The sequence below is a fragment of the Vibrio pomeroyi genome (assembly GCA_041879425.1).
GTDB classification, from domain to species: domain Bacteria; phylum Pseudomonadota; class Gammaproteobacteria; order Enterobacterales; family Vibrionaceae; genus Vibrio; species Vibrio pomeroyi_A.
In genome coordinates this window covers 1,499,458-1,557,128 of record CP090854.1, presented here as the reverse complement: position 1 = coordinate 1,557,128, position 57,671 = coordinate 1,499,458, and the positions used below count along the sequence as shown (strand labels likewise).

The 57,671-nt window shown below is 44.0% G+C and carries 45 protein-coding genes and 2 pseudogenes (1 of these 47 running past the window's edge); 17 read left to right on the top strand and 30 right to left on the bottom strand.

Translation table 11 applies throughout. The features are described from left to right. Together L0992_06995 and L0992_06990 are read left to right on the top strand one after the other, a co-directional pair. A protein-coding gene (locus tag L0992_06995; GenBank protein XGB68423.1) for an FUSC family protein crosses the window boundary here: on the top strand, positions 1-1,019 show its 3' end. Its footprint begins 1,024 nt before the window's first position; 1,019 of the gene's 2,043 nt are visible here — the last part of the coding sequence; the start codon falls outside the window, past its left edge; the stop codon is at positions 1,017-1,019. A gap of 339 nt (positions 1,020-1,358) precedes the next feature. After that, positions 1,359-1,601 (top strand): hypothetical protein, encoded by a 243-nt coding sequence (locus tag L0992_06990; GenBank protein XGB68422.1) that lies wholly within the window; start codon positions 1,359-1,361, stop codon positions 1,599-1,601. Between the two features lie 125 nt (positions 1,602-1,726). Here L0992_06990 and L0992_06985 read toward each other — a convergent pair. Beyond that, a pseudogene (locus tag L0992_06985) lies at positions 1,727-3,537 on the bottom strand (PLP-dependent transferase). Positions 3,538-3,679: 142 nt separating this feature from the next. On the opposite strand from L0992_06985, the gene L0992_06980 reads away from it, so the two are divergent. The 5 genes from L0992_06980 to L0992_06960 all read left to right on the top strand — a co-directional run bounded on the left by L0992_06980 (position 3,680) and on the right by L0992_06960 (position 8,614). Then, entirely contained in the window at positions 3,680-4,135 is a 456-nt protein-coding gene (locus tag L0992_06980; GenBank protein ID XGB68421.1) for an Lrp/AsnC family transcriptional regulator, read from the top strand. A gap of 214 nt (positions 4,136-4,349) precedes the next feature. Further along, a complete protein-coding gene (locus L0992_06975) occupies positions 4,350-5,492 on the top strand; it encodes a GGDEF domain-containing protein (protein ID XGB68420.1) in 1,143 nt (380 codons plus the stop codon). A 322-nt stretch (positions 5,493-5,814) separates the two neighbouring features. Continuing rightward, positions 5,815-6,723 (top strand): dienelactone hydrolase family protein, encoded by a 909-nt coding sequence (locus tag L0992_06970; GenBank protein ID XGB68419.1) that lies wholly within the window; start codon positions 5,815-5,817, stop codon positions 6,721-6,723. A gap of 208 nt (positions 6,724-6,931) precedes the next feature. Next, on the top strand, positions 6,932-7,735 hold the full coding sequence (locus L0992_06965) for a MetQ/NlpA family ABC transporter substrate-binding protein (protein ID XGB68418.1): 804 nt from the start codon (positions 6,932-6,934) through the stop codon (positions 7,733-7,735). Positions 7,736-7,933: 198 nt separating this feature from the next. Next, positions 7,934-8,614: a haloacid dehalogenase type II gene (locus L0992_06960; protein XGB68417.1), complete on the top strand. Its 681-nt coding sequence runs from the start codon at positions 7,934-7,936 to the stop codon at positions 8,612-8,614. Between the two features lie 148 nt (positions 8,615-8,762). On the opposite strand, the gene L0992_06955 is transcribed toward L0992_06960, so the two are convergent. Continuing rightward, positions 8,763-9,101, bottom strand: coding sequence for a cytosolic protein (locus tag L0992_06955; GenBank protein XGB68416.1), 339 nt, complete (start codon positions 9,099-9,101; stop codon positions 8,763-8,765). Between the two features lie 287 nt (positions 9,102-9,388). Here L0992_06955 and folK point away from each other — a divergent pair, with 287 nt between their 5' ends. The 4 genes from folK to folM all read left to right on the top strand — a co-directional run bounded on the left by folK (position 9,389) and on the right by folM (position 11,722). Next, the gene (gene folK, locus L0992_06950) at positions 9,389-9,886 is read left to right on the top strand and encodes a 2-amino-4-hydroxy-6-hydroxymethyldihydropteridine diphosphokinase (GenBank protein ID XGB68415.1); all 498 of its coding nucleotides are present in this window, start codon (positions 9,389-9,391) and stop codon (positions 9,884-9,886) included. 96 nt (positions 9,887-9,982) lie between these two features. Further along, entirely contained in the window at positions 9,983-10,360 is a 378-nt protein-coding gene (folX, locus tag L0992_06945) for a dihydroneopterin triphosphate 2'-epimerase (protein ID XGB68414.1), read from the top strand. Between the two features lie 10 nt (positions 10,361-10,370). Next, complete coding sequence (gene folE, locus L0992_06940) at positions 10,371-11,009, top strand: GTP cyclohydrolase I FolE (GenBank protein XGB68413.1); 639 nt, start codon at positions 10,371-10,373, stop codon at positions 11,007-11,009. Beyond that, positions 11,006-11,722, top strand: coding sequence for a dihydromonapterin reductase (gene folM / locus L0992_06935; GenBank protein ID XGB68412.1), 717 nt, complete (start codon positions 11,006-11,008; stop codon positions 11,720-11,722). Before folE ends, folM begins: the two co-directional genes overlap by 4 nt. Positions 11,723-11,783: 61 nt before the next feature. Here the strand turns inward: folM and L0992_06930 are convergent, their stop codons facing one another. The 3 genes from L0992_06930 to L0992_06920 all read right to left on the bottom strand — a co-directional run bounded on the left by L0992_06930 (position 11,784) and on the right by L0992_06920 (position 14,003). After that, positions 11,784-12,125, bottom strand: a complete 342-nt coding sequence (locus L0992_06930) for a hypothetical protein (GenBank protein XGB68411.1) — start codon at positions 12,123-12,125, stop codon at positions 11,784-11,786. A gap of 27 nt (positions 12,126-12,152) precedes the next feature. After that, a complete protein-coding gene (locus L0992_06925; protein ID XGB68410.1) occupies positions 12,153-13,025 on the bottom strand; it encodes a patatin-like phospholipase family protein in 873 nt (290 codons plus the stop codon). 423 nt (positions 13,026-13,448) lie between these two features. Then, positions 13,449-14,003, bottom strand: a complete 555-nt coding sequence (locus tag L0992_06920) for a hypothetical protein (protein ID XGB68409.1) — start codon at positions 14,001-14,003, stop codon at positions 13,449-13,451. 545 nt (positions 14,004-14,548) lie between these two features. Here L0992_06920 and L0992_06915 point away from each other — a divergent pair. From L0992_06915 to L0992_06905, 3 genes are all read left to right on the top strand, one after another. Beyond that, positions 14,549-16,057: a DUF3360 domain-containing protein gene (locus L0992_06915; GenBank protein ID XGB68408.1), complete on the top strand. Its 1,509-nt coding sequence runs from the start codon at positions 14,549-14,551 to the stop codon at positions 16,055-16,057. 446 nt (positions 16,058-16,503) lie between these two features. After that, complete coding sequence (locus tag L0992_06910; GenBank protein ID XGB68407.1) at positions 16,504-17,706, top strand: MFS transporter; 1,203 nt, start codon at positions 16,504-16,506, stop codon at positions 17,704-17,706. 14 nt (positions 17,707-17,720) lie between these two features. After that, positions 17,721-18,353 carry a glutathione S-transferase N-terminal domain-containing protein gene (locus tag L0992_06905; GenBank protein ID XGB68406.1) on the top strand — a complete coding sequence of 211 codons (633 nt, stop codon included), beginning with the start codon at positions 17,721-17,723 and terminating at the stop codon, positions 18,351-18,353. A gap of 114 nt (positions 18,354-18,467) precedes the next feature. Here the strand turns inward: L0992_06905 and L0992_06900 are convergent, their stop codons facing one another. Both L0992_06900 and L0992_06895 read right to left on the bottom strand, forming a co-directional pair. After that, complete coding sequence (locus L0992_06900) at positions 18,468-19,394, bottom strand: hypothetical protein (GenBank protein XGB68405.1); 927 nt, start codon at positions 19,392-19,394, stop codon at positions 18,468-18,470. Positions 19,395-19,692: 298 nt separating this feature from the next. Beyond that, positions 19,693-19,809: pseudogene (locus L0992_06895) on the bottom strand (alpha/beta hydrolase). A 99-nt stretch (positions 19,810-19,908) separates the two neighbouring features. Here L0992_06895 and L0992_06890 point away from each other — a divergent pair. Beyond that, positions 19,909-20,808: an HNH endonuclease gene (locus L0992_06890; GenBank protein XGB68404.1), complete on the top strand. Its 900-nt coding sequence runs from the start codon at positions 19,909-19,911 to the stop codon at positions 20,806-20,808. A 137-nt stretch (positions 20,809-20,945) separates the two neighbouring features. On the opposite strand, the gene L0992_06885 is transcribed toward L0992_06890, so the two are convergent. The 11 genes from L0992_06885 to L0992_06835 form a co-directional block, all read right to left on the bottom strand. Continuing rightward, positions 20,946-21,818 carry an alpha/beta hydrolase gene (locus tag L0992_06885; protein XGB68403.1) on the bottom strand — a complete coding sequence of 291 codons (873 nt, stop codon included), beginning with the start codon at positions 21,816-21,818 and terminating at the stop codon, positions 20,946-20,948. A 310-nt stretch (positions 21,819-22,128) separates the two neighbouring features. Further along, positions 22,129-24,108, bottom strand: a complete 1,980-nt coding sequence (locus L0992_06880) for an RNA-directed DNA polymerase (protein ID XGB68402.1) — start codon at positions 24,106-24,108, stop codon at positions 22,129-22,131. Further along, entirely contained in the window at positions 24,105-25,346 is a 1,242-nt protein-coding gene (locus L0992_06875; protein XGB68401.1) for an RNA-directed DNA polymerase, read from the bottom strand. The genes L0992_06880 and L0992_06875 overlap by 4 nt, the downstream gene beginning before the upstream one ends. Beyond that, positions 25,340-26,002 (bottom strand): SLATT domain-containing protein, encoded by a 663-nt coding sequence (locus L0992_06870; GenBank protein XGB68400.1) that lies wholly within the window; start codon positions 26,000-26,002, stop codon positions 25,340-25,342. Before L0992_06870 ends, L0992_06875 begins: the two co-directional genes overlap by 7 nt. 324 nt (positions 26,003-26,326) lie before the next feature. Then, positions 26,327-28,714 carry a phenylalanine--tRNA ligase subunit beta gene (pheT, locus tag L0992_06865; GenBank protein ID XGB68399.1) on the bottom strand — a complete coding sequence of 796 codons (2,388 nt, stop codon included), beginning with the start codon at positions 28,712-28,714 and terminating at the stop codon, positions 26,327-26,329. Between the two features lie 18 nt (positions 28,715-28,732). After that, positions 28,733-29,716 carry a phenylalanine--tRNA ligase subunit alpha gene (pheS, locus tag L0992_06860; protein XGB68701.1) on the bottom strand — a complete coding sequence of 328 codons (984 nt, stop codon included), beginning with the start codon at positions 29,714-29,716 and terminating at the stop codon, positions 28,733-28,735. A 218-nt stretch (positions 29,717-29,934) separates the two neighbouring features. Then, entirely contained in the window at positions 29,935-31,044 is a 1,110-nt protein-coding gene (locus L0992_06855) for a GGDEF domain-containing protein (GenBank protein XGB68398.1), read from the bottom strand. 255 nt (positions 31,045-31,299) lie between these two features. Beyond that, positions 31,300-32,508, bottom strand: coding sequence for a hypothetical protein (locus L0992_06850; GenBank protein XGB68397.1), 1,209 nt, complete (start codon positions 32,506-32,508; stop codon positions 31,300-31,302). 9 nt (positions 32,509-32,517) lie between these two features. Next, a complete protein-coding gene (locus L0992_06845) occupies positions 32,518-33,309 on the bottom strand; it encodes an outer membrane lipoprotein-sorting protein (protein XGB68396.1) in 792 nt (263 codons plus the stop codon). Positions 33,310-33,353: 44 nt separating this feature from the next. Then, positions 33,354-35,801 (bottom strand): MMPL family transporter, encoded by a 2,448-nt coding sequence (locus L0992_06840; protein ID XGB68395.1) that lies wholly within the window; start codon positions 35,799-35,801, stop codon positions 33,354-33,356. 170 nt (positions 35,802-35,971) lie between these two features. Then, entirely contained in the window at positions 35,972-36,757 is a 786-nt protein-coding gene (locus tag L0992_06835; protein XGB68394.1) for a TetR/AcrR family transcriptional regulator, read from the bottom strand. Between the two features lie 554 nt (positions 36,758-37,311). Between L0992_06835 and L0992_06830 the strand changes: the two genes are divergently transcribed. Both L0992_06830 and L0992_06825 read left to right on the top strand, forming a co-directional pair. Further along, positions 37,312-38,103: a hypothetical protein gene (locus L0992_06830; GenBank protein ID XGB68393.1), complete on the top strand. Its 792-nt coding sequence runs from the start codon at positions 37,312-37,314 to the stop codon at positions 38,101-38,103. Further along, positions 38,024-38,806 (top strand): hypothetical protein, encoded by a 783-nt coding sequence (locus tag L0992_06825; GenBank protein XGB68700.1) that lies wholly within the window; start codon positions 38,024-38,026, stop codon positions 38,804-38,806. The genes L0992_06830 and L0992_06825 overlap by 80 nt, the downstream gene beginning before the upstream one ends. Before the next feature lie 151 nt (positions 38,807-38,957). On the opposite strand, the gene L0992_06820 is transcribed toward L0992_06825, so the two are convergent. From L0992_06820 to L0992_06765, 12 genes are all read right to left on the bottom strand, one after another. Next, complete coding sequence (locus tag L0992_06820) at positions 38,958-39,452, bottom strand: porin family protein (GenBank protein ID XGB68392.1); 495 nt, start codon at positions 39,450-39,452, stop codon at positions 38,958-38,960. A gap of 142 nt (positions 39,453-39,594) precedes the next feature. Beyond that, positions 39,595-43,668 (bottom strand): ATP-dependent RNA helicase HrpA, encoded by a 4,074-nt coding sequence (gene hrpA, locus L0992_06815; protein XGB68391.1) that lies wholly within the window; start codon positions 43,666-43,668, stop codon positions 39,595-39,597. A 261-nt stretch (positions 43,669-43,929) separates the two neighbouring features. Beyond that, entirely contained in the window at positions 43,930-46,086 is a 2,157-nt protein-coding gene (locus L0992_06810) for a glycoside hydrolase family 3 C-terminal domain-containing protein (GenBank protein ID XGB68390.1), read from the bottom strand. A 3-nt stretch (positions 46,087-46,089) separates the two neighbouring features. Beyond that, a complete protein-coding gene (locus L0992_06805) occupies positions 46,090-46,575 on the bottom strand; it encodes a hypothetical protein (GenBank protein ID XGB68389.1) in 486 nt (161 codons plus the stop codon). Continuing rightward, positions 46,575-47,396, bottom strand: a complete 822-nt coding sequence (locus L0992_06800; protein ID XGB68388.1) for a carbohydrate ABC transporter permease — start codon at positions 47,394-47,396, stop codon at positions 46,575-46,577. Before L0992_06800 ends, L0992_06805 begins: the two co-directional genes overlap by 1 nt. 2 nt (positions 47,397-47,398) lie before the next feature. Then, on the bottom strand, positions 47,399-48,274 hold the full coding sequence (locus tag L0992_06795; GenBank protein ID XGB68387.1) for a sugar ABC transporter permease: 876 nt from the start codon (positions 48,272-48,274) through the stop codon (positions 47,399-47,401). A 22-nt stretch (positions 48,275-48,296) separates the two neighbouring features. Continuing rightward, on the bottom strand, positions 48,297-49,544 hold the full coding sequence (locus L0992_06790) for an extracellular solute-binding protein (protein ID XGB68386.1): 1,248 nt from the start codon (positions 49,542-49,544) through the stop codon (positions 48,297-48,299). Positions 49,545-49,551: 7 nt separating this feature from the next. Then, complete coding sequence (locus tag L0992_06785) at positions 49,552-50,541, bottom strand: LacI family transcriptional regulator (GenBank protein XGB68385.1); 990 nt, start codon at positions 50,539-50,541, stop codon at positions 49,552-49,554. Between the two features lie 95 nt (positions 50,542-50,636). Further along, positions 50,637-54,008: a cellobiose phosphorylase gene (locus tag L0992_06780; protein XGB68384.1), complete on the bottom strand. Its 3,372-nt coding sequence runs from the start codon at positions 54,006-54,008 to the stop codon at positions 50,637-50,639. Between the two features lie 17 nt (positions 54,009-54,025). Continuing rightward, positions 54,026-55,150: a sn-glycerol-3-phosphate ABC transporter ATP-binding protein UgpC gene (ugpC, locus tag L0992_06775; protein XGB68383.1), complete on the bottom strand. Its 1,125-nt coding sequence runs from the start codon at positions 55,148-55,150 to the stop codon at positions 54,026-54,028. A 156-nt stretch (positions 55,151-55,306) separates the two neighbouring features. Continuing rightward, positions 55,307-56,287 (bottom strand): hypothetical protein, encoded by a 981-nt coding sequence (locus L0992_06770; GenBank protein XGB68382.1) that lies wholly within the window; start codon positions 56,285-56,287, stop codon positions 55,307-55,309. Between the two features lie 15 nt (positions 56,288-56,302). After that, positions 56,303-57,595 (bottom strand): hypothetical protein, encoded by a 1,293-nt coding sequence (locus L0992_06765; protein XGB68381.1) that lies wholly within the window; start codon positions 57,593-57,595, stop codon positions 56,303-56,305. Between the last annotated feature and the right edge of the window lie 76 nt (positions 57,596-57,671).

Sequence of the window (57,671 nt, the reverse complement as noted above, 5' to 3'; positions counted from 1 at the left end):
TTGAAGTGCAACCGTTCGAGTTGTCATTCCGTCTACCAGGCCGAGGCAACCCTATTTGGCGTCATGTTACCCGTGTCGGTTTAATGTTCGCGCTTGGCGCTGGAATTGCGGAATACTTTGAGTTGATTCGCCCTGACTGGGTGTTGATTTCGATGTTAATGGTCATTCAACCAAGCTTCTTGGCGACACGCAGTAAAACGTGGCAACGCTGTTTGGGTACGGCGCTTGGCGTACTCTTTGCGACTTCATTGATTCATATTGGCGTACCAACGACCGCGATGTATACGTTAATTGTCGTCCTCTTGCCCGTTGCGATGCTTAACATCATGCGAAATTACTCGCTCGCCATTGGTTGTATTACCGCGCTATTGATTTTGATTTATCAAACCATGGCGCACCAAGGGCTCGATTTCGCCGCGCCACGTTTGATCGACAACATCGTTGGTGGTGCCATTGTGCTGCTCGGTTATGGTTTATTGTGGCCGCAATGGCGAGGAAAAGAGATCCACAATCAAGCGCTAACGGCTCTGAACAGTTCAAAATGCTTGTTTGTGTATTGCTATGAACAACTCCAAGTCACCCCCGAACAGCGCAACCACATGGACTTAACCAAGCAACGTGCTGCGATGCTCACAGCAGAGAGCGACCTTGAGCTGATTTATAATGAGATGCAGCAAGAACCAAGACACACTCGCGCCGATCCTCATTATTACGAGGATATGCTGAGTCACTATCGATTATTGAGCCACTACCTCTGCTTGCTGATTCCACTCATCAGAACAGGCACGCAATACCAAGGCACTCAGCAAGTCGAACGCTTAATTCATGATGCAATGGACGCGTTGATCAATACCATTCGTGATAATCGCGTCGATGAACTACCTGCGCTAACCAATAAAACCGATGCCGACCAAGCCACTTCCACAACAGGTCAACGCTCGGTAGAAGAAATCATCTGGTTAGCTTTGATGACAGTAAAACAGATGCACGACTTAGTTAGGCGCAATCTGGAAAGCTAGGTAACAGCATTATAATTATATCCTCGCAAGCAGCTAGCGCCTACAACACGTGCAGTGGCGATTAATACATTCCAACCATAGCTTGATACAACTGGCGGATGAGATCGGCGTAAAGACACCAGTTACCTGTGTAAAATTTTCCGATAAAGATTCGGAATGACTCCGACCCAACGCCGTCGCAATTCGGTTAAGTAATTGTATTGAGATTGGCTTCTTAGTTCTGCTTCCTACATTTACACTAGCCTCTTAGGGTTAAAATGCCGTATGGTACAAACAATCAATTATAAAGACTTGCGGCCTTTGCCACAGAGACTCTCCATTTAAACGAAAAGACTGACTATGAATTTTGATATCAATGCACTGAAACACCACCAACTAGTCGAAGATGGTCAACTTGAGGGGTGTTACATTCATCAGCCTGTGCAAGGCAGTCTACCAGACGATAAAGCGGTTTTAGCAGAGCGCCAAGCACTGGAAAAGCTAGGTTATAAAGTCGTTCAAGTTAAAGCAAAAGGCGGAACAACAACCTTTGCTGAGGCTATGCAAGAGCTTGCGAAGAAGACAGGCCACCAGCCAAAATAGTAAGTGACTTGGTAAACCAATATGGTCACTTGGTTCTATATCGAGAAAGCACCCTACCGACTATTGAGTCAGCAGGGTGCTTTTTTATTTTCTGCCTTTTAACTGACTGAGCTTGCCAACTTTTCTTACTGACTCAGTTGACTAAACTTCGGCAAACTCTTCACAAACCTCTGGTGTACATCCATATAGGTTTGCATATAGATCTCATCGATACGCTCGCTACTCGGGAAGCTAGATGAGAAGTCTGCGTGTTTGTGGTCAATCGATAACTTGGCTGCTTCGATAATATGAGCAATGAACATGCGAGGATCTTCCAAACCAATAGAGATACGCATAGTCGTCGGCTTAATGCCCGCTTCATTGAGCGCATCGTCACTGAGTTCTGAATGCGTGGTCAATGCTGGGCACAGCGCGACCGTATTGGTTTGTCCTAAGCTCACTTGCATCCCAATTGCTGGCTCAAGCATATCGAAGAACTGTTTGAACCCATCTCGATTGATTGGCACACGATTACCGTTTCCTTCCATATCGATGGTAAACAACGCGGCTGGTAGCCCCAAGTACATGTTGTTTTGGCAGTGTTCATAGTTATCGCTGTCTGGCAAAGCAGGACACGACACATTGATGTCTGGGTGGGCATCAAAGATCTTCGCCAGAGTCAGTGTATTAATCGTTTTCTGCACCACACGCATCTCATACGTTTTCATACCATTGAGCACTTCGAACGCTTTGTCTGCATCTAAGAATGCGCCTTTGATGTAATACACATTCCAAAACAAGGTTTCGTTCCATGGAATGGTGACCTCATCGCCGTTGGACTTGGTGAAAGTGACCTCCTCTCCTTTTGGAATAAACATGGTCTCGTTACGGCCAATCACGACCCCAGCAGTTGTGGTGCCAGAACCCGCCAGTTCTTTGGTGTAGGAGTGAATGACATAATCGGGTCTTTCAGCCACATCGTCGCGTTTTAGTACTGGATGCAGCAATGGAGTCCCCACTGTTGAGTCAACAATCACATCCCAGCCACGAGAGTGACCAGCTTGACTGATGCTAGCAACATCTAACACGTATCCATGCGGGTTACACGGCGACTCTAGGTAGACGTAGATTTTCTTACCCGCAGCGATGCGATCTGCGTATTTATCGGCAACCTCATCAAGTCGCGTCGCAAACTCATCCCCGGAGTAACCATCCACCCACTCTACCGCGACATTCAGGTTCGAAGGCTTGCCAAACCAATCTTCCAACAGTTGGTAAGAACCGCCGTAGATATTGCGTGAAGCTAAGACAATGTCTTCATACCCAAGTAGATGGCTCAACAACCCATCAATAGCGGCCATCCCCGAGTTAAAGTTCCATGCGAGGTACTCATTGGCTCTAGAGCCTGCCTCAATATCAACCATGTGGTTAGCCAGTGAAATCGATGTTGGGTTAAGCAGTCGAGAGTAAATATCGTGCAGCGGCTCCTTACCATTAAACGCATCTTCAATCCATTCTGTACACGCAAACAAATAGGTCGCGGTACGTGTAATCACAGGGCTTGCAGAGAAAATAGCAGCGACATTATCGAAGATAGGATACGCACCTTTGGATGCAAAATTACCATTATTGGTGGCAATAGACTGGTAAGTGGCGCGCATTGGGTTTTGCAGATTGTCGAGGATCTTAGCGATCTGGAATGACAAAAACGTTTGGCGTTAAACCAAGCGATTCGGTCGCTCTTATCGAGCTCTGAAAGGCCATCAACCGTCAATGCCCAAAGATCGTGTGTCTTGGTATTGGCTTTGTACAGTGTCGTCGCCAGTTCGATAAGCGTGACGCCGTAATCACTGTTTGGGTCGATACCAAAATGCTTGGCTTGCTCAATGGCAAGGGCTTCTGCTTGTTCGTGTTTGGTAGTTTTACGCAGCGGGCTAAGTTGAGTTGAAGTATTCATAGTTCCTAAGTCATTCCATGCTGGTTGTTCCTCCTTTAATTTTAGTTTTGTGCAGATGCTAAAAATTGCTATTTACGAAGTAAGACATACACTTTGAGCAATAATATTGCCAAACTAAATTCAATATTGATGGAATATGCCAATGGATGAGATCGATAAGAAAATACTGGCTGAACTGCAAAGCAACGCTCGGCTGACTAATCAAGAGTTGGCCGACCGAGTAGCACTGTCGCCCTCTCCTTGCTTACGCCGAGTTCGAGCATTAGAGAAACAAGGGATTATTCGCGGCTATCACGCCAGTGTTGACCAAGAAGCGTGTGGCCTGCCAGTCAATGTGTTTGTATTGGTAAAGCTTGAAAAGCCGACTGAAGAGAACATGCGAGACTTTGAGCAACACATTGAAGTGATTGATGAAGTGTTAGAGTGTTTTCTAATGACGGGGAATCACGACTACCTACTGCATGTGGTGAGTGAATCTTTAAAAAGCTACGAGCAGTTTATCCGCAAGCAATTAACCCGCCTGCCCAATATTGCTTCTATTGAATCCAGCTTCGCCTTCGGTCAGGTAAAAACAAAGACTAAGTTGCCGGTGAGGTAGATGTATGTCGCTATTGGGTCCAGAATCTTGATGGCTTGAATTTTGACGTGACACTTTCTAGTTCAGAAATGCCCTAGTACTAGTTCGCGCACCTGAGCATAAATTGATCTGCATCAGCATATGGTTTAATAATGATTAACTACTAAACATTCATAATACAAATTGCGTAATACTGAATTGAGAGAGTTCATTTTTTTACGTTGTTGGTGATTTCATGGATGTACACACCTTAGCTATATATACCTCTTTGCTAGCAGCCACGGTTGCGAGTGCTATGCTGTTAACTCATAAATATATACTCGCAGGAACCACACTAGGGGTGAATTATATTGCTTATGCTGCTTTGATGTTAGGAGCCAGTGTTACCCCACTTTCGTTCGGCGTTACTCAATCTTCAGATTCCATCGTTTTTCTTTCCAATGGTGCATACGCAACGGCTTTTGGTTTGTTACTCGTCGGTATAACCGTGTTACGAGGAGCAAGTCGCTCTTTTCTCGTAATATCAATCATCATTAGCTCCCTTGGGATTAGCTTCTTTCTTTATAGCGCCTTAATTGCGCCTTCTGTTACTTCTAGGATCGAAGCTCGAAGTATTCTCGCTGTGACGATATGTATCTTAGCCCTCTGTGCAAACTATTCAGGGGAAATACACGATAACAAAGAAGCAAAATGTCTGTTGAACCTGACCCTGTTCATCAACATTCTCTATATGGCACTTAGAGGCGTACTTGCTCATACTAAAGGAACGAATTCAAACTATTACCTGATATCAGATATTCATAAATTGTCTTTCGTTATCATGACAATCACAATTATTAGCCTCGCATTTTCAGTGTTTTGGATCTTAACTGATCGTTTATTGAAGCAGACCTATCGCTCATCTATCACTGATGAACAAACAGGCCTTTATAACCGTAGAGGCCTAGCAGAGCTGATACCCAAGCTTGTTCAACCAGGCCGAGAGAGTGACATTTCTGTACTGATGGCCGACCTAGATCATTTCAAAAAAATTAATGATACCTATGGTCATGACAAGGGAGATGATGTGATTAAGCACTTTGGTCAAATTCTTGAAGATACATGCCGAACAAGCGATTTCTGCTTTCGCTATGGTGGAGAAGAGTTTGTTGTCATGTTACCTAGAGCGAATAAAGTTCAAGCAATGCGGATAGCTGAAAGAATAAGAAACCACGCAAAACACAACTCCAATCAAGAGCTCTCATCTGGCAGGTATACTGTCAGCATTGGAGTGACTCAAGCCCTCATAAACGATGACTGGAATTCATTAATTAAAAGAGCAGATAACGCCCTCTATGACGCGAAATCCCAAGGGCGCGATTGCATTGTTGAGCGTTAACAAAATGTGGTAGTTAGATATTCATATTAAGAAAAAACAAACAAACTTCGCCCAATTTAAAGCTAGAACTTCCTCAAAAACCAATAATCAAAACCGCACTATTTCACTGACTTAATCACTTATATCAACCTTGTGTTGATTGATTCACTAAAACAAGCCAAAGACATGGGAATTGATTCTGAAGTGATCGTTTTATCTGACTGTCATCTAATTTTTGTACTTTGATATAACAAATAGCCAAAAAGATATTGAGCGATCGTTCAAATATATTAAAATTTCCACTATAGTTGATTGGTCAAACAACTCACAACAAGGAAAAGTTATGAATAAAAGTACCGAATCTCAATCAGATCCAACTCGATCTATCCCCCAAGAAGCATTTGATTGGTACGACGAATATGCACACGGTCTGATTGATCGCCGAGAGTTTATGGCTCGCCTATCCGGATTGGCTGTACTTGGATTAACCATGACAACATTAACGTCTGCATTGATTCCCAATTATGCGAAGGCAGAACAAGTCTCTTTCAATGATCCTTCAATAAAAGCAACCTACGAGAAGTTTCCTTCGCCTAAAGGACACGGAGAAGGCTATGGCTACTTGGTGGTACCTAAAGAGCTAGAGGGTAATGCGCCTGTTGTCTTGGTCATACATGAAAATAGAGGCTTGAACCCATACGTAAAGGATGTGGCAAGACGACTTGCGGCCGCTGGGTTTATTGCGTTTGCACCTGATGCACTCTATTCGCTTGGTGGGTACCCAGGTAATGATGATGAAGGTCGAGCAATGCAAAAATCATTATCCAAAGAGAAAATCGAAGAAGACTTTATCGCCGCAGCAAACTTCTTGAAATCCCATGAAAAAAGTAACGGCAAGCTAGGCGCAGTCGGTTTCTGCTTCGGTGGCTACATCGTGAATATGTTAGCAGCTGTCATGCCAGAACAATTAGATGCGGGCGTTCCATTTTACGGCACTCCTGCAGCTCCTGATTTAAGAAAGAACGTTAAAGGGCCATTGCTCATCCAATTCGCTGGAATCGATAAACGTGTGAATGCAACTTGGCCAGACTATGAAGCCGAACTCAAAGAGATTGGAGCAGACTACACCGCTTACATCTATGACGGTGTAAATCATGGCTTCCATAATGATTCAACAGGTCGATATGCTGAAGAAGAAGCAGAGTTAGCATGGGCACGTACGCTTGAGTTCTTTAACCAAAAGCTTTCTTAATAGGCGAGATTACCGAACTCGTTTTCTTTAAGTTCCAAGTGACTGCTCTATACCTTACTCAACAAAAACCAAAAGGCCTCGTACATGCGAGGCCTTTGTTTTCTCTATCTAACTTTGCTTCTAACAAACCTATTGACCCGACTTTATAAATAGATAATATAGACATCCAGACACCTAAGCGTCTGTTGGTTAATTAAATGGAGTTATCATGAACCACTACAAAAAAATCACAGCATCCCTGTTGGCATTAGCATTCGTATTCGGCGTGACAGGATGTGGAAAAAAAGACGAGGCTGTTATCAAGATTGGGGCGACAGTTGGCCCACATGCACAAGTGGTACAAACTGTTGCCAAAGAAGCAGCAAAGCAAGGGATTAACATTGAACTCGTCGAATTCTCAGACTACATCACCCCTAACGCAGCACTAGACGATGGAAGTATCCAACTGAACAGTTACCAGCATCAGCCATTTCTCGATAACTTTAATGCCAATCACGATAGCAAGTTAGTTTCTATCGGACGCTCAATTTTGATGCGCATGGGCGTTTACTCTAACAAGTACACTTCGCTTGACTCTATCCCCGATAACGCACGAATCGCGATTCCAAACGACCCAACGAATGGCGGGCGCGGACTATTGCTGCTTGAAGATGCTGGGCTGATTTCTTTAAAAGACAACGTTGGTTTCAACGCTTCATTAAACGATATTGTTAACAACCCGAAGAACATTAAATTTGTTGAAGTGGATGCCGCTCAACTACCCCGCTCTCTTGACGATGTAGATGCAGCAGCAATCACCATGAACTACGTAATGTCGGCTGGACTCGATCTTAAGAAACAAGGCATTTACTTAGAGAAAAAAGACGCTCCTTTAGCTGTGATGGTTGTGGCAGCGCGAGAAGAAGACAAAAACAATGAAACATATAAAAAGATCATCTCAATTTACCACTCACAAGAGATCAATGACTTTTTAGACAGCACTTTCAAAGGCACCATCGAAGCTGCAAATTAAGCTAAATAAATCATTTCAGAATTGGCGTTGCTACCCGTTAAGCAACGCCAAATTTGAGTGACGAGTTCATCGATGACTCATTCCAACCCTCTTTTCTAGTTAGAGAGCAAAGCTTAAGTTACTTAAATCGAGGTTGAAAACCGTATCATCAGAGCGGATTATGTGAGTATGAAATTCAATTAAATCTGGGTTCTTCGCATGAAAAAAGAAGTGATACTGTTTGATATAAACGAAACGGTTTTAAATTTGGAGTCATTGCAGCCTAAATTTAAAGCTGCATTCGGCAGTGAGGATGCACTATCGCTTTGGTTCTCAAAGCTTTTGCACTCTTCAACGGTTTGTATCGCAACAAACGTAAAATCTACTTTTTCTGAACTAGCGAACGCAGCGCTCGACGCTATTGCACAACGGTACAAGCGTGATTTAACGGCGGAAAGCAAAGATGCCTTGTTAACTTCCTTTGCCAATCTACCACCGCATACTGATATCAAGGAGTCTTTGCTTAAATTGCGTGAGAACGGCTTTAAAACCGTCGCTTTTTCCAACTCATCCCTCGAACTCATCACTTCTCAAATCAAGAACTCGGGCTTAGAAGATTATTTCGACACCGTCATTTCCGTTGAAGAAACAGGCAGTTTCAAACCCAATTCAGATGTGTATAGATTTGCAGCAGAAACGTTAAAAGAGCCTGTCGAAAACCTTCGTCTTGTGGCAACTCACGATTGGGATACTCATGGTGCGTTATCTGCTGGCTTACAAGCCGCCTATATAGACCGCACGGGAGTTGAGTATCATTCCCTGTATTTGAAGCCTGAGATTAGCTCCAGAACGATGAATGGTGTGGTGGAACAAATCATTAAGCACAATTTAGAAAAGTAACACCTCAAGAGACTTTTCTCCTGACTCGATACAAACACTAAGGCCTCGCACACGCGAGGCCTTAGTGTTATCTACAGAGCGGTTTATCTAACCTATTAGCCAATTAACTAAGCTATCAATTCACCGCTCTAAAAATACTGAATTATGTTCAGTCCATTCGAGTAATGAAGGTTTGCTCGTCATCCACGAAAGCCACGTAGTCGCCGTGATAAATAAACACTCGGCCGCGCCCTTCAACGATGCACGCAAGCTGTGGGTTCAAATCTTCTTCAAGATCTTTACTTTGATACGTGCCAGTATCGGTGATCACACCGCGGAGAGTCGGCAAAAATCCATAGCTGCGCTTGGCTTGATCAATCAGGCTCAATTCACTGGTAGTCGAGAAGTAAGATGGGATTGGACCTGCATCTTCGATAAACATCGGTTTCAGTTCTTCAAAAGCTGTAATCACCAGCCAGTCGATGCCGTTAACGTGATGGATAAACATTGTTTATAAATACCTAGATTCTCGATAATTCTGATGCGGGGATTCTATCACCATCAAAGACCGAACGTTGTAGAAATTGAGTTTCTAAAGACGGTAATCCAGAACCTTCACAGGCTGAATTTTTACTCGTGGTACTTTCTAGCTGGCAAGCATAGTTTTACGGGTGCAAAGATAGACAAGATTTTCGGCAGAACCGTATTTTCTTTTATCTTCCAGTTTTTAAGAGGACGCATAGCTGATCTTCATAGCAAGTCTGACGTATAGCTCCTTAAAAGGAAGGAAATACTATGGCCAACGTCTATGTCAGCATCGGAAGCAACATTAACCGCGAACACCACGTCACAGAATCTCTCAAAGCATTAAATGACTGCTTTGCACCGCTGCACATTTCTAATTTCTACGACTGCGAACCTGTTGGGTTTGAAGGGGATAACTTCCTTAACCTAGTCGTTGGGTTTGAATGTGACCTAACTGTTGCAGAGCTGGTTAAGGTTCTACATCAAATCGAATCAGAGAACGATCGCAAGCGCCAAACCAAAGCTTACGCTTCACGCACGATGGATATCGACATCCTTCTTTATGGTAATCAAGTAGGCATTATCGATGGCGTAGAGCTACCTAGAGGCGAAATCACCGAATACGCTTTTGTACTCAGGCCATTAGTTGATATTGCCGCACAAGAACGTCACCCAACTCTAGACATCTCATATCAGCACCTATGGGAAAGCTTCGACCAGTTGAGCCAGAAAACCGAACCCATCCCGTTCGAGCTTAATTTTATTTAGCCTTCACATTAATGCGGGACGAACGCCTGAACTTTACTGATCTTTTCTTAAAACAAGCACGTAACTGACTTCACTTTCTAAGGAATGGACACTGTTATGAATCACAACGCCATCATCACCATCACAAACCTGAGACTCAGAACCTTCATAGGCTTCAACGAAGAAGAAAAGTCTAAGCAGCAAGACATCGTTATCAATGCAGAGATCCACTACCCCGCTAACAACCTCTGCCTCTCTGATGATGTGGACAACGCGCTCAACTACAAAAACATCTGCAAGAAGATCATTCAACACGTCGAATCTGGAAGGTTTCTGCTTTTAGAAAAATTGACCAGCGATGTACTCGGCATCTGTATCGATCATCCGTGGGTGCGATACGCTCAAGTGAGAATCGACAAGCCTCATGCGCTACGTTTTGCCGACTCTGTCTCGCTCACCCTGAGCTATGAAGCAGACAGCGACAATAATTCTTAAGGAGAGAGTCATGCTGAATACAGAAGCCGAAAAAGTAAGAGAAGCTTTGCTCGCAAAAGGACTTGAAACCCCAATGACAGCGAGCGAAATGAACCCCGACCAAAAGTACAACCGCATCAAAGGACTCTTAACCGAGGTGGTCAGTACGCTTGGATTGGATTTAACTGATGACAGTCTTGCTGAAACACCTCATCGCATTGCGAAGATGTACGTACACGAAATCTTTTCAGGGCTCGATTACAACAACTTTCCAAAGATCAGCGTTATAGACAACAAAATGTCAGTAGATGAAATGGTCAAGGTATCGGATATCAACTTAACATCGACGTGCGAACATCACTTCATCACCATCGATGGTTTAGCGGAAGTCGCCTACATCCCTGAAAACAAGATTCTTGGGCTGTCTAAGATAAACCGTATTGTTCGATTCTTTGCTCAGCGTCCTCAGGTACAAGAACGCCTTACTCAGCAAATCTTGGTCGCGATACAAACTCTTGTTGAAACCGAAAACGTAGCCGTGACGATCAAAGCAACTCACTATTGCGTTAAATCCAGAGGCGTCATGGATGCAAACTCTGAAACCTCAACAACCGCGCTTGGTGGTATTTTTAAAACTAACCCTCAAACCAGAGCTGAGTTTTTACGATGAGTGAAACGATACTGATAACCGGCGTAGGAAAGCGACTTGGCTTCGCACTGGCGCAGCAACTTTTATCGGATGGATACAAAGTGGTTGGCACCTACCGCAGCGACTATCCTCAACTGCAATTGTTGCGTGACAGTGGAGCCGACTTGCAACAGGTCGACTTTTATCAACAAAGCAGCCTAGAAGAATTTCTTCATTATGTGGGCCAAGAATATAAGACACTCAGAGCCGTCATACACAACGCTTCCGACTGGAAACCTGAGAACAAGAATAATCCAAGCGAAAATGCCTCACACATCATGCACCAGATGATGACGATTCACGCTACCGTACCATATCTGGTTAATTTAACGCTAAAAGACCAACTGATGTCTGGCGATAAAACCTCAGACATCATTCACATCAGTGATTACGTTGCAGAAAAAGGCAGTAAAAAACACATCGCTTACGCCGCCAGTAAGGCTGCGCTCAACAACCTGACATTGTCGTTCTCAGCAATGTTGGCTCCCAAGGTGAAAGTAAATACCCTCTCTCCAGCTATGATTAAGTTTAATGATCATGACGACGAGGCATACAAAACCAAAGCGCTACAAAAAGCTTTGATCCCCGCAGAAGCGGGCTTTGAGGAAATAATAGATGGCATCAAGTTTGTATTAGCCAGTCACTACATGACAGGAAGAACCTTGCACCTTGATGGCGGCAGACATTTGAAGTGAAGCCCATGTATCGTGGGCTTACTCAACATAGAAACCGCTATGAGCTAGAAACTCTTATGACCTAGAAACTACTATAAGAATGAGGAAGGCGTTTTTCTTCATCCCATCCTAGCAACTCAATATTGATCAATGATTTGCGCTTCTCATTACACAGTGAAGCGATATTGATGATAGGTAGCTGGCTGCGAAACTGCGCAGTAAGTATGACCTTTTTACTTTCACTTAGGCTACTTCGGCATTGCGCCAAAATAGCTTCTGTATCTAACTTGTGTGCGTTCTCGATAATCTGGATATCGGCGTTCTCTTGATAACCATTTATCAGCCAAGACACGGTAGCCACTTCTGAGCTGGTGAGTACGATGACATCTTTACTTGTTACCAGATCTTTTAGTTCAGTTTCCATAAATACTCTCATTCAGCAGCAATTACATTAAAGGCGGTTGCCCAGTTTAGCCTGTGCCAAATGGTAGCCTCTGTCTATCATCTCTTGAGAACGATCAAACTCTAAGGTGCCACAGGCATTGCGGGGAAGCTCAAGCGTAATATCGGCAGGATATGCGGCCAGTTTTTGACGAGCAATGGTCGATTGCATTGCATCAAACGCTTGGTTGGCAATGTCGTAGGCAGCAAAATTGAAGCTCATTTTGCTTTTTACACTGCTACCGAGATTATCGATAAAATGAACCACCTTCTCATGCAGGTTACTCTCTTTCGTTGGTAGAGAAACCGGTATCACTTCCTGTTGAAGTATTTCAGGTTCACCCCCTAAGTTCACAGCCAGAGTAAAGTCTGTCTTGTCACCAAAGGTAGGCGCAATCGGCACAGGGTTGAGTACCCCGCCATCAATCAGCGCTTCCCCATTAATCACATGAGGCGTAAAGAACAATGGCAAAGAGATAGAGGCGCGAATGGCATCAAACAGAGAGCCTGATTGCAGCCAAACCTCCTTTTCATCGGCGACGTTAGCAGCAACCGCGGTATATGGGATAGGCAGATCTTCAATTGAAATCTCGCCGATCAACCCACGCAGTGTGTCGATGATTTTATCGCCTTTGAAGATGCCACTCGATTGCCATGAAAAGTCCAACATCATCGCCATATCCGATTGGTCGATACTGGTAACCCACTCTTCAAATTCATCCAACTTACCCGCAGCGTAGACACCGCCAATAAGTGCACCAATTGAACAACCAGAGATGGATTTTATCTCATAGCCATGCTCAATCAGCCAACGGATGATTCCAACATGAACCAAGCCTCTTGCGCCACCACTACCCAGTACCAATGAGATCGTTTTTGCCATCGTACTCATCCTTTAAATCGTTAGTTCTTTAGTTCTTCAGCAAAATCATATCACTTCGTGTCACCGTAAGCAGTGTAATGCTTTGAAAACTGTCCCATATGTACATCTGAGTGTTTCAGCGAATGAAATTGAGACGGTCTAAGATCATGGGTGAAAGATATAAATACTCTAGGCTAGCTCCCCCAATACCAAAAAACCGAAGCTCTAAAGCTCTAATGCTCTAATGCTCTAATGCTCTAATGCTCTAATGCTCTAATGCTCTAAGCCCAAAAAACCAAAAGTGCGTCATTCCAGCAAGCCTAAGCGCGACTAGGAATCTGGTTTCCACGAACGTTTGATACAAAAAGGTCGCCCACTTAAAAGCGAGCGACCTTCTGTTATTCATTCTATTTCTGTGCTCATTCTGTTCCTGAGAACAGGGAATTACAGCACACGTAAGCACTCTTCTGGCGACAAGCTCAAGAGTGTGTTGGCGAAGTTGATCTTCTCATCTCGCCATTTCAATGCCGCTTCTCTGCTGTCTTGCGAATGTCGGTCGGCTTCAAAGTAGCTTTGTCTTGGTAGTCCGTTTGCTGGCGTCATCACCATCGATTGTTCGTTCAAGCGAATCGTAAATAGGAACTGACCACGCTGCCCAGTTTGCGCGGCTGGATGGTGTAATGTGCTATCACAGCAATAGCGTTTATCACGCAATGCACGGCATGTGTATTCAAAGACATCTTGAGCGCCACGCCCAGGGAAAGCGGTATAAATACTAATGCCATCACGTTGCAAAGACTGATCACCCGCCGCTAATTTAACGGCGTACTGGATAATTCTAAAGCCGAGAACCACGCCGCCAATGCTGTTCAACCCACTGTATTGAATTGCTCCCTCTAAGCTGAGTCGAAGTTTGTCTTCGCCTTCATAGAGAAAGAGATCAGGCGATGCCCAATCACTCTTTGGAATAAGCAGTTGAGTAATATCCGAGTGTTCCATGTTGGTCTCCGAAACAATGAGTGTGTTTGAGACCACAACATAACGTAATGAGAATTATTATCAATAAGTTTAAATCGGAAACGTTACTTCCAGAAGAATTTAAGGTTCAGCTTGAAAAGGTCTAAAGCAGCTGGTGAACATCTTCATTTTGGGGTAATACCTTGAGCTCAGACGCCTGAACAACGTTGAAGGTAGTTTCAACCATCAAAACACCTTTCAAACGCCAGAAAGCACTCGTCGATTGACGTTATCCGGCGCTTTAGCACCAAGCATTTCTTGTTAGATATTCATTTATTACCAATAAAGCTCATCGCCTACAAATAAACAGACACTTACTATCTACCGAGTCTAATACTCGTCGGCTTGCTCTACGACTAATGTCTAACCGACTGAGTCTATTTGTTTTTTTTGGTTTGGTATAAGGTACTAACAACTAAATGTTAATGAATTTTTAATGATAAGTTGACGCATTGTTTGCGCATCTGCGTGAGTCAACAACGTTTGTTGGAATAACACACCTCAGAGTGTGAACGAAAGGAATCAACATGAGCAGTACTTTAGAGTCCGTACATATACAAGCAGATAAGCCTCAAGCCAATGAGGATGAACTCACTTATGAACAACAACACAAACCAAGATCGGAATTTGATTCCCGCGACCAATATTTAGAGCATGAATTACAAATCATGGCGCCTAAACGCTGGCGTCCAAATTTGCCGTTTAAAGATTATCGATTCGAGATAGAAGACACCATCCCAGCGATGGCAGCGACCATTGGTAAAGTTGTTATGGTGGGCGCGATTGCTGCTACCTTTGCGGGGGCTCTCGGATTAAATGAAGACTTCATTCTAGAAAACGTTCGTTATGAACTCCTCATCGCCTCTGTTTTCATTATTATTTTCTCTGGCTTCCTATTGCCGACCGCGAACCTCGCAGGTACACACGGCCCACTCATCCCTTTAATTCCGATTGTGGTTGCAGCAGGCGGACACCCTATGGCGTTTGGCTTATTGATTGGCGCTTTTGGCCTCATCTTAGCCATCAGTAAAGGTGGCAGTATGTTGGCCAACCTCACCAGTAAAGGCGTATGTGGCGGATTATTGCTCTACCTTGGCTTTGTTGGCACCGCTTCTCAAGTGAAAAAACTGTTCGCTTGGGCTGAAGGAATCGGCATGAGCCACATCGCTTTTGTCGTGATCTTTTGCACCATTATCTTGTACGCGTTATTGGAACATTTCCGTAAACGCTGGTTAGCGGTACCTCTTAGTTGCTTACTGGGTGGTACGATTGCATTTGCCATGGGCGCGCCATTTGCTTTCCACACAGAGCCAGGCTTGCCTAACATGAACCCTATATATTGGTGGGGCGAAGATACAGGCTGGATGCTAGGCCTACCTACGATTGAACATTTCATGGTGGTATTGCCGTTTGCGATTCTAGCTGTGGCTATGTGGTCACCAGATTTCTTAGGACATCAAGTATTCCAAAAGATCAGCTACCCAGAACGTACCGAAAAAGTACACATGAACATTGACGACACCATGACCACGGCATCAATTCGTCAAACGTTCGGCTCTCTTCTCGGCGGTACTAACTTTACGTCTTCATGGGGTACTTATATCGTACCGGCGGCGATTGCTAAACGCCCTATTCCTGCTGGCGCTTTGCTCACAGCTCTGTTCTGTATCATCGCCGCTGTTTGGGGTTACCCGATGGATTTAGCCATCTGGCAACCGGTACTTTGTGTCGCGCTGATTGTTGGGGTATTTGTGCCATTGCTAGAAGCTGGAATGGAAATGACGCGTGAAGGGAAAACCACCCAATCGGCAGCGATTGTTGTATTTTCATCGGCGCTAGTGAACCCAGCATTTGGTTGGTCTCTCACCATGCTGTTAGACAACTTAGGCCTAGTCGGTTGTAAAGAACGCAGCGGTGAATTGAGTAAAATGAGCCGTTGGGTGTTGCCTGGCATCATGTTTATTGTACTAAGTGGCGTAATGGCATTGGTTGGCCTTCTACCGGGGATTCCGGCGATTATTCCGAGTTTTCGCTAAGCTCGATTAATATTGAGTTTTAGTCGAAATACAAAAAGGCCTCGCACACGCGAGGCCTTAGTTTTATCTATCGAACGGTTACAGCTAATCTTTATCAACGGCAACCCCCTACTGCACTGACTTCAAAGCTTTCATCAACATTGCGTTGAACGGATCTAGCATCAAAGTCTCTCAAGATCTCTTTAGATCAACGTTCGAGGGGGAGAGCATTCTTTGCCATTGAACATATAGCTATAGTTGTAACGATCGATATTCAGTCACTCCCCCCTTCTCCCATTAGCTTTTACCTATACCAGCTAGAAATTAGAGATGTAAATGACCAATCTGACACTTACAAAAAATGTAAGTTGTCATCAAACCTTAAACATTAGAGCAAAAACTCAGCTTAGATAGTTCAAGTTTAAATGTTAGCGTAATGTTACAGATACATATTAAGGGTACGTGACATGCAGCACGTAAAACTATTGAACCGCAACACCTTCGCAGGGCTCGCAGCAACATTAGTTGGGAACGGCATTGGGCGATTTGCTTATATAGCTTTAATGCCAGTGCTCATTCAAAGTGGGTGGTTCTCAAGCGAAGATGCTTCCATACTTGGCGCTGCGACGCTGATTGGCTATATCTTCGGGGCTCCTGCTTCGAGCTTTTTACAGAGGTATTATTCAACAGGCACACTCATACGCGCCTCTCTGTTGTTAAGTAGCTTTAGTTATCTTGGTTGTGCTTTAAAGTCTGCCCCCTTTGAATGGTTTTTAACGCTTAGAACCATTGCGGGCGTAGCGGGAGCCGTACTTATGGTACTCGCACCACCCGTGATCACCAGCCTTCACCCTCAAGAGATGAAAGCAAGGATCAGTGGCGTCGTGTTTTCAGGCATTGGCCTCGGCGCCATGATTTCAGGAACCATCATACCTTTGCTAATCTACCAAAGTGTTGAAAGTGCATGGTTAGGTATGGGAGCGATCGCTTTCCTCGCAACCGTCCTGACGTGGAACACATGGTCTCTTGAGGTTAAGCCAAACCATTGCGATAAAAGCCCATCGACGTTTAATGCCTTATCTAAGAATGAGCGCATCAGTATTAGTTGCGTACTTTTAGCCTATAGCTTTAGCGCCATCGGTTATTTACCCCACACTCTCTTTTGGGTCGATTATATTGTTAGAGAGCTAGAAATGAGTTTTGCGAGTGGTGGTTTTTATTGGGCTGTGTTTGGCATAGGGGCAGCGATTGGGCCAATAGTAACCGGTATACTAGGTGATAAATTTGGACTTAAAAAAGCACTATTAGCTGCGTTTATTTGTAAAGCTGTGGGGGTTGCTCTTCCGCTATTAAGCACCAGTGAAATAGCACTTTTTGCCTCATCTCTGTTGGTCGGTATGTTTACGCCTGGCACCGTAACACTGGTCTCAACTTATACCTTAGAGATCGTTGGGACACAGCTCCATACGAAATCTTGGGGAGCAATGACAATGGCTTTTGCGATATCGCAAGGAATAGTCGGCTTCGTTATGGCTCATTACGCCCCGCAACTCACCAGTTATAACCTCTTATTTATGATCAGCACGAGTGCACTCATTTTGTCGGTACTCTGCATTGCGTTTACAACAACCAAACAACAGACATTAAACACTGCTCAAATAAATTCTTAGCAAAGGAATCGCTCATGAAACTGTATTTAAACGACACCTCTCCATTCTCCAGAGCAGTGTTAGCCACGGCATATCTGTGTGATGCTCCAATAGTTCTTGAATGGATCGACCCATGGCAAACGCCCAACACATTGGTCACAATCAATCCATTCAGTACCATTCCGGTTCTAGAAACCAGTGATGAGGTTGCACTCACCGAGAGCTTAACGATCTGCGAATTTCTCATGCAAGCTTACCCAACTGAAAAACTAGCAGCGACCAAGGCTAGCGACACTCAACGCATGTCGTTATTGGGACTGAGTAAAACGCTGATGGAAGTGGCATTTCGGTGCGCAGCACTGAGCCGTTTCGAAGCTGAACAAAACGTGCTAACGATTAGGGGAAAGGAAGGTATTAAAAGAAGCGTTAAAGCGCTTATCGGGCAGTTGAATAACAATCATGATTTGCTTCAACCTGACTTCTCAACATTGTACCTGCACATAGCATTAGATTACGTTCTATTCAGGCACGCGAGTTTGCTTTCAGCAGAAGAGCGAGACATCCTCACTACTGCCTTACATAATTCTCCTTTTAAAAACACATTGGCAAAACTTAGCCTAGAGTCGCTTTCAAAAAAGCTTAGCTATTGCGAATACAAAAATGCTTAACCACATTCATCAACGTTGTATTGAACGGTTCTAGCAAGGCCTCGCACACGCGAGGCCTTGTTTTATCTAAGTTTACACGAACGAGCAGTGAGCAATTTACGATGGTAAACCAAATCAACTCGAGAGCCATTCATCCAATACTTTGATGAATTTAGGGTTAATGAGATAACCGATGGAAGCGTGCGGATTGCTTTTTCCGTTGCGAATATTGAGGTTATAAATCGGGTGGATATCTTTCATTCCACCGGGTATCAGATCCAGTTTGAGCATATTCTTAAAGTCATTTCTAATTTTGCTGTCATGAGAGATAAAATCATCTTCTGCCGATATGTTTATCCATTGCTGAATGTTTAAAGGGTACTTCTTCTCATCTTTCAAGCGGCTCCCCTTTAGCCTATCTTTTACGTTTTCATCTCCTAACGGTGACCCGAGCGTCAGCAATAAGTTGACCTTCTTGTCTGCGCCAAAGTCGTGTCTATACTCTCCGTAATGAGACAACTTCCACAACACGTCATAACTGATCATCGACCCGAGACTGTGCGATACAATCATCACGTCATCCTGATTATCGAGCGCTTCCTTCAGTTCAACCATTAACCTATGCCTGACATCGCTGCCAAAATAAGTATCTTCATTCCAATAGTGCGCCATATCCGGTGCGACCTTCGTGATGAGTGTCTCAGCCACACCTAGCGTTCCAAAGAGCGATGAAAAAGTATCTGCTAGCGCCTCTTTTAGAAAACCAATTTTAGATACCTTGTTATACGTTGTTTTATTGAACTGGTTTGTCTTGTACTTTTTGAGTTCAGACAGCGCTTGCTGTCGACTTACAGGGTCTTCCGTTGGTTTGTCTAACAATGTGTTTGATAGTTCACCGTAATAGACAAACCGTTTATCGACATCTTTAAAAGCTTGTAACGAACTTGAGTCTCCACAATCTCGCTGCAAGCCATGTTCTATAGCCTCGTACCAGAGTGCTTGAAGGGGAGCTTTATCGGGCTTTTGAGCGCGACCATGAATGAATATTATTTTCTTAGCCATAGCAGAACGTCCTAAACACATAGTTAAAGTGATTGTCAGTAGAAAGCACCACTAGATTCGGTCAGCCCTTACCAATAATAGTGGTGCTGATTACATATCTAGGGGTGGTTGATAGAGCATTTATATAACTATGAGGCTGTCGTTTAAGGACCATAAACGAGTGAACGATGCGATCATTAGTCGCAAATTGAAATGAATGTATCTAGCTAAATCTCCAACTAACAAAAAGCCCCGCAATCGCGAGGCCTTGGTTTTATCTATCGAATGATTACATCCATATTTTAGCCACTACAACGCCCTACTTCACTGACTGCACCGCTTTCATCAACGCTGTGTTGAACTGTTTTGGTTGCTCTAGCTTTGGGAAGTGGCCTGAACCCTCAATGTAGTAAATGCTGTAATCCTTGATGTATTTTTATATCGAACAATCTCATCCTGATTTGACGGCTGTTCAGGATTATAAACAACTCCTAAGTTAAAATGCAGAAACGCTAATTAAGAAGTAAGGCAAAGAATGTCACGCAAAAAATTTATGGAATCCTACGGTGCAACAAACCGAAATGCGCGGTATGGGTGGGCTTTTGTTAATCACGAAAAAAAAGAAGTTTATTTTGGTGCGTGGGACGTCAATACAAACCGAGAAAGATCGTTGATTTTTTCTATGGACTGGGAGTTTAACAACGACGGGCGTAGGGTTAATGCGTTTGGCGAAGCTCTTGAGTACATCAAGCTGGTGGAAAACGAAGGATATTCATTAAGAACATTTCCAATAATCTGGGATGAAGATAACGATGGTTATACAGACACAGGCAGCGCCAAGATAAAAGAATACATAAAAGAAGTCTCTGAGATGTCCCTTGAGGTCATTGGCAACGAGTACTATGCGCTCGGAAACCATAACGCAAAGTATTCAAAAATGCCCTTACCCAACGTAGCGCAAGACGTCGACGTAATATTCGGTACTACTACCAATAAGACAGAACGTGAAAGTTTAGTTCTCTCACGTATTGGGCAGGGGAAATTTAGACAAAACGTTATCAACTCATGGGGGAATGGTGAGTGCTGTGCGCTAACGCTTACAAGTGTACGCGAGATTTTAATTGCATCTCACATAGTCCCTTGGTCCAAATGTGAAAGTGATGAGCAGAGACTTGATGGCGCAAATGGCATACTGCTTTGTGCTCATATCGATAAACTTTTTGACGCTCACTTATTGACCTTCATTAAAAAAGGCTCAAAGTACATATCCAAGTTATCACCCAAACTAAATGTTTCTTTACTGAAGAGTTTAGGTATTCAAAGTGGAGAAGAGCTTTGCGCTGACCAACTTAGCGAAATTGAGCGTGAGCGCTTTGAAAAATATTTAGAGACGCATAATTACGAGTTCAACTTCAAGGTTTCACAAATAAATTAAACTAAAACCTACTCAACTATGTGCTCCTCATTTTCCCAAAGGGGTTCAACTAAACTTATCTAAGTTAACCTCTCAGAACACAAAAAGGCCTCGCACACGCGAGGCCTTCGTTTTATCTATAGATGATTCCAACCGCCCTACTTCACTGATTTCACCGCTTTCATCAAGGTTGTGTTGAACTGCTGTGGTTGCTCTAGCATCGGGAAGTGGCCTGAGTCTTCAATGTAGTAAATGCTGTAATCCTTGATGTGTTTCTTGTTCGCTTCGGAATCCGTTGGCCATAGGCGAGCATTAACCAATATCACTGGCACATTCACGTTCTCATACACGCGGTGTGCTTCGCCTGTCACGTATTGGCCTAGATAATGGTGGAACTGGTTTATTGCGATAGCTGGCGGTGCTGATGCCATGTCTTGCGTTACCCAGTAAAGTAAATCCGCATCTACATCTTTTGGTAGCGAGTCTTTCACGAACATAGTAATGCCCGCTTGGAAGTCTGTTTCAAAAGGTTTGGTCATTGCATCTAGGTCGCTTTGTGAAACCGCTAGTGCGACGTTTTGCGATGTATCGACACCAATAATGCCCTTCGCTCTTTTCGGCATCAGTTTAGCGGCTTCTGCAATTACGCCACCAGCCATGGAATGCCCGACTAAAATGACAGATTCGAGTTGTTCTTTCTCGATGATAGCTTTGATGTCTTCAGCGAACGCTACCATGGTGTACTCTTCACGGTTGAAGGATGAGTTACCGTGCCCTGCTAAGTCCATGGTGATCACTTGATACTGCTTTGAAAACTCACTCACTTGGTTTTTCCAAAGCCTACTGTCTAGACTCCAGCCGTGAATGAAGATAAGTGCCGTATTCCCGCTTCCACTTTTGCCATACGCAATTTGCTCACCATCGTGAGATATCGCAATACCGTACTTAACCGTTGAATCATGAGCCATGGCATTCATACTACCAAGCGCCATGAATACCAAGAGTGTGATGTTTAAAATTAAACGTTTCATAGTGTCTCTCTACTTACTTTAGAGGGAACACAGAAAGCGCCCCTCTCAATCAATATAGTCACTATAAAGTGTGAAGCTTTAGACGGGTCAAGGGTTAGATTTATAATAGAATCTAAAACTGATATATCAGATGAGTAATTACTATTTATATTAAGGAAAAATCACCTAAAAGATATGATACCCAAATGGTTAATTCAGATATTGTAATAACTTATGGAAAGGGAAAAGTTAGTGCGCGCATTGTTGTTATTTCGTGTGTGAAATCAACTGAATAAATCAGAGGTATTGCAATGCGCGCATAGTGATTGTATCAATGTCCGTAAGGAGATTTCAATTCCTTTTTCATCAAAAGCCTTTCTATTGATTCAGATGTCGACTTATCCCAATCAATAAACCAGTTTCTTGATGAAATAATGCTTACAATTTCAACAATCTCTTCTTCTGAAACATCGTTGAAACAACTCAGGGCTTCCTTAGCTATCAGTAGTTTCATGTTATCTGTAAGAAATGGACATCTCAGCGAATCAAGGAATATATGTGCAAGCTCAGAGTCATTTATAACTGTAAAATAGTCGTTACTAAGTTTATCAATTATACATTTAAAAACTTTCTTTCGCGTAGATAGATATTCTTTCTTGTTTTGTACATAAAATAAACATGTCATCAAACTAAAATAGTTAGTATTACTCGGCTCATTTAACCTAATAATTTCTTCAACTACATCTTTTTCAAGCTGATATTCAATATCTATATCTCGGATAGCGATTAATAAATTCAAACATTCTATATCTTTTAATGTTTGCTTCTTAATTGAGGACTTAATAGCTAAATAAGATTCATCATAAATTTTTTTCTTTATTAGCTCAGAATTAGAACCCCCTAAGCTTAATGAAATCCTATTAATGATTATGATAATTTGAGATATGAGATAAGTACTTCTCACCCTAAAATCCATTGAATGAACAAAGAATGACAACTCTATGATAATCAGTAGAAAATTTGTAATTTTGTCACATTGCTCTTTGGAATCTTTGAAATCAGAAATGTGCTCATCTATTTCTGAAACCTTAATTCTTGCCAATGTGAAGTAATACCCTGTAATACTAGAGTAAGATATATCATTGTTGTAAACAATGCATTTAATATCTGTAATTATTTGGTTAGCTATTTGGTAATATCTATTCATAGGTAAAGATATACCTTTTACCTTTGACTCACTATCTAGGTAATCAAATTTTGAGAAAAGGTCGCTAATTAATTTATTATATTGCTGTTTTGCTATTGTAACGCCTGTAATAAATGGAACATTAAACTTCTTGTTTTTTGACTCATTGCAATAAAGTTTATATTTTTCAAGTTCACAAATAACGGTGTCATAAACTTTTTTTCTTACCTTTTCATCATTATAAAAAAGGAAATAATCGTCAACATATCTCTTAATAACATAATCGCTATTTTCAATTAACTTTTCTTCTAAGTTGCTATTGAATGCTAATTTGCTTTTTATCTCTACATCTATTGATTGAAGTAATATTTCGGAAAATATACGAGAAAATTCAGGGCCTACAACTATTCCATGTGAGTTTCCAAGATTTGACGTATTCATCAAACCTTCAAACACAGATTCGAAACTGTGGTGATTTCTTGATTTATTAAAACTTTCAATGTCCCTAATGGATTTAGAAAGTTGGAAAGTTGAAATAGATGAAAAACACTTTGCTATATCAAACTTAAATAGCTTATCAAATTTCTTTTCTATACGATGAAATTGATAAGAGTCATAAAATTTATATAAAAAACTTACGTCTTTGTATTCAAAGAATGTACTAGCATATACTGGTTCCTTGTCGCCATCGATACCAACACCTTCATCTTTAAATTTTTCTTCAGGAACCGCATCATCTTTTTTTTCTTTACTATAGTATGCATGTGCTATTTTTGAAGGGTATCTTAAAGAAAATGTACTTCTTGTACATAGGTGAGTAATTAGTTGATTATAATCTTTGTATAATCTAGAGACTTTTATCTGCGTACTTGGATGAACCAGAAATAAACTTCTTTCCGACTCGCTATCTTTTGTGATTTTATAAACTAATGGATTCGTGCCAACATCACTTTCATTGTGCAATATCCCTTTAAGAAAACGATTACTCTCTATTAGTGATTTTTCCTTCACTGTTTTATAGAACCCTTCATTAGTTAAAATGAAAGGAACTTCATAAGGTAGAGAATCAGTCAATATTGCTCTGGAAAAATCTCTTTTTTCTAGTGGAATCTTCTTCTTAGTCATACTTTTTTCTTATGATTTTTGTTTTCCCAGCACCGCTTGATAGTGCTCATTTCTTTATCTGTAAGAGAAATGTATTTTTTATTTACAAATCCATCTTTAAAACAAACATTTCTCAAGTTCAATTTTTCCGAAGAGGGGATATTCCTCATAGCCCTTCCAAAGAAATTATTCTTCTTGCTATACAATGATCGTCTTAGAAAATCATTAAATTCTTCAAAAACGCCTGATTTATTTACCAATCTGTTACTATAAAATATACCTCCTTTTAGTTCCCCAGTTCTTCCTTTACTACTCGAGATAGGATAATTACCAGAGAGAACATCAAGCCTTTTCTCAAGGAGGTCTTTATGATAAGTCGTGGAGTTTTTTGTCATAGCCCTATCTATTAGAGAGTGAACTATTCTGGTTTTTATTTTTCTCACTTTATCATCAGATAAAACCACGCTAACAACACGTTTTTTATCATACATATTAGATGTAACGATATATTTATAACCAAGATAATCGAAGCTAACTTCAAATTTTGATGATATGCAAACTCTAGGTATATTATGAACGAATGTTTTATTATTTGTTTTTAAGTCATATTCTCGTAGTAAACTTGTCAACTTCTCTTCGACTAAAGAATACTCCTTACTTGTAAAAATAAATATATCATCAACATAGCGCGAGTAATAATAAACCCCAGGTATTTCTCTTATTTTGAAATCTATATTTCTCATGAATATCTCAGATAATATAGGGCTAACAGACAACCCTCTTGGTAACCCCTGAGATTTCAACGCTAATAAGTCATTTAAAAAACCTAAGGATTTCGATGCTAGCAACTTATCTGCTTTCAATTTACCAAGAATGCTCTCATAACTTATTGATTCATAGAAAGATTTAATATCAACTCGAATTATTCCATAATCAGACGAAGTTTCAAGAATCCTCAATACTTGTTCCGATATATCATCACGATTTATAGTTCTAATTTTATATAACCTCTTCATATCAGAAGAGATTTTTTTAATACAGTAATGTTCTTCAGGTAAGTCAGTATAAAAAACAGGTTTTGAATTGATCTTTGTTATTTTAACGTTTTCAATTTTAAACGAAGAACTGTTTATTGAACTTGAGTATTGTTCCAAATTTTCTTTATACTCATCTTTATCACGTCCAAGATCAAACTTTATGATTTCATTTTTAGTCGTAACTCTTAGTAAAGAGTTAACAGTAAAGTCTTGCCTTAACATATTCTTAAAGTTACCTTGCTAAGTATCGATATTATTACATTAAGAGAGACTAAAGTTATCAAATAGTAAGGAATTAAACAGAAATTTTGAGTTATATATTTCCTAAATAAATATCTATTACCCATTTTTTTATTAACTTCAGACTTTGCGATTAAGAAGTCAATATCTTCATGATTTACTGGGTTCTCAGATATAATTCTTTGATACTCATTTAGCGAGTGTGTATATAAGTTAAACTGTTCAGACTCTTTCCTTGCTTCAATCTGTCTTGCTACATTGTTAATACGGATTGCAGAGTCATGCATTTTTTCGTATTGAACATCAAGTCTTGCAGATGATATAGCAATAGATAATGCAAGTATTATAATCGATGAAAGTGTCGTAAATATCCAGTTTGGAAGACTTAAATCAACAAATATTATAGGTTCAACAAATTTTAATTCTACCGTATTCTCAGCAATGGTTAACAATATGAGTGCAATTGAGATCGATGATATCGAAAACAATGACCACCACGTCTTTTTAGCTAACCTTTTGCTGTTGTTGAACCTAGCATTCGCCACAATTTTTGTGTCTTTGTGTAAGCGTTCAAAAAGATTTTCCGTCATAAAGTCTTGATTTAAAGCTGATAAACTTGGGTGTATGCTACCAGTCACATTGCTCAGCCGCTAGTTTTATTATCTAATTTTGACAGTTCAACACTAGAATGATCTTCGAAAAATGTTTTGACGTTAACTAACTAGTACTGCTTAGTCTAAGTTTTATGCACTCATTCAAATCAACCCTGTTTTCCTCACAATAATCCTTTCAACCAAAGACCTAATTTGGTAATCAATCTCGATAATTCTGTACCAAATTTTCCCTAATAAATTTGTTTGAAGTTTCAATTTTAATGGTTCACCACCTCAAATCATATAATGAAAAAAACAAAAAAGGCCTCGCAATGCGAGGCCTTTAATTTTTCTATCTATCAGAAAAGATTAGTCGCGAAGTGCTGCGCCGAATTTCTCTGAGATTGAAGCTACGATGGCATCTACTGAACCAGCGATGTCTGCATCTTCAAGTGTGCGTTCTACAGACTGTAGGCTAAGTGCGATAGCTAGGCTCTTCTTGCCTTCTTCTACGCCCTTACCTACGTAAACGTCGAACAGTTTAGCGTCTGTTAGGAATTCGCCACCAGCTGCGATACACGCTTCTACGATGTCGCCAGAAGCTACTGCTTCGTCAACAACTACTGCGATATCACGACGGTTTGCAGGGAACTTAGATACTGCTACTGCTTCTGGAAGCACGCGAGTATTGATAGCTGCCCATTCGATTTCGAATACGATAGTACGGCCGTTAAGACCAAACTTACGCTCTAGTTCTGGGTGAACAGTACCAATGATACCCACTTCTTTGCCGTCTACTACGATAGCCGCAGTTTGACCTGGGTGAAGTGCTGGGTGCTTAGCTGCTTTGAAGCTGTATGCTTTCTCGTTCGCTGTTAGCTCTAGAACTGCTTCTAGGTCGCCTTTCAGGTCGAAGAAGTCAACAGTGTTAGTTGCAACGTCCCAGTGCTCTTCACCGCGAGTACCAGAGATAACACCCGCAAGCATCATTTCTTGGCGCATGCCGTTTTCAGCTGTTTCTTCAGGGATGAAACGTAGGCCTGATTCGAATAGACGAACGCGAGACTGTTGACGCTTCTGGTTGTGAACCACTGTGTTTAGAAGACCTTGGATTAGGCCAAGACGCATTGCTGACATGTCCGCAGAGATTGGGAATGGCAGGATTAGCGGCTCAACACCAGGTACAACAAGTTTTTGCTGTTCTGGTTCTACGAAGCTGTATGTGATCGCTTCGTGGTAGCCACGGTCTACAAGAAGGTCACGAACGCGCTTAAGCGGTTGGTCAGCTTCTTTGTGGTCATTCATTTTAAGTGCCGCTTTAGGCGCTTGGTTTGGAATGTTATCGTAACCGTAGATACGACCTACTTCTTCAATTAGGTCTTGCTCGATTGCGATATCGAAACGCCAAGATGGAGACGTTGCCGTCCAACCAGCTTCTGTCGTCTCAACTTCACAGCCTAGACGAGTTAGGATTTCTACCACGTCTTCAGATGGGATTTCGTGACCTAGTAGGCTGTCTAGCTTAGCGCGACGTAGAGATACTACGTTTGCTTTTGGTAGATCAGCTTCAGATTCGCTGCCGTTTACTGGCGCAACTTCACCACCACAGATATCAACGAGAAGCTGTGTTGCACGCTCCATAGCAGCTAGCTGAAGTGTTGAATCAACACCACGCTCGAAACGTAGAGAAGAATCTGTGTGAAGGCCGTAAGCACGTGCGCGACCACGGATGTGATCCGGTGCGAAGAATGCTGCTTCTAGAAGTACGTCTGTAGTTTCAGTAGTAACACCTGAATCTTCACCACCAAAGATACCAGCGATTGCTAGTGCTTTGTTGTGGTCTGCGATAACAAGCGTGTTGCTGTTTAGTTCAGCTTCGTTGCCATCTAGAAGTGTTAGTTTTTCGCCCTGCTCTGCTAGACGAACCACGATACCACCTTCGATCTTAGCTAGATCAAATGCGTGCATTGGTTGGCCTTGCTCTAGCATCACGTAGTTTGTGATGTCTACAACTGGGTCGATTGAACGGATACCACAACGACGCAGTTTTTCTTGCATCCAGATTGGTGTTTCCGCTTTCACGTTTACGTTCTTAACCACACGGCCAAGGTAACGTGGACAAGCATCAGTTGCTTTAACTTCAACAGATACTGTGTCTTCAATGCTTGTTGCAACAGCTTCTACTGCTGGCTCTGTAACGTCTGCGCGGTTTAGTACGCCAGCTTCACGAGCAAGGCCACGGATGCTGAAGCAGTCTGCGCGGTTTGCTGTTAGGTCTACGTCGATAGTTACGTCGTTAAGCTCAAGAAGCTCACGTACGTCCATACCTAGCGTTGTGCCTTCTGGTAGCTCAAGGATGCCGTCAGACTCTACGTCGATACCTAGCTCAGAGAAAGAACAAAGCATGCCGTGCGATGGAACGCCACGTAGTTTTGCTTTCTTGATTTTGAAGTTACCAGGCAGTACTGCGCCAACTGTTGCTACTGCTACAGTTAGGCCAAGACGACAGTTAGATGCACCACAAACGATGTCTAACAGCTCTTCTTCGCCGATATCAATTTTCGTTACTTGTAGTTTGTCTGCGTCTGGGTGCTGACCGCACTCAACCACTTTACCTACTTTAACGCCGGTGAATTCACCAGCAACAGGTTCTACATCGTCAACTTCCAAACCAGCCATAGTGATTTGGTGAGCTAGCTCTTCGCTGTTAATTGCAGGTTTAACCCACTCGCGTAGCCAAGATTCACTGAATTTCATAGTTTTGACTGCCCCGGATTACTTGAATTGTTTAAGGAAACGAAGGTCGTTCTCGAAGAACGCACGAAGGTCATTTACGCCGTAACGAAGCATCGTTAGACGCTCTACACCCATACCGAATGCAAAACCAGAGTATTTCTCAGGGTCGATGCCAACAGAGCGAAGTACGTTAGGGTGAACCATGCCACAGCCTAGAACTTCTAGCCATTTGCCATCTTTACGTTTCACGTCAACTTCAGCTGAAGGCTCTGTGAACGGGAAGAATGAAGGACGGAAACGCACTTCAACTTCTTCTTCAAAGAAGTTACAAAGGAAATCGTTAAGAATGCCTTTAAGTTGTGCGAAGTTTACGTTCTCATCAACTAACATACCTTCCACTTGGTGGAACATTGGCGTGTGAGTTTGATCGTAGTCGTTACGGTAAACACGACCCGGAGCAATGAAGCGGAATGGCGGTTTGCCGTTTTCCATCGTACGGATTTGAACACCAGAAGTGTGCGTACGTAGCATTAGATCAGGGTTGAAGAAGAAAGTATCGTGATCAGTACGAGCTGGGTGATCGTCTGCGATGTTTAGTGCATCAAAGTTGTGGAATGCATCTTCGATCTCAGGGCCAGACTCAGTGCTAAAGCCAAGCTCACCAAAGAACTGTTCGATACGCTCAACTGTGCGTGTAACTGGGTGAAGACCACCGTTCTCAATGCGACGACCTGGTAGGCTCACATCGATAGTTTCTTCAGCTAGTTTCGCTTCAAGCTCTGCACGTTGTAGTGCGTCTTTGCGAGCTGCGATCGCTTGTTGAACAGCACCTTTCGCTTTGTTGATCTCTTGACCAGCAGTGCGACGCTCTTCAGGTGGAAGTTTACCTAGGCTTTGTAGTTGAAGAGTTAGTTCACCCTTCTTACCTAAATACTGAACTCGCACTTCATCAAGTGCGACTAACGAATCTGCTGTATCAATAGCAGTCGTTGCATTAGCAATGATCTCTTCTAGATGTTGCATCATTTCCTCATCTACCAGTTGGTAGTGTCCGTATCGGATGATTAGTTTTTTTAGATAGCTACACATAGTAATCAAACACGCTACCAATGCCAAATTGAATCGCTAAAAGAACAAGTTATTGACTAAAAACACGGCAAATTTAACAGGATATTAATGAGGAGTAGGAAGAAGTGGAACAATTACAGGTTCCACTTCTTAATTTGGAAGTGACCTAAACGCTAGATTTGAATAGAACAAACGCTGTTCTTCCCTGCGTTTTTCGCTAAATAAACGGACTCGTCAGCCGCTTTAATCAATTCATTCATGGTTTCGAATTCTTGGGTCATTTCAGCCACACCGACACTGATGCTACCAATCCAAGCTTGGTTGCCGGTTTCGACCTCTAATTCAGACACTTTCTGTCGAGTCGTTTCTGCGATGTGCATGCCCCCTTTAAGGTCGGTGTCTGGGCAAATCACCAAGAATTCATCGCCCCCTAATCGACACACAATATCATCATTACGAAACGTGTTTTTTAGTTCGCGCGAGAGGGTTTTTAGTACCAAATCGCCTGCATCATGACCACTGGTGTCATTAATGCGTTTGAAGTGGTCTGCATCAATCATAATGCACACCAAAGGTACGCCAAGTTCTTTTGAATCTTGCCAATGCACTGCTAACTGTTTAAAAGCACAGCGACGGTTAGGCAAATTAGTGAGTGAGTCTGTTAACGACAGCTCTTCAAGCTTCTTGTTCGCTCGTTTCAATTCTGCGGTACGTTCCTCGACTTTGTCTTCGAGTAACTGGTTGAAGCGTAACAACTGTTTGTTTCGTTCAGAGACTTGTTCAAATAAGCCTTTAAGCGCGGCCAGTAAAGGGATGGTCGAAGAGTCTTGCTGCTTTTCTTCTGCTTCAAAGGCTTGTTGAGGTGTTGCGCCCTCTTCTATCGCCGCCACTTGTCGTGCCATGTTTTGGTCGATACCAAGGATGTGATAAGCAAGCCAATGGATGAGGAAGTCCAACAACTGACGTGCTGACGCCTGATCTTCTTCCAAGATGAAGGCTTGCATGCTGTAGATATCTTGCATAAACACGCGATGAACTTTGACGTGTTCTTCAATGTGTAAGTCATAAACGCCACGCTCTCTCATCAAAGATTCTTCTTCTTTAAAATGAAATTCGGCATAACGTGTGAGGTCAAGCAAAGCGACGTTCATGTCATCGATAGAAATTGTATTCTCCGACAACAGGTTTCCGTAGTGGTTGATAAAACCAACAAGGTATTGATGCTGTTCGTCTACAACACCAATACCTGTTTCAAAGTTTGTATCCCAATTAAATGAATTCATAAATCCCTTAGGGTCGATACCGCCAGCACAATTTACATGCATATTCGGAGGCTATAGATATTCGAAAAATATAACCATTCTACCTGTGGGTCTATTCGATTGTTTGCTCTATTTTATAAAAAGGCGACTTTGAACATTCTAAATATGGCTCATCTTAAATTTGAGACGCTCCCCTTAACAAGAACGCCCCACAAAACCGCCATTAACTTGTTGGAAATACCTAACTTTTTTGGAAAGGCTAACTCTGTATAAATACTAAAAATAATACTCCAACGCAACTTCGACAAAATCATCTTTGCGAGCGAAGAACAACAAGTCCTCTGGGGTTTCATTCTCAAACAACCACGCATTCAATCGCCACTTGAGGTTGTTATTGATACGACTTGAGGCTTCTAGCTTAGCGCTATAGACATCGCTGTTGTCCAAGTCTTGAGTGATGCCAGTCAGCACTTCGGTGCCGTCTTCATCGTTCAAGGCGAAACGCGCGCCTAGGAACACATCGTTTTGGCCGATGGTTTGCGCGTTATTGCCTCGGCTGTCATACAAGTATTCTGCGATGAAGCCGATGTCCCAATACGATTCAAGCGCCCCAACCCAAGTGTATTCAAAACCTGTTGCTACGCCGGTGTGGTTGTCGTAGCTGTCGCGATAAATGCTTTCCAGCTTCCACAACCAGTCACCAATAATGCCTTGCACATCCAGCCCAAAGTGCTGCATTTGTGCGTAATATGGCTTGAGCTGAGTGCCTTCCACACGGTAATAAGGGTCGCGGTTTGTGCCGCCTAAATAGCTTAAACCGACATCCCAATCGCCGTACATTTGGCTATAGCGCAGCGCCACATCAACGAGCTTTTCTTCTCGCGAAGATTCGTAAAGCGCATCATCCGAAACGGGCACCGTTGGCCTTAAGCGTCCGTCTTCGCCCGCAAAGGTACGTTCACGAAAATACGGCAGTAACATGGCATCTATGGTTCCCCAGTCTTTTATCGAGGTGAAGTGCACCATAGGCTGACCTAGCTTGGATTCACCATCGACCGATTCAATGGCATCGGTTTGGTTTACCACATCCACCAAGTGCGCCGATTCGGTTACGCCCCAAAATACCTTTCCAACACCCGCTCGTAATTCGTAATCATCCCAATAGGTTAGGTACAAAGCTTCTCGAATGTCTCCATGAGTTCGCTCATCGTCTTCGCTGTCTAGGCGATAAAACGGGGTGAAGGTAAAGCTGCCATTGCCCTCTTCTTGTTCCCAGTAAAACTCTGGCTGCAACACCAGTGAGCTTTGTCCTTTGTCTTGCCCTTGTAAGCCGTCACTAAAAAACTGCCTATGTTCAAGGTTAACCTGCCCTGCGAGATCCGGACTAAAGCCAGCTGCTACACATGGCAACGACACCTGCATAAGCCCAACGGTCGCTGCCAAGGTTAAGGATAACTGGGTTCCTGTTGCCACAATCCTTTTCATATTCTTGCCTTACTTAGCACGTTTAAGCGTGTTTTTTTGGAAGTCCTTGTCTTTAAGACCGGTCTGGAACGCCAAATCTGTTGTGGTTAATACGGTGCTCTTGCCTGTTTGATGGTTTTGCATCGACATGGTGTGCGCGCGCCAGTATTGGTTTAGGTACTGTTTGTAGTCTTGGAACGACAAGGTTTTCAGCAATGCGCCTTTTCGGTCGTAAAACTCGACCTGAATTGGGCGGTAGTATTGTTGGTCTAGCCATACTTTCTGCATGGTATAGCCTGAATTTTTATCGGTCGGTACTTGCTCTAAAACAAAGGTGTCTACGCCTTCCAGCTTCGCGTCTTCAATGTAGTTAAAGGTGTACTTTTCTAGCTCGAACGAGCTTAAGTCTTCGTAAGCAAATTCACTGCCCATAAACGGACCCGACTTGTTACGTGAAGAGATGCGCTTTACACGTTTCAATGCCGGCAGATACAACCATTGGTCATCGGATTTAGTGATGTGCGAATGGTTTAAGAAAGCCGTGCCTTTTACATCGCGCGGCTCATCAAAAATGGTCAAACCTTTGTCGCCATCGTCATCCACTTCTAATGATTTCAATCGCATTAGACGTGTGCTGCTTTCGCCCTGTTTGTTGCGCAGTAGCATTTCCATGGTCGCGACAGAATCGCCCCACCCGACATCAACGGCTTTGCGTTGCTCGGCAATTTCTAAGCCTTTCGCTGGGTCTGCTAACGCTGGGAAAGCGGCGAATGTGCTCAGTGTGAATAATGTAGTAACGAGTGATTGTTTAACGATTTTCATAAATTTCTCCTTGAGTCAGCCCACCGCAGCAGGCTGACGATTCCTTATTTGGTCGAAGTAGTCAGTTCGGCTGTTGGATTAGTCTGTGACTGAGTGTCATGCTTGTTTGAGTAGTGAGTTTGTTTGTCGAAGATCATCAGTAAGCTTGGTAGCAAGATGAAGTCGACCACCAGCGCAATGAAAATCACAATCGCGCTGAGTAAGCCCATGTCGGAATTGAGTCTGAAGCTCGACATCGCCAGTACAGAGAAGCCAGCCACAAGCACAACTGTGGTGATCCACAATGCGCGGCCAACGGTGTGGAAAGCGTAACGAACCGCTTCTTCCGCTGATTTTCCTTCTAATCGTGCGCGCTGGTATTTGCTTAAGAAGTGCACCGCATCATCGACCACGATGCCCAGAGTGAGCGTGACCACGACGGATAAGCCAAGGTTGATTTCACCAGAGATAAGCGCCCATAAACCAAAGCCAATAATTGCAGGTGCAATGTTCGGCACTAGGCTGATCATGCCCAAGCGAACTGAGCGCAACGCAAAGATCATCAAGCCAGAGATAAGCACTAAGGTGATAGGCAGAGTCGATAGCATACTCGCCATGTTGGTTTCACCAATGTGAGCAAACATCAGTGATGGGCTCGACGCGACGACTTCATACTGAGGTGCATTGGCTGCAAACCATGAGTAAATGCGCTCTTCGAGTTCGACTAGCTCAACACTGCCAAGGTTATCGACAGTAAGAACCATTTTGATCGATGACTTATCGACGTTGATCTGGTTGTTTAAGTCCAGGCCATACGGCAGAGACATCTCGTAAAGCAGTAGGTATTGCGCGGCAAGTTCACGGTTAAGCGGCAATTGGTTGTAGCTGTCGTCATCGCCATGCATGTTCTTGTTCAAACGCATGTAAACATCGGAAAGCGTTGCCACATGGTCGGTTTCTGGTTGAACGCGTAGCCATTCAGTAAAGTCACCAATCGCTTGCAAAAACACAGGATCAGCAATCGCTTGAGACTCGTTAGTCTTAACCGCGATGCTGATGGTGGTCATGCCGCTTACCGTCTCTTCCATGAAGTCGGCCGCTTGTCTGAATTCGCTTGAGGTATCGAAATACTTCACCGATTCATCGTTCACTTTGTTGAGTGGAATTAATGCGGCAGCACCAACAATCACAAGCGTTGAAACAGGCAGCAGTGCTTTACGGTTGGTTACCACAAAGTCACCCAGTTTATCCATGAAGGTCACATTACCTGCCGCTGTTGGATTTACTGGCAAGCGCTTAACTGGCAACAGTTTTAACAACGCAGGAAGCATAGTCACAGAGAGGATACACGCGATGATCACACCCAATGCAGACAAGTTACCGAAATCTCGTAATACCGGAGAGTCCGACATGTTCATCATCAAGAAACCAATTGCGGTGGTCACTGAGGTGATCAGAATAGGCATCGCATTGAGCTTGATGCTGTATTGAATGGCTTGTGCTTTCTCCATCCCGCGTTGCATGGCTTGTCTCATGGTCACGATTACGTGAACACAATCAGCAACGGCAAGGGTTAGCACTAAGGTCGGAACGTTGACCGTTGCGGTGCTGAGGAACATCCCTGCCCAGCCAGACAACCCCATGGTGGCAACAATTGAAGAGATAATCACAACTAAGGTCGCCACCACACTAAAGAACGAGCGCAGCATAAAGGTTAGGAACACCAACACCACCAACAGCATTAACGGCACGAGTGTTGAGCTGTCTTCTTGAGCCGACATCATAAATGCGTTGTTCATGGCGATGATGCCCGCTTTATGGAATTCGACATTCGGGTAATCGGCTTGGTACTTGGCGATCATAGTATTGATAGCCGCGATTACTTCTTGCACTTCCGCAGTTTTATCCACTTCAGGCAATTGCACGGTGACGTTCACAATCGTCACATCGCCAGAGGCTGAGACTAATGCGTTTTTAAGCAGAGGTTCATTGAGGGCGATCTGTTTTACTTTGGCGATTCGCTCTGGTGTGTGCTCGTATTCTTCATACAGCAGGTCTTCGACCAAGAGGTCGTCTTCAACCGCTTCGGTATGCTGATAATTGGCAAGGGAGTCGACACGGCTTGAGTACGGGATCTGCCACGCATCGACCGTGAGGTTTTGAATTAGGGTGAGAGTTTCTGGGGTGAAGACATTGCCATCTTCAGGAGCGACAACAATCGCGAGGTTGTCGGTTTTTGCAAAGGTAGTTTGGATCTCGTCAAACGCCATCAACTGTTTGTTGGTGCCTTCGAAGAAGATGTTGTAGTCCCCTCTAAAGTAGAGGTTCTTTGCCCCAAAAGCAGAGAGCATGATGATTGAAAAAACCACCAGCAGAACGATAAACGAACGCTTGGTCGGTATTGAGTGCCAACTGTTATTTAGATCAGCGTTTGCGTTATCGACATTACGGTTATCTCGATTTTGCTGATCGAAAGCGGGCTTCTGGCTGTCATGTTTCATCACAGTCTCCATTTGTGACGATTCGTCATATTTGTGTCATAAAAAGCCAGCCGAAGCTGACAAAAGACACAATTCTTAGTCAAACACTCAAGAAACCAAAACTACAGTCGGTTAATCTCAAGTTTGTGACGAATCGTCAAAAATGGTTATTAATAAACCCACATGAGTGGGCTTAATAGAAGCTATCGACCTACTGATTCTAAGTAAGCGATCTCTTCGCTGAACAGTTCTTGTTCTACACGGCGCCAGGTTTTGCGGTAATCCCAATCACTCGAAAGGGGCTGCCAGTTGAGGCCGTCTAAAATCATGTTCGCGTTATGTAATACTGAATACGGGTCTTGTAACCGCTTGATACAATGACTGTTTGAAGCATTCTGAGACAAAGCATTTGAACCAAATGCGATTGACCAGTTGGCGAACACGATGGCATCTGAACCCACGCCAGAAGAGAACTTTAGGTCACCGGCTTCTACTGCTTGATTGACGAGCAGGTCCGCTTGTTCGATAACGATCTCTTCTAATTGATTCATCTCGGCCACGCGTGCACTGGAGGCTTTCTCTAGTACCCACGGGCTTTTCGCCATAATCGCGCAAGTTGATAATACCGGTTCCATACGAGCATAAACTCGGTACGCAACGTGCAATGCGACAATCTTTTCGCGTGAGTTGCCTTCAAACTCTCCAGAACGAGCAAACATCAATGCCTCGGTCTTTAAAGAGTGAATACACAAGGCTAAAACTACGTCTTCTTTGCTGCAAAAGTGATTATATATCGTACCTTTAGAATAAGAGCTCGCGGCCGTTAGCTTATCCATCGTGAGGTTTCCGAACCCTTGTTCTCGAACCAGATCTTTTGCTAACAACATCAACTCTACTTCTCGGTCTGCGATAGACTGCTGCTTTTTAGACAACACGCCTTTGCAACCAAAGATACCTTGTTTATCGCCTTTACAACCAAAGCCAAACATAATTTCTCAGTCCGTATTTTAGCTTAGCTATCATCTAAGCTTCGCCAGTATTTAAAACACTCCTATCCAATATATTAACACGAATAGTAAATTCATGTAGTTAACCATTTTGTGACGTTTCGTCATTTCTGACTTATCGTCATAATAGCGTAAATATTGATCATATCAAGGTGTTTTATAAATTAAATATAACTTATGAATGGATGGATAAATATGTCAATAAGTAGATAGAGAAATCATCAACACTCACTAGAGAGAGAAGATAGGCGCTTTCATGAAGAGAACACGAAAGGTGAGAAGCTCATTCTTTACGTTAATAGACCACGTTATTTTAAGCCTTAGTGCAGAATCAGACCCGAAAAAGACGGCCGTAAAACCCACCTTTAGCCACCTTCTGACCTAGAATGAATGAGTGTAGGCTTACTTTTTGGGGCAGACCTCTCCTTATGGTCAATATTTGGCTTACTAATGTCGTTTTCTGTTAAGTTGCTATAAATTCGGTAAGGGGTGACTTACAATAGTGACAACGACTTACCTTTTTTGAGAACACGATATTGAGCGCCAAATATTCTTATTTAGCTTGGCAAGTGAATACTTCTAGCCCGGCAGAAAAGCTGGTTTTATTGATGCTTGCAGATGGTGCTGACGAATTCGGCTACACCAATGTGTGCCTGCAAACGGCAGGTCAGCTTTGTGCTCTATCTACGTTTGGTTTAGCCGACTGCCTTAAGTGTTTAGTCGACCAAGGTTTCCTCGATAAGGTGAAAGTAGATTATCGAGATCAAAAAGAGATTCACGTTTTCAAAATGCTCATTGAGCAAAAGCAAGCTACGGCGCACGTTGAGGTTCAACCGACCAATAGTATTCCGGTCTACTCTACTGCACCTGCACCTGCACCTGCACCTGCACCTGCACCTGCACCCAAGTTTCAGCCTGCTCCGGCGCCAATGCAACACATGCAGCATGCCCCTCGCCCACAAGGCCGAGGCTCAATGAACAGCAACACCGTCTCTACTCATGATCTCAACGAAGAAGAGATACCATCATGGGCAGAACGCGCGTTTAAATTCTCCGGCCTTGCCGGTGAACATAGTTTAGTATGGAAGAAATTTGTCCTCTGGTATAAAGCCAAAGCCAATGAACTCATGCCACTATCTCGCATCGAATCTAAGTTGCAGTATTGGTTAGTTAACGAGAAGCAAAATGAAAGACAACAACAGCAGAAGACCTCTCAATATTCAGGAAATGCAGGACAAGCTCAAGGAAATGGGTATAGACAAAAGCTTAGCCCATCTGAACGCTTCAGGCAGCAGCTCATTCAAAAAGGCAAAAAGCCAACCTTCTGAGCCAGCTTCACCTGTTGTTCCGAAAGTGCTGCCTAAAGATCCCGTAGTGCCTGACGTTATTGAAGCGCAGAACACTGAAGTAGCGACACCAAACGCTGCTAGCAGTGGTGCGTCTCAGCAAGTGCCTGTTGTTGATCAAGATCCAGCTGAATTAGAGCTGACCGATTGGTGTATTCACGTGTTCGGCTCTTTCTTGAGCGTGTACGAAACACAGTGGGAATACCAATACGGCAGTGAGCCAAGTGGTAAGTTCATTGAGTTTGCTAACTCTGTTGATTCTGATGGCCTTAACCGCGTGCTAATGCACTGCCATGAGCGTATTCAACTTGGCAATAGCTGGCCGCCGCAAATGGGTGAGCTTTGGATTCTAAAGGATTCTTTGACGGAAGAAGAACTGCTAGACAGCCGCATTCGAGTGTTGTCTCGCACTGCCGTGAACAAGATTGAAAAATGGCTGATTCAAAACAAGCTGTACGATTTGAAGCGCACTGCGGAAAACAAGCTTGATGGCCTGTTTAAGAAGTACTACTTAGAAGCAAAACGTTTAGATGAGAAAGGCATGTTAGAAACGGAATTGCCGCAATTCCTTCTTGCCGCGAACTCAGTGAAAAACTTGAACGATTTGAAGCGCGAAGAGTACGAAAGCCAACATGGTAAAGCACTGAACCCGCGCATCCAACAGATTCTAAACAGTAAGAAGTAGCCGCCTAGCGCTATCTGTTATAAGAAAGCAGAACAACGACACCACGGTTAACAGATACAAAAATGCCAGCTATTAAGCTGGCATTTTTATGAATTCTTACGAACTCTTTAGCGACTAATCGACCGTTATTTACGATCGCCTTACTGATTAACTACAGTAGGTGGATAGTTGCGTTTAGAGAGAAAACGCCTGAGTCGTCATCTTTCATTTTGAAGTTTTGGTAGCTAGCGCCTACAGATAGTGGACCAAAGATGAAGTATTCTGCGCCAACTGCAAACATTACGTCTATATCGTCTTGCTTGAAGTTATCGCCTTTCACTTCGTAAGAGTGAAGACCGCCCTTCGCGTATACGTGTAGAGGACCGAAGTCGATGCTTGGTTTGATTGCTAGGTAAGCAGTGCTTACGTCAACACCTTGCTTAGCACGGTTACCGTAGCTAACGTTGTCGAAAGAACCTAGATCCCAGTAACCCGCTTCAACACCGATAAGTGGAAGGATACCTGTACCCACATGGATGCCCACTGCATTCTCATCTTCGCCAGCGAATGAGTTTTGACCACCCATTACGCCGCCGTACAACCAAGAATCAGCCATAGCTGTTGAAGATGCACCTAGCAGTGCTAGTGCCAATAACGTTTTTTTCATATTCGACCTTTTCGTCCTAGTGGCAGGCCTTGAGTGGTAATAAATTGCCACCAAGTCGCCTTGTATGTAATAACTATTCAATTACTCATGCAACAAGCAAGATTTATACCTAAACCTTGCCGTTGCGTCTAACTATATTCCTTTAGCAAGCATCAATAGCGTTTTTAACACGCTTATCTGACACCGGATAAGGCGTACCGAGCTGCTGTGCGAAGAAGCTTACACGAAGCTCTTCTATCATCCAACGCACCTCTTTTACGTTTTCTGGAACCGCGATCCCTTTTGGAATCTTATTCAGCAGTTCTTTGTAATCATTCATTACTGACTCAACTTTGATCATGTGTAAACGATCTTTGTTCGGGTCAATAGGCAGCTTCTCCATGCGACGTTCTATCGCCTTCATATAGCGTAGAATATCTGGCAAGCGTTTCCATCCACATTCTGTGGCAAAACCCTTAAAAATCAAACCTTCTACTTGAGCTTTTATGTCAGAAAGTGCGAATGCCATAGAAAGGTCAACACGCCCTTTCAGCTTCTTACTGATGCTGAATGCCGTGGTCAAGATGGTTTCAACCTGTTGAGCAATCTCAACAACGGTGTCACCCAGCTCTGCACGCACGTGTTCTTTCAGTGCTTCAAACTGCTCTGGCTCCCAAACCAAACCGCCTTTCTCTTCAATCAGCTTATCAATACCACAAGCGATACAGTCATCGATAAGATCGAGTACCTGTCCGTATGGGTTGAAGTACAAGCCAAGTTTCGATTTGTTCGGCAAGTTAGAGTGCAAATATTTGATCGGCGATGGCACGTTCAACAAGATTAAACGACGCTGACCCGATTTCATTGCCGAGATCTGCTCTTGCTCGGTTTCAAACAGTTTGATCTCTACGCTGTCTTTGGTGTCCACCAGCGCTGGAAAGGCTTTCACATCGTAGCCACCGCGCTTCTGTTGGTAGACTTTCGGTAACTCACCAAAGCTCCACGTGTGCAGGTTCTGCTGTTCGATATCATCGTCTGCCACTTTAGAAAGCGTTTCTTGAACCTTGTCTTTCAGGCTCTCTTTCAGCTCATGCAGGTCTTTCTGCTCTTTCAGCTTACGCTTGCGATGATCCACGGCACGGAATGTTACCTTTAAGTGCTCTGGAATCTGGTCTAACTTCCAGTCATCACGTACCACTTCAACACCTGTCATGCGGCGCAGTTCTTTCTCAAGAGAATCCAACAGCGGCGCTTCTAACGGTGTAACACGAGCCAAGAACGCATCAGCGTAGTTTGGCGCAGGTACAAAGTTACGGCGTAGCGTTTTAGGTAACGACTTAATTAAGCTAATCACCAATTCCTGACGTAGGCCAGGGATCTGCCAATCAAAACCGTTCTGGTCAATCTGGTTCAAGATAGGCAGCGGAATGTGTACCGTTACACCATCGTTGTCGTCGCCCGGCTCAAATTGGTAGCTCAGTTTTAGTTTGATACCATTTTGGTGCCAGAAGTTCGGGTAATCCAAATCAGTAACGTGGCTAGCATCGCCTCTGAATAGCATCGACTTTTCAAAGTTAAGCAGTTCTGGTGTTTTCTGGCTGGTCTTCTTCCACCATGTATCGAAGTGACGGCCTGAAACCGCTTCTTCACCAACACGCTGGTCATAGAAATCGAACAGCTCATCATCATCGATCAAGATGTCACGACGACGAGACTTGTGCTCAAGCTCTTCCACTTCTTGCAGTAGCTTGCGGTTTTGCTTAAAGAAGGTGTGCTTGGTTTCCCACTCACCTTCTACCAACGCGCTGCGCACGAACAACTCACGGCTGACGGTTGGGTCAATCGCTCCGTAATTCACAAGGCGTTTAGGAACAATTGGAATTCCGTAAAGCATCACTTTCTCGTGTGCCATTACCGCCGCTTGCTTCTTCGACCAATGTGGTTCGCTGTAGCTGCGCTTAATCAGGTGTTTCGCTAGTGGTTCAATCCATTCCGGTTGAATCTTGGCGATAACACGGCCCCAAAGCTTTGAGGTTTCCACCAGCTCAGCAGACATGATCCACTTAGGCTGTTTCTTAAATAGGCCAGACGCAGGGAAGATATGGAAGCGCGCATTACGTGCTCCTTGATATTCATTCTTCTCTTGGTCTTTCATACCGATGTGTGAAAGCAGACCTGATAGCAAAGACATGTGAATGCCATCGTAACTACCCGGCTCTGTATTTAGCTTGGTATCCAATTCACGCATTGCTTGGTGAATTTGGAAGTACACATCTTGCCATTCACGGATGCGTAAATAGTTCAGGTAATCCTGCTTACACTGTTTGCGGAATTGGTTACTCGACAACGCTTTTTGCTGCTGCTTAATGTAATCCCATAGGTTCACAAACGTGATGAAATCAGATTCTTTATCGAAGAAGCGCTTGTGCTTGTCATCTGACGATTGTTGCTTGTCTGACGGACGCTCACGTGGATCTTGAATCGACAGTGCCGACGCAATAACCATCACTTCATGTAGACAGCGGTTGCGTGGTGCTTCAATCACCATACGCGCTAAACGCGGATCGATAGGCAACTTCGCTAGCTTACGACCAATCGCCGTGAGCTTCTTCTTGTCATCGCCGTGCTTCTTGTTTTTGTTCGCTGACGGTTCAACGGTCGCGATCGCACCAAGCTCTTCAAGCAGCCTTACACCGTCTTGAATGTTGCGCTTATCTGGCGCTTCAACAAATGGGAATGCTTGAATGTCACCTAAGCCAAGCGCTGTCATCTGAAGGATTACAGACGCTAGGTTAGTGCGAAGAATCTCTGGATCAGTAAACTCTGGGCGTGACTCGAAATCTTCCTCAGAGTACAGACGAATACAGATACCTTCCGCAACACGACCACAACGCCCCTTACGCTGGTTTGCGCTCGCTTGAGACACTGGCTCAATCGGTAGGCGCTGTACTTTGGTGCGGTAACTGTAACGGCTTATACGCGCCGTACCCGGGTCGATGACATACTTGATGCCCGGAACGGTTAACGAGGTTTCTGCCACGTTGGTCGCCAGAACGATGCGTCGACCAGTGTGAGACTGGAAGATTCGGTTCTGCTCACCCGCCGATAAACGAGCGTATAGCGGAACAATCTCAGTATCACGCAGGTTACGTTTACTCAGTGCATCCGCTGTATCACGAATCTCTCGTTCACCGTTCATGAAGATCAAGATATCGCCAAGGCCTTCATCGCACAGCTCATCAACCGCTTCAAAGATGCCTTCGATTTGGTCACGGTCTGAATCACTTTCATCGCCACCTAATGGGCGGTAACGCGTATCTACTGGATAAGTACGGCCAGACACTTCGATGATTGGTGCATTATTGAAGTGCTTAGAGAAACGCTCTGGGTCGATGGTTGCCGACGTGATGATCACTTTCAGATCAGGACGCTTTGGTAGCAACTCTTTCAGGTAACCCATGATGAAATCGATGTTCAGGCTACGTTCGTGCGCTTCATCGATGATGATGGTGTCGTACTGGTTTAAGAAACGGTCGTGTTGAATCTCCGCCAGTAGAATACCGTCGGTCATCAATTTGATTTGTGTGTTGTCAGAAATCTGGTCGTTGAATCGAACCTTATAACCAACAAACTCACCCAGCTGTGTTTCCATCTCTTCAGCAATACGGTTCGCAACCGAACGCGCCGCAAGACGACGAGGCTGAGTGTGACCAATTAGACCAAAGCGGCCACGGCCAAGCTCAGTACAGATTTTTGGTAACTGAGTTGTTTTGCCCGAACCCGTTTCACCCGCCACGATAACCACTTGGTTTTCAGCAATGGCTTTCGCGATGTCGTCGCGTTTTTGGCTAACAGGGAGAATTTCTGGGTATTCAATCGTTGGTTTTTGCGCAGCACGCTGGGTTGCCGTCATCATCGACTTGGCAATGTCTAATGCGATTTCATCGAAAACAGCATGCTTAGATTGTTCGTTCTTAATACGGCTTGCACCAGAGATACGCTTACTTAAACGGAAGCGGTCGCGCATCATGCACTCATTTAAGGCCTTACGAAGAGAGGCTGGGCTATTTTGAGATGCGCTAGTCTTGGGTGCTTGCTGCTTTGATTTTTGGTTTTGTTTTGGGTTTTGCTTAGCTTGATTAGCAGAGGAGTCAGATGTCGCGTTTGAATTCGCGTCATGGTTCTGCTTGTTCGCAGTATGCTTATTTGGGTCTGCTTTTTCCGGAGACGAAGTCACAGCGTGTCCTATTCTTTCTCTTATATAAACTCGCGCGATTGTACCACAAGTGAGCCCGAGTATAGAATGGAAAGCCGCTTCGACGAGTTGTTTAAATTATCGAAGCTCAGGTGCTAGTTGTTATACGCATTTGCACTCGCATCGCAACCTCTTACAAACAAAAAGAGATTGGTATGACCCAATCTCTTTTCCAATATTTTAACAACTTACGTCAAACGAGCTATTTAGTTTAGATAAGTTATTGTAGCTTGACCAAATGTCTTACAAAAAGTGAACTGCCACTGAGTTCATTGTTAAACTACTTCCACCAATAAACACATCCACCTCTCCCTTTTCAAACATAAAGCACGCTTGGCTGCCGTAGAACTTCAGATCCTCAGCATCAATCTCAAGCCTAACCGTTTTGCGCTCATGCCCTTCTAAACAGCACTTCGTAAAGGCTTTCAGTTCTCTCTGTGGACGAGTCGTCGAAGAGACTTGGCGAGAGATATAGCACTGAACGACTTCCTGCCCAGCAATCGCAGAGGTGTTTTCAACTTCAACCTCGACAATTAGGTTCTCATTCTCTGTAATTTCAGGCGTCACCGCAGTCAATTTCCCATATTCAAACTGCGAGTAGCTTAAGCCGAAACCGAATGGGTAAAGCGGTGTATCTTGCTCATTCTTATATGGCATGTACTCTTGATACGCTCGCATTTTACCAATAGGCTTGCGACCATAATACATCGGAATTTGCCCTGTGCTTCTTGGTACTGTCATGGTGAGCTTGCCACTCGGATTACTATGACCAAACAGTAAGTTACCGACCGCATTGCCTGTCTCTGTGCCGCTTTGCCATGCATAAACCAGTGACTGAGCGTATTGCTCAATCTTAGGTGATGGTACTGGTCTGCCTGTACACTGAACCACAATCAGAGGTTTGCCCGTTTTGCCAATGGCTTCAATGAGCTCTTCTTGGCCCGGTGGCAGCACAAGCTCAGCGATATTGCGTGCTTCTCCCGTTCGGCGATGGCTTTCACCGACACACAGCACAACTACATCACTGCGATGCGCACACTCCATCATGTCATCACTGAATGCGCTTGAATCAGTAATTATGGTGTTCTCTGGCGCTGCGACTTGGATGCCACCGGCAATCGTTGCAACGTCTTCCGCATTGCCATCTAAACACCAAGAACCAAGGTGCTGCCTCTGTGAATGAGCATGAGGGCCAATCACAGCAATGGTTAAACCTTGTGAGTTTAACGGTAGCAAGTCACCATCATTTTTAAGCAACACCATGCTTTCTTGCGCTAACTCCAGTGCCTTGCGCTTATGCTCTTCGAGACCCAGCACACTCTTATGCAGTTCAGGGTCAATGTATGGTCGTTCAAACAGCCCAGCGCGGAACTTAGTTAACAGCACACGGTAGACAGCTTCATCTAGGTTTTCTTGCAAGCTAGGGTTGTTCTTCACCAGATCTTCAAGGGTGTCTTCGTATGCTTCGTGGGTCATCGCCATATCAACCCCCGCAGATAGTGCCTTTAACGCCGCAGCCAATGGGTTTTTCGCAACTTGGAAGTATTCCAAATCGGAAATAGAGCCCCAATCGCTCACGACCATGCCATCAAATTTATGCTCGCCTTTGAGCCAGTCTCGAATTAATGGACGAGAGCCTGTTACTGGTGTACCACCAAGGTCGTTAAAACCAGACATCATTGTCGCGACACCCGCTTTTACTGCTGCGGCAAACGGCGGCAAATGTACATTGTGCAAGGTGTTGTCGCTCAACTCAGTCGTGTCATAATCACGACCACCTTCTGATGCGCCATAGCCAACAAAGTGTTTGGCACACGCCACCAGCTTATTGGGTTGTGAAGGATCGTCACCTTGAAAACCTTTCACCACGGATTTAGCAAACTGACTGGTTAAGTATGGGTCTTCACCAGAGCTCTCAATAACTCGGCCCCAACGCGGATCTCGAACGATGTCGAGCATTGGCGCAAAGGTCCAATTGATACCTAGAGAAGCCGCCTCAGTCGCAATGCACTCGTAAGCTTCTTCAACCAGTGTTGGGTTCCAAGAACATGCTTGAGCTAGAGGGATAGGCAGCACTGTCTTTTGACCATAAATCACATCGCGAGCGAATATGATGGGAATCCCAAGGCGGCTTTTTTCTATCGCCACCTTTTGGATCTCATTGAGCTGGTGCGGATCAACCGATTCACCCGGCGCATTACCCGCCCACGCCGTGTCAGCAAGGATGCGTGAGCCATACGCACCCTGCTCTACTTTCATCAAGTACTCTTGCTTGTTGTCGTCATAATCTAGCATTGGCGATTGGCAAAGCTGACCCACTTTCTCGGCAAGCGTCATCTGAGTCAGTAAATCTTTCGCTCTAGTTTGGTAACTCGCAGAGCTGTCTTTGTATAGAGCCATCAATTAGATCTCTTTCATTTTATAACGTGGGAAAGCTTCGGTTAGAAACTCAGTCATCTCTTGGTATAACGCATCATTACCAGACTGTTTCGCTAAGCGTCGTAATTGGTCGGCCGCCGTTGGTACATATCGAGAATCAAGCTGAACGTAGATCTCGATGAACTCCATTAACTGCTGTTCATTAAGTTGCTCAATGATCAATACAGGCTTTTCTAATGACTCGTAGTAAGCATCAGGCTTAGGACCAAGCGTTGCGTTTCGCCAAGTTTCAATCACCTGCTGATAGCCCCCCAAGTACTCATCTTCAATTCTGAGTTCGAGTTTGTTCATCCCTTTTAACGCAGTCACTAATTCACCTTGATTGTATTGCTGCTCTGCGTATGCAAAGTAGTTTTCAGATAGTGAATAGGCTTTTAACCACGCCGAACCGTAGGCGATTAAAACAACCGAGGCCAGCGCTAATAATTTATATCCTGTCGATACTTTCATTACTTAACCCCTACACCAGTAAATGCCTTGATAAAGTTCTTCTGTAGGCAGAAAAAGACAATCACAACAGGTACTGCAATCATGGTAGTCATCGCCCACAATTGTTCTAAGTTGGTACCCGGTACTTCAGTTTTAAAGTTGTACAGTGCGAGTTGAAGTGTCATGAGTGATTCATCGCGTACATAAAGCAGCGGTCCCATAAAATCGTTCCATGCCCCCATGAAGGTTAGAATACCGACCGTTGCCAAAGCTGGTCGCATCATTGGCAGAATGATTTTGAAGAAGATACGCATCTCACTCGCGCCATCAATACGTGCCGCTTCCAAGTAGGCGTTGTCTATCTGCTTCATGAACTGCACCATCAAGAAGATGTTGTATGCACTGATGGCACCCGGAATGATCAGCACACGATAGGTGTTAATCCAGTTCCACTCATACATCATCATGTAAGTCGGGATAGTGAACAGAATCGCCGGAATCATCATCGAACCAAGAATCACTTTCAGCCAAAACTCGCGGCCAGGTAAGTTGGTTTTGACAATCGAATACGCGACCATCGATGAGAACAATGTGTTCAGTACCGTGACAGTGACTGAGATGAAGATGGTGTTGAAGAACACTCTCCCCAAGTTCACTGAGTCAAACACCTTGATGTAGCCAGCAAACGACCACTCTTTTGGCAAACTGTTCGGGCTGTGCATGATCTCTGGGCCGGTCTTAAATGAGTTGATCACCATGTAGAAGAACGGATACAACACAATAAGGGTGGCAACCAGAAGTGTGCCGTAAATCAGTAGGTTCTTTTTCTTATCAGCATTCATGATTAGTCTTCCTTACTGGTGATTTTTAACTGCATCATCGTCAGCAGGTAAATTACGCAAGCGAGCATTAAGCCAATGGTTGAAGCTTCACCCATCTTCATCTGCTCAAAACCGGTTTGGTACAGGTAGAGCACCGGAGTGAGTGCCGATTGGTAAGGGCCACCGTTTAAGTCGAAGTTCATGAACACTTCGATAAACATCTGTAGGCCATTGATGATGTTCATTGTCATCACAAACACGATCTGCGGCATGATCATCGGCAGAGTAATTTTCTTAGTCTTACGCCACCACGATGCACCATCAATATCAGCGGCTTCGAACAGAGATTTGTCGATGCTGGCGATACCACCAAGGAAGATGATCATTTGAACACCAAACCACTTCCAGGCACTGAACACCGCAATCACAGGCATTGGTAGCCACTCTTCAAACTTCCAAAATACTGGCTCTGAGAGAAGATTCGCGCCCACCATAGTATTTTGAATTGGACCAGAAGGACCTGATATGAAGTCAAAAATGATCATAGCTACGGTAATCGAGGTCACTACTGGTATGAACATGATGGTACGGAACATGCTCGACAAAAATTTGATTTCGTGGAGAAGCAAGGCCAAACCCAGTCCAATCACGAAGCTCAATGTCACGAAGATGACTTGGTTAAACACCACATTGAACAACGACTTCCAGAACAAGAAGTCCGTCACCACAGTAATCCAGTTGGTTAAACCGATGAACTTGGTGTTCTCTGGCATCAAGATGTTTACGCTGAGAAAGCTACTCTCAAACGACAAGAAGAACGGGTAAATCAAAAAGACCGCGAAGTACACAATCCATGGAGCAAGGAACAGGTAGCCGGTTATGAGGTTATCTTTTTTCATAGTTTCACTTAGACCTATCACACTATTCGTTAATGAGTTTTTCAGCTTGCTTCGCTGCTGCTTCTACCGCTTCCTCAGCAGAAACATCTTGCTTAACCACAGCTTTGGAATACTGCTCAAGAATGACGCCCGCCATGTCTGATGACAGTGCAAAAGGTTCATTCAATTTTGCATTTGGTAGTTGCTCAACAAATGGTTTGGCTTCTGATGTGTTGTAGTAAGGTCGGTCTTTTAGCGAGATCAGTGTTGGCAGTTGTCCCAGCGCCACATTGGCTTTGTGGTTAAACTCGTCTTCCATCATCAACTCCAAGAACGCCCATGACAGCTGCTCTTTCTCAACGCTGTTTTTGAAGATCATCAGAGCACGGCCATCCAGTGTGGAGTATGAAGTGTCGCCTTTGTTCAGCGTTGGAATCGGTGCTAGTCCAACATCTTCACCCACCACCATCGGCTTACCTGCCGCTTCGGTTAGGTTTGCTTTCCAACCAAAGCCAAACTGTGGCCACATGCCAATGGTACGTGAGAAGAAGTTCTTCTCCATGGTCAGTGGAGCATACTGCTGCGCCTTCACCATGGTTTCAAAGAACAGCGCTAGGTTCGCTTCTTCTCTATCGAAATTAGGGTTGGTACCGAAACGATTAAGCAAGCCGTATTGACCATCGTTGAAGTTGTAGTACATCTGAGCCAGCATGCTCCAGTACCAGCTACCCCAAGACAGTGCTTCGTTCCAGAATACGGTGCCGTACACAGGGCTGCCATCTGCTCTTGGAGGCAGTTGGCTGATCTTTTCTGCCGCGTGTAAAAATTCATCCCAGGTTTGAGGTGGGTTCTCTGGGTCTAATCCTGCTTCAATGAACAGCTCTTTGTTGTAGAGCATCAGCGTCGTTGTCGCATTCCAAGGGATGTAGTAGTTTCGACCATAGTTTTTCTGCATGAAAACAGGAGCAATCCTATCCTCCATCGCATTAAAACCTTCGAACTGCTCTAAGTAAGCGAGCTTACCCATCTTTGCGTATTTCGCCGGTTGATAACCAAATACACCTGCATATAGGTTTGGCACATCACCTGCTGCCATGCGGGTTTCTAGGTTTTCATCGTTTGATACGACTACGTCTACGTTGGGATATCTTTTTTTGAACTCAGGAACTAACTCAGAACGGACAAAGTCCATGTAGTTACCCACTGGGGTCATGACTTCGATACGGGTATTATCTGCGAGTGACACTTGCGAACTCAGCGCAAGCACACATCCAATCAACCACTTTTTCATAACTATCCTACAGAGTTTCACGTAAAATTAATGAGGTTGGCAAAATCGTTAATGCTTTTGAGTCTTTGGCTTTTTCATCAAGCGCATTGATTAATGTTGATGCTGCAAGCTCCCCCATCCCCTCTTTCTCATGGGTAACGGTGGTTAAACTCGGAATCATTAACTCTGCCATTCTTATATTATCGAAACCGACGAGCTTCATTTCGCTCGGGATGTCTATTTCAAAACGCTTCGCTGCGCGAATTATGCCGATCGCCATTTCATCATTGGCCGCAAATACCGCGTCGGGTCTGCGCCCCTGTTCCAATAAATCCTTCATCTGCTTGTAAGCGGTCTTTTCTGTGAAGTCGCTTTTGATCAAATGATGGTTTTTAACCGGCATATTGAAATAACCCAAAGCTGAGATGTAGCCATCCAGTCGCTTCTTGCTATCGTATGAGTCTTCTGGCCCAGTGAAGAAGTAGATGTCTTTGCAGCCCTTAAGCACCAACTCTTTGGTTGCACTGAATGCTCCACCAAAGTTGTCGATTAGGATGTTATAGATACCGGGAGCACTTATTTCTCGGTCTAGAACCACCATAGGGAAATCTGGACCTGCGACCGACTTTAGAAACTCGGTATCAAATGAATTAGTTAACACCACCGCGCCATCAACAACACGGTCTCGAATATACTTGTGAGCCGTAGAGTCTTCATTGCCATACATGCTACAAGCCACGACATCATAGCCACGCTGGTGACAGACCTTCTCGATACCTTTGACAAGTTCGCTGTAAATCGGACCAAACCAGTTATTTAGAAACAGGCCGATGGCATAGCTACGACGCTGCTTCAACTGCTTAGCATTGGTGTTAGCGACATAGTTCATCTCGTGAGCAATATTGAGAACATGCTGACGCGTCTTTTCACTGACACGATTGCAGTCATTCATTGCGTACGAAACGGTTGCGATGGAGACATTCGCTTTTTTAGCTACGTCTTTAATGGTCACTTTCATTTCACTTATTTCCTTTAAGAGCCCAGCTCTTCACACCTTGCATTTTTCTCATGCTCAGCCTTTGAGTTGGGCCCATCGCTGAGCCCAACAGATTATTAAAGGGAGATATGAAGGGTGTTTTCTTCACTACTCAATCTCTGAAGCAACCATTCGCGCGAGATCTTCGCGCCACCAGAGCGGTAGCGGTTCTCAGTAAGCTCGAATGGCACCGTTTCACCGTTTATCGAAATTGCTTTTGGCGTGTGTGAACCTTCAACCAAATCGATAACTAAGGTCATTGGCTTCTCATCAAGCTCGAAGTGAATCTTCGTTTGACCAACTCGCGAAGAGATTACTGGGTCAAGAATGAGATCGTTGTTCGAGAATCGAACGCCAAATACGTTAGAGATAAGTTGATTCACATAGATACCCGGACCACTTGAGTAGATTCTCCAGCCACCTTTCACCGCAACCTCACCGTTTTTCACTTGGTCAAAGTTGTCGTAAGCCGTTGGTCTGTCATTGAACTTCGCATCTGAACTTGAGAAGTATGCATTCGACTGACGAAGCTCAGCATTTGGCACGTGGTCTTGAATACCCACAGGGATAATTTTGTACAGGTTGTCGAATACTGCTTCCGCGTCGCCCAACTTACACAGCGCTTCGATGAATCGAATATGAGCGTGACAATACTGAAGGCCCACTTCACGTCCAAGGTTGGCTGCCAGTTCTGCGCGCTTAAAGTAGCTCTGTTTACCTGCTTTGTACTCAGCCATTTTATCCATCAAGCGAACTCCGTCAGGGTGCACAAGGTTTTGCTTAATGATCTCCATGTGAGAGCTTGCCATTTCTGGATCAAACACTTCTGAAATGATTGAGCGGCTTGCTGGCAATAGTCGGTAGTTGATACCCGTTTTTTGATCTGATGGATGCAGCAAGTGTTCGATTTGCTTAACGCTCCCCTCTTCATCGCGATCGAAGTGGATAAAGCCTGCAATCACGCCATCTTTAATCAAGTAGTGGTGGTAATCGCTTTCCATCTTGTCGGCCAATTCCATCAAAGAAGCGGCGTAGTTTTGATGTTCACTACCTTGAAGGGCTTGGTACATACCTTTAAGCGCTTGTAGCGTTAATGGAATTGTCCAACCACTCACCATGTTCTCACGCAGTGATTGATTCGCTGGCTGTAGCGTATCGTCCCAGTCGCCATCACCGTAACAAGAGAGTGATGTGCCAGGTACAAGGTTATCAAGCATATGCTGGATTTGAGTTTGTACGTGATGCATTAACGTGAAGCTGCTTTCGCTCTTTACAAAGCCTTCTTCTGCTAGCGTGTACGGCAGTTCAACATCCAGAATACTGATGTCGCCCGTCGTATTTAGGTAATCAGCTAGAGCTTTGAGCGGCCATACTACGATGTCACCGTGCGCTTCTTCTTGTTGAATAGTTGCGTATTGGTCGAACATGAACCACTGAGGCCAAGTACCCGTTTCTTGGTATTGGTGGCTATAGATCTCTTCTAGTACCGCTTTTGCCTTTGCGTATTCCTGCATCGACATAAACAGTTCGAATGGGCCTTGAGACACATCGCGCGTACCCCATGCTGCTCCAGAGTATTGCTCCAATCCGTGTGGTGTTGAGTAGTGAACTAAGGCGTTGTGAGTGAACCAATTCAGACACGTATTGATGCGCTGGCTGTTGCCATTGTCTTCACTGAAGTCAACACTGAAGCCTTTGGTCAGTGACTGAATACCTTTTTGGTATTGCTCGCGTTCCGCCTCAAACGCCATAAATTGTGCGGTAGTGTCTAGCGCACCCGTCTTACCGCCAATCGCGATAGAACAGTGGCTTTCAAGAGAACCGTTCAGTACCAAGTACTCCACTGAATCAGACTCCGCACGTCCGATCGTTTCCGCCGTTACGTCCATGCCTGACACTGCAAGACCATAGCTCAGCTGCGGCATGAATTGATCAATCAGTTCATTTTTGCCTGTCACTGTGAACAGTTCGCCATCTCTTGCAATCTCTACACTGCCTTCACCTTCGTTGTTACCAAAAACAAGTTGGTGTGACACTTTGATTGAAAGCGGAGCCTCAATACCGTGCTTAGTGATATCTAGCTGAATCATTGGGTTTTGTGCATTTGAGAACGAAACGATCTCTAGGTAGCCGCCAAATAGTTTATAAATCCAACGTGAATAGTTTTGGCCAGTTTCGTAAGCCGAAGGCATGCCCAATACGCGGAAGGTTCCATCCACTTCAACCCATACTCTTTGCCCTGCATGAGTGAATTGGTTTAACGGGTTTCGGCACACGCCCAACAGCTTATTGAATGAAGTATTACCAAGCGTCAGCTGTGAGTTGAAAACACCGCCGATGTAGTGAGTCGAGCTCATGATAGATTGCTGGTAATCTTGGTTATTACCCGACGCAATCACATGACCTGTTGTACGCTCTAGATGCTTCTCTTTTTCTGGCAGCGTCACGTATTTGTTGTCGCCGTAGAAGAATGAAAGCAGTTCACCGTCTTTAACGTCCGCGAACGTTTGATCATCACCGAAGAACTCAGTGATCTCTTTCTTGCTCAGCTTTTCGCCCAGCAGGTACTCGCCTTTAGGTTGGTGCACACAAGATAAAGGCTCACGTTCCATTTCTTCAGATAACGTCAGTTGAGCGTGCTTAGCTGTAATCTCTTCCAGTTCAATAGGCTCGCCCGAATTTGATTTCGGGAAGTCCGCAGTGACAACACCATAAAAAACCACTTCCTTAGACGAGTCTGCTGCAAGCGTGATCTCTTCAGTTTGAAGCGCGATGTAACCCATCTCATATTGATATTTTTGGTTTGCAAGTTGCGGCGCGTTCAATGCTACGGCCTCACCTGTTAACTTGAACTCTTTACCAAAGAACTGGAAACCATCGGTGCTGTAGCCAACGACAGGAGAAAGAGAACCCAATTGAATGCGCGGGTTGCCTGAAGATTGAGGCAAGTTCTGACGGCTACAAACCACGTAACCCATTTGGTTTTCAAAGATTTGATGGTCAAGGTACTGAGAGCAGTACAGTTCATTGGTTTTAACTGCGCCTTCATCCGCAAGACCTATGTCTTGACCGTAAATCAGGTCATACGTCAGTGGCAATGAAGAGAGGTTGGTAATGCTCACATCGTAGAAAAACGCATGGCCAGCCGTTTTAATCGACACAACAGCTTCAAAGTCTTCCGTTGTTGTTACCCACTGTAATGAACCATCGCTCTGCTTAAACGTTTCAATCTTGTTATTAAAAAAAAGCAGTGGTGTGACATTTAATTTACCTTCGCTTTTAACACGAAGAAATACATTCGAGATAGCCATTTCTGAGTCAGGCGTATCGAACAAAGACACCATTAAACGATCACTGCGAATTGCGCCTAGTACGCCATCTGCGTTGAATGTGAGGTTTAGGCTTTCGTTGCCAACGCTCATTTGTGATCCAGGTTGAATGTGGTGCATAAAGCTTTACTCCAAACTTATTTTGATTCTGTGTAGTGGATATTTTCTTGAGAAGCGTCATCAAAGACGTGGCATTTCTCGACTTGAAGTTGAATGTGACAATGGGTGCCGACATCGGGTGTTTGCTCGGTATCGAGTAGCTTACAAACCACCGGTTTATCGAAGATGGTGACGTGTAAGTAGACTTCTGACCCTAGCTCTTCTTTCGCTTCAACTTTTGCCGGTAGCGTGTTTTGATTCGCTTGATTAGATACCGACAAGTGCTCTGGACGAATACCAAGGTGAACGCGGTGCCCCACCCACCCTTTCGCTTTCTCTTGATGTGCTTGCGACAATTCGATGGTGTGCTCATTGAGTTGAACGCACACTTTACCGCTTTGATCCAATAGAGTGCCTTCAAGCATATTCATGGCTGGGGAGCCAATAAACTCAGCAACAAACTTGTTTTTAGGGTTGTGATACACATTCATCGGCGTATCGACTTGCATGATGCGACCTTGGTTAAGAATGCAGACGCGGTCTCCCATGGTCATCGCTTCAACCTGATCGTGGGTTACATAGATCATGGTTGCGGGCTTACCTGATTCTTGAAGTTGGTTGTGCAGACGAATAATTCGGCGACGCATCGACACACGCAACTTGGCATCTAGGTTGGATAACGGTTCATCGAATAAGAACACATCCGGGTTACGTACCATTGCGCGTCCTAAGGCAACACGTTGGCGCTGACCACCTGACATCTGCTTTGGCTTTCTATCCAGTAAGTCCGTAATCTCTAAAAGTTCTGCTGCTCTTGTTACCCGCTCTTTAATTTCTGCTTTCGATTTCTTAGCCGTTTCCAAACCAAACGCTAGGTTTTCATAAGCGGTCATATGTGGGTATAAAGCGTAGTTCTGGAATACCATCGCGATACCACGATCTTTTGGCGGCAGGTCATTACATTCACGTTCGCCGATCATCAGATCACCGTCAGTGATGCTCTCTAAACCCGCCACCATTCTCAGCATGGTGGACTTAGCACAACCAGATGGACCAACGAGCACCATGAACTCACCATCTTTGATGTCTAAACTCACATCGTGGATAGCATGGAAGCCGTTTTCATAGACTTTATTTACATTTTTTAGCGTTACTTTCGCCATGATTCTGCATTCCTATTTGTAAATGCGCTCACTATTTGGGTCAGATCTTCCTTTCTGATATATCCAAACAATAGTGTAAATGGGTTAAAAGTGGGGCTATCAAATTCATGTTTACAGCAAGCGAATGTGTAACCCCATTATGACTCAATCAATCTCTTAGAACTTCCACACGATGCCAACCTTAGAGAACCAAACCAATTGATCTCCGGTCCATGGTGCAGGATCCGCATGGCGATCTTTAATCTGAATATCCGCTAAGAAAGAAAAGTGTTCATTGATAGGAAGATCCGTGTACAAGGCATACACATCATAATCAAAATGGTCGCGGTTATTAGGATCAGAACCCATATCTAACGTACCTCTTTCATAGCGAAGCTCTAAATAGTTTCCGTTATCAAAGTTGAATTGAATTAACGGTTTAACAGCAAACTCAACGTAGTTAAAATCATTATGCTCTTCAACATAGATAACTTTTGCCCCAATATTGATGCCGTTATCTAGGCGGTAAAGGTACAAAGGTTCAGATTCAATAAACGCACCGCGACTTCCCGGACCTTGTCTTTCATCTTTGTAGCCTAGTTCCGCACTCAGATGTAAAAAGTGACGACCAAAGCTCAGGTCAATCCCAGGTTTTGCCATGTATTTATCGTAGTGCCACTCACCTATCGTTTTTTCGTACGACAACATGAGGTTGTAGGCAACATTGTCATTTTGACGCCAATAAAAACTAGGGATGATTTCAGAGTAATTACTTTGACCAGTACTTTCGCCTCCACGACTGTGATGTATCTCTTTGAATACATACCCCATGCTGAAGGTGTCTGTGACTCGCGTAAAACCATCAGCGTAGATATAGTGGAGCAACTCCTCGTTTGGCTGATTTTCATTGTCAATATGTTCGTATTCGATACCTGTCAATGCACGTGTTCGAGGTGGAGCATTACTGCTCTTGGCCGATTCGGTTTCCAGAATAAGCTCTCTATATTGATGGTCGCTCCATAATCCAACTTCTGTTTCTATTTCAGCTTGTTCTTCTGTTACAGGCTCATCAGCATTGGCTGTCAGAGGAATAGCTAGCGCTAACAACGGAACGAAGCTTGTTAGTTTTATTGCGTTCACTGCTTTTTCAAAGTTCACGGTTCATTCCTCTGTCTATTTATTATTTGGTTCAAAGGTTTCATACATATCAACAATGGCGGCGTAGTAATTTTTGCTTTCTAGGTACTTACGCACATCTTGGTTGATAGCCGGTGAAAGGAAGGCACCGACAAACATACCTTGGTCTAGAGACAGAATTTTCGTTGATGTTTCACCTTTACCGTTGATTGCGTCATACCAACCGTACGGAGTTTCGAGTTGTGGGTAGTAATCAATCACTGTGTTTAACAGACTGACAGCTTCAAACGGGTTCACCATATAAGAAAGCGCAAGCGCATGAGGTGAACCGGTATCACCACCAGCGATATCAGTATTGTTAAAACGAACCTTAGATTCTGATAGCTCTGGGACACCGAATGCCGCATAACCATCATCAACCGTTGCTGCGGACGACACGAAAGGAATTTGATGCTTTATAGCGTGGTACTTTTGGATCTCTGTCATATCTTCGATCATCGAGAAATCTGGGATCAATGAGCGTTCTTCCAACCAGATCATCGAAAGCATTCCTTGGAAATAAGCACCATCCCAAGTCAGCATCGGCGAATACTTCTTGCGATCTAGGTAATAGTCTTGGGTGTATAACTCCATGTTGTTAAACGCAGTTTTTGGCACGGTGTTTTCTGAGTTCTGAGTGATCAAGTGAGCCCAAATTGGTGCTAATCGGCTTTCATTGGCTTTACGATCAATATGGTAAGTCAGTGGTGCTTGCTTGGTGGTTGAGTAGCCCGAGTAAAGTAGCCCTCGGCTCTCATCATAGAGTTCAGCCCAACCATCTGTTTGGCTCTTAAGAATAGATTCGACCTTAGCAACGACTTCTTTTTCATCGGATTGCTTTGAGTCAAGGTAAGCACCTGCTACACCAGCAAGAGCAAATGCTAAGTTTGCGTTATCTACGGCGGGAACAATGCCATCTTTGTTAGGTTTTAGTTGCTTTCCTTCAATGTCATAAGGCCAGAAAAACAGACCTTTCCAAGTAGGGGCTCCTGCTAGCGCATCCAGTGTTTCATGGATACGAATGAGAGCATTGGCATTGCCGTTTTTATGAGCTTCAACAAGCACATTTAGGTACAGGCCAATCTCTGTTGTATTGACATAATAGTCGTGTTCAATTTGGCCATTTTTATCGACGAAAATCGTGTCGTATGGAACTTTGGCTTTTTGATCCACACCTACGCCATCAACAAAGAAGTCCAAGTTTCTTTGTAAATGTTGTTCAAACCCTACTGGGTAGAGTTGTGGGTTAACGGTAAGTTCGGTGATCGTGACATCAGCGAACGCAGACATGCTAGCCATGAGGGTACAGGTAGCTAAAAGGCTTTTTTTTATCATTTCTCGTATCGACCTTTGTGTATAAACGTTT

What these genes read in the sequence shown, in the direction of transcription:
- L0992_06965 (XGB68418.1), top strand. Translation starts at nt 6,932, where the DNA reads ATGAACCACTACAAAAAAATCACAGCATCCCTGTTGGCATTAGCATTC.
- L0992_06880 (XGB68402.1), bottom strand. Translation starts at nt 24,108, where the DNA reads ATGACTAAGAAGAAGATTCCACTAGAAAAAAGAGATTTTTCCAGAGCA.
- L0992_06975 (XGB68420.1), top strand. Translation starts at nt 4,350, where the DNA reads ATGGATGTACACACCTTAGCTATATATACCTCTTTGCTAGCAGCCACG.
- L0992_06835 (XGB68394.1), bottom strand. Translation starts at nt 36,757, where the DNA reads ATGTTTGGCTTTGGTTGTAAAGGCGATAAACAAGGTATCTTTGGTTGC.
- L0992_06885 (XGB68403.1), bottom strand. Translation starts at nt 21,818, where the DNA reads ATGAAACGTTTAATTTTAAACATCACACTCTTGGTATTCATGGCGCTT.
- L0992_06810 (XGB68390.1), bottom strand. Translation starts at nt 46,086, where the DNA reads ATGGCTCTATACAAAGACAGCTCTGCGAGTTACCAAACTAGAGCGAAA.
- L0992_06850 (XGB68397.1), bottom strand. Translation starts at nt 32,508, where the DNA reads ATGAAAAGGATTGTGGCAACAGGAACCCAGTTATCCTTAACCTTGGCA.
- L0992_06955 (XGB68416.1), bottom strand. Translation starts at nt 9,101, where the DNA reads ATGTTTATCCATCACGTTAACGGCATCGACTGGCTGGTGATTACAGCT.
- L0992_06840 (XGB68395.1), bottom strand. Translation starts at nt 35,801, where the DNA reads ATGGAGACTGTGATGAAACATGACAGCCAGAAGCCCGCTTTCGATCAG.
- L0992_06970 (XGB68419.1), top strand. Translation starts at nt 5,815, where the DNA reads ATGAATAAAAGTACCGAATCTCAATCAGATCCAACTCGATCTATCCCC.
- pheS (XGB68701.1), bottom strand. Translation starts at nt 29,716, where the DNA reads ATGCAACATCTAGAAGAGATCATTGCTAATGCAACGACTGCTATTGAT.
- L0992_06845 (XGB68396.1), bottom strand. Translation starts at nt 33,309, where the DNA reads ATGAAAATCGTTAAACAATCACTCGTTACTACATTATTCACACTGAGC.
- L0992_06785 (XGB68385.1), bottom strand. Translation starts at nt 50,541, where the DNA reads ATGAAAGTGACCATTAAAGACGTAGCTAAAAAAGCGAATGTCTCCATC.
- L0992_06925 (XGB68410.1), bottom strand. Translation starts at nt 13,025, where the DNA reads ATGGCAAAAACGATCTCATTGGTACTGGGTAGTGGTGGCGCAAGAGGC.
- folX (XGB68414.1), top strand. Translation starts at nt 9,983, where the DNA reads ATGAATCACAACGCCATCATCACCATCACAAACCTGAGACTCAGAACC.
- L0992_06875 (XGB68401.1), bottom strand. Translation starts at nt 25,346, where the DNA reads ATGTTAAGGCAAGACTTTACTGTTAACTCTTTACTAAGAGTTACGACT.
- L0992_06910 (XGB68407.1), top strand. Translation starts at nt 16,504, where the DNA reads ATGCAGCACGTAAAACTATTGAACCGCAACACCTTCGCAGGGCTCGCA.
- L0992_06980 (XGB68421.1), top strand. Translation starts at nt 3,680, where the DNA reads ATGGATGAGATCGATAAGAAAATACTGGCTGAACTGCAAAGCAACGCT.
- L0992_06795 (XGB68387.1), bottom strand. Translation starts at nt 48,274, where the DNA reads ATGAAAAAAGATAACCTCATAACCGGCTACCTGTTCCTTGCTCCATGG.
- folK (XGB68415.1), top strand. Translation starts at nt 9,389, where the DNA reads ATGGCCAACGTCTATGTCAGCATCGGAAGCAACATTAACCGCGAACAC.
- L0992_06855 (XGB68398.1), bottom strand. Translation starts at nt 31,044, where the DNA reads ATGAATTCATTTAATTGGGATACAAACTTTGAAACAGGTATTGGTGTT.
- L0992_06920 (XGB68409.1), bottom strand. Translation starts at nt 14,003, where the DNA reads ATGGAACACTCGGATATTACTCAACTGCTTATTCCAAAGAGTGATTGG.
- L0992_06900 (XGB68405.1), bottom strand. Translation starts at nt 19,394, where the DNA reads ATGGCTAAGAAAATAATATTCATTCATGGTCGCGCTCAAAAGCCCGAT.
- L0992_06990 (XGB68422.1), top strand. Translation starts at nt 1,359, where the DNA reads ATGAATTTTGATATCAATGCACTGAAACACCACCAACTAGTCGAAGAT.
- folE (XGB68413.1), top strand. Translation starts at nt 10,371, where the DNA reads ATGCTGAATACAGAAGCCGAAAAAGTAAGAGAAGCTTTGCTCGCAAAA.
- L0992_06780 (XGB68384.1), bottom strand. Translation starts at nt 54,008, where the DNA reads ATGCACCACATTCAACCTGGATCACAAATGAGCGTTGGCAACGAAAGC.
- L0992_06765 (XGB68381.1), bottom strand. Translation starts at nt 57,595, where the DNA reads ATGTCTGCGTTCGCTGATGTCACGATCACCGAACTTACCGTTAACCCA.
- L0992_06905 (XGB68406.1), top strand. Translation starts at nt 17,721, where the DNA reads ATGAAACTGTATTTAAACGACACCTCTCCATTCTCCAGAGCAGTGTTA.
- ugpC (XGB68383.1), bottom strand. Translation starts at nt 55,150, where the DNA reads ATGGCGAAAGTAACGCTAAAAAATGTAAATAAAGTCTATGAAAACGGC.
- L0992_06890 (XGB68404.1), top strand. Translation starts at nt 19,909, where the DNA reads ATGTCACGCAAAAAATTTATGGAATCCTACGGTGCAACAAACCGAAAT.
- L0992_06915 (XGB68408.1), top strand. Translation starts at nt 14,549, where the DNA reads ATGAGCAGTACTTTAGAGTCCGTACATATACAAGCAGATAAGCCTCAA.
- pheT (XGB68399.1), bottom strand. Translation starts at nt 28,714, where the DNA reads ATGAAATTCAGTGAATCTTGGCTACGCGAGTGGGTTAAACCTGCAATT.
- folM (XGB68412.1), top strand. Translation starts at nt 11,006, where the DNA reads ATGAGTGAAACGATACTGATAACCGGCGTAGGAAAGCGACTTGGCTTC.
- L0992_06825 (XGB68700.1), top strand. Translation starts at nt 38,024, where the DNA reads ATGGGTATAGACAAAAGCTTAGCCCATCTGAACGCTTCAGGCAGCAGC.
- L0992_06805 (XGB68389.1), bottom strand. Translation starts at nt 46,575, where the DNA reads ATGAAAGTATCGACAGGATATAAATTATTAGCGCTGGCCTCGGTTGTT.
- L0992_06930 (XGB68411.1), bottom strand. Translation starts at nt 12,125, where the DNA reads ATGGAAACTGAACTAAAAGATCTGGTAACAAGTAAAGATGTCATCGTA.
- L0992_06960 (XGB68417.1), top strand. Translation starts at nt 7,934, where the DNA reads ATGAAAAAAGAAGTGATACTGTTTGATATAAACGAAACGGTTTTAAAT.
- L0992_06790 (XGB68386.1), bottom strand. Translation starts at nt 49,544, where the DNA reads ATGAAAAAGTGGTTGATTGGATGTGTGCTTGCGCTGAGTTCGCAAGTG.
- L0992_06820 (XGB68392.1), bottom strand. Translation starts at nt 39,452, where the DNA reads ATGAAAAAAACGTTATTGGCACTAGCACTGCTAGGTGCATCTTCAACA.
- L0992_06800 (XGB68388.1), bottom strand. Translation starts at nt 47,396, where the DNA reads ATGAATGCTGATAAGAAAAAGAACCTACTGATTTACGGCACACTTCTG.